Source organism: Lysobacter zhanggongensis, from assembly GCF_046638635.1.
Classification (GTDB): domain Bacteria; phylum Pseudomonadota; class Gammaproteobacteria; order Xanthomonadales; family Xanthomonadaceae; genus Novilysobacter; species Novilysobacter luteus.
On sequence record NZ_JBJXHK010000007.1, the window covers coordinates 1 to 56,583 of the forward strand.

At 69.5% G+C, this 56,583-nt stretch carries 47 protein-coding genes, 3 tRNA genes and 1 pseudogene; 19 read left to right on the forward strand and 32 right to left on the reverse strand.

Annotated features, from left to right (window positions below; all coding sequences use genetic code 11):
• Positions 1-1,040 (forward strand): NAD-dependent epimerase/dehydratase family protein (locus ACKVMH_RS02385; RefSeq protein ID WP_412699094.1); only part of this gene is annotated, 1,040 nt, incomplete at its 5' end.
• 15 nt (positions 1,041-1,055) lie between these two features.
• On the opposite strand, the gene ACKVMH_RS02390 is transcribed toward ACKVMH_RS02385, so the two are convergent.
• On the reverse strand, positions 1,056-2,156 hold the full coding sequence (locus ACKVMH_RS02390) for an acyltransferase family protein (RefSeq protein ID WP_412699095.1): 1,101 nt from the start codon (positions 2,154-2,156) through the stop codon (positions 1,056-1,058).
• On the opposite strand from ACKVMH_RS02390, the pseudogene ACKVMH_RS02395 reads away from it, so the two are divergent.
• A pseudogene (locus ACKVMH_RS02395) lies at positions 2,149-3,135 on the forward strand (glycosyltransferase); the annotation flags it as partial. The gene ACKVMH_RS02390 and the pseudogene ACKVMH_RS02395 overlap by 8 nt on opposite strands.
• Before the next feature lie 46 nt (positions 3,136-3,181).
• Here ACKVMH_RS02395 and ACKVMH_RS02400 read toward each other — a convergent pair.
• Positions 3,182-4,960, reverse strand: a complete 1,779-nt coding sequence (locus ACKVMH_RS02400) for a GMC oxidoreductase (protein WP_412699096.1) — start codon at positions 4,958-4,960, stop codon at positions 3,182-3,184.
• A 174-nt stretch (positions 4,961-5,134) separates the two neighbouring features.
• On the opposite strand from ACKVMH_RS02400, the gene asnB reads away from it, so the two are divergent.
• Both asnB and ACKVMH_RS02410 read left to right on the forward strand, forming a co-directional pair.
• The gene (asnB, locus tag ACKVMH_RS02405) at positions 5,135-7,096 is read left to right on the forward strand and encodes an asparagine synthase (glutamine-hydrolyzing) (protein WP_412699097.1); all 1,962 of its coding nucleotides are present in this window, start codon (positions 5,135-5,137) and stop codon (positions 7,094-7,096) included.
• A gap of 16 nt (positions 7,097-7,112) precedes the next feature.
• The gene (locus ACKVMH_RS02410; protein WP_412699098.1) at positions 7,113-8,042 is read left to right on the forward strand and encodes a class I SAM-dependent methyltransferase; all 930 of its coding nucleotides are present in this window, start codon (positions 7,113-7,115) and stop codon (positions 8,040-8,042) included.
• On the opposite strand, the gene ACKVMH_RS02415 is transcribed toward ACKVMH_RS02410, so the two are convergent.
• Positions 8,020-9,249: a PQQ-dependent sugar dehydrogenase gene (locus tag ACKVMH_RS02415; RefSeq protein WP_412699099.1), complete on the reverse strand. Its 1,230-nt coding sequence runs from the start codon at positions 9,247-9,249 to the stop codon at positions 8,020-8,022. The two genes, ACKVMH_RS02410 and ACKVMH_RS02415, sit on opposite strands and share 23 nt — an antisense overlap.
• Positions 9,250-9,405: 156 nt before the next feature.
• On the opposite strand from ACKVMH_RS02415, the gene ACKVMH_RS02420 reads away from it, so the two are divergent.
• The 4 genes from ACKVMH_RS02420 to ACKVMH_RS02435 are packed head-to-tail and all read left to right on the forward strand — an operon-like array spanning position 9,406 to position 13,220.
• Entirely contained in the window at positions 9,406-9,654 is a 249-nt protein-coding gene (locus tag ACKVMH_RS02420) for an acyl carrier protein (protein WP_215218245.1), read from the forward strand.
• A 7-nt stretch (positions 9,655-9,661) separates the two neighbouring features.
• Positions 9,662-11,167, forward strand: a complete 1,506-nt coding sequence (locus tag ACKVMH_RS02425; RefSeq protein WP_412699100.1) for a class I adenylate-forming enzyme family protein — start codon at positions 9,662-9,664, stop codon at positions 11,165-11,167.
• Positions 11,164-12,171 (forward strand): NAD(+) synthase, encoded by a 1,008-nt coding sequence (nadE, locus tag ACKVMH_RS02430; protein ID WP_412699101.1) that lies wholly within the window; start codon positions 11,164-11,166, stop codon positions 12,169-12,171. The genes ACKVMH_RS02425 and nadE overlap by 4 nt, the downstream gene beginning before the upstream one ends.
• Complete coding sequence (locus ACKVMH_RS02435) at positions 12,168-13,220, forward strand: GNAT family N-acetyltransferase (RefSeq protein WP_412699102.1); 1,053 nt, start codon at positions 12,168-12,170, stop codon at positions 13,218-13,220. Before nadE ends, ACKVMH_RS02435 begins: the two co-directional genes overlap by 4 nt.
• 23 nt (positions 13,221-13,243) lie before the next feature.
• Here the strand turns inward: ACKVMH_RS02435 and ACKVMH_RS02440 are convergent, their stop codons facing one another.
• Complete coding sequence (locus ACKVMH_RS02440) at positions 13,244-14,302, reverse strand: polysaccharide deacetylase family protein (protein ID WP_412699103.1); 1,059 nt, start codon at positions 14,300-14,302, stop codon at positions 13,244-13,246.
• Here ACKVMH_RS02440 and ACKVMH_RS02445 point away from each other — a divergent pair.
• Complete coding sequence (locus ACKVMH_RS02445) at positions 14,271-15,188, forward strand: glycosyltransferase family 2 protein (protein ID WP_412699104.1); 918 nt, start codon at positions 14,271-14,273, stop codon at positions 15,186-15,188. The genes ACKVMH_RS02440 and ACKVMH_RS02445 overlap by 32 nt on opposite strands.
• Before the next feature lie 17 nt (positions 15,189-15,205).
• Here the strand turns inward: ACKVMH_RS02445 and ACKVMH_RS02450 are convergent, their stop codons facing one another.
• The 9 genes from ACKVMH_RS02450 to ACKVMH_RS02490 form a co-directional block, all read right to left on the reverse strand.
• Positions 15,206-16,600, reverse strand: coding sequence for a TIGR03013 family XrtA/PEP-CTERM system glycosyltransferase (locus ACKVMH_RS02450; RefSeq protein ID WP_412699105.1), 1,395 nt, complete (start codon positions 16,598-16,600; stop codon positions 15,206-15,208).
• 271 nt (positions 16,601-16,871) lie between these two features.
• Positions 16,872-16,948, reverse strand: a tRNA-Arg gene (locus ACKVMH_RS02455).
• Positions 16,949-17,066: 118 nt separating this feature from the next.
• Positions 17,067-17,159, reverse strand: a tRNA-Ser gene (locus ACKVMH_RS02460).
• Positions 17,160-17,233: 74 nt separating this feature from the next.
• Positions 17,234-17,437 carry a carbon storage regulator CsrA gene (csrA, locus tag ACKVMH_RS02465; protein ID WP_215218251.1) on the reverse strand — a complete coding sequence of 68 codons (204 nt, stop codon included), beginning with the start codon at positions 17,435-17,437 and terminating at the stop codon, positions 17,234-17,236.
• Positions 17,438-17,570: 133 nt separating this feature from the next.
• On the reverse strand, positions 17,571-20,207 hold the full coding sequence (gene alaS, locus ACKVMH_RS02470; RefSeq protein ID WP_412699106.1) for an alanine--tRNA ligase: 2,637 nt from the start codon (positions 20,205-20,207) through the stop codon (positions 17,571-17,573).
• Positions 20,208-20,405: 198 nt separating this feature from the next.
• Positions 20,406-20,942: a recombination regulator RecX gene (recX, locus tag ACKVMH_RS02475; RefSeq protein WP_412699107.1), complete on the reverse strand. Its 537-nt coding sequence runs from the start codon at positions 20,940-20,942 to the stop codon at positions 20,406-20,408.
• Between the two features lie 16 nt (positions 20,943-20,958).
• Positions 20,959-21,999: a recombinase RecA gene (gene recA / locus ACKVMH_RS02480; protein ID WP_215218254.1), complete on the reverse strand. Its 1,041-nt coding sequence runs from the start codon at positions 21,997-21,999 to the stop codon at positions 20,959-20,961.
• A 172-nt stretch (positions 22,000-22,171) separates the two neighbouring features.
• Positions 22,172-22,819 carry a transcriptional repressor LexA gene (gene lexA / locus ACKVMH_RS02485; protein ID WP_412699108.1) on the reverse strand — a complete coding sequence of 216 codons (648 nt, stop codon included), beginning with the start codon at positions 22,817-22,819 and terminating at the stop codon, positions 22,172-22,174.
• Positions 22,820-22,873: 54 nt separating this feature from the next.
• Entirely contained in the window at positions 22,874-23,374 is a 501-nt protein-coding gene (locus tag ACKVMH_RS02490) for a CinA family protein (protein WP_412699109.1), read from the reverse strand.
• A gap of 154 nt (positions 23,375-23,528) precedes the next feature.
• On the opposite strand from ACKVMH_RS02490, the gene mutS reads away from it, so the two are divergent.
• Together mutS and ACKVMH_RS02500 are read left to right on the forward strand one after the other, a co-directional pair.
• Positions 23,529-26,066, forward strand: a complete 2,538-nt coding sequence (gene mutS / locus ACKVMH_RS02495; protein ID WP_412699126.1) for a DNA mismatch repair protein MutS — start codon at positions 23,529-23,531, stop codon at positions 26,064-26,066.
• 108 nt (positions 26,067-26,174) lie between these two features.
• A complete protein-coding gene (locus tag ACKVMH_RS02500) occupies positions 26,175-28,319 on the forward strand; it encodes a TonB-dependent receptor family protein (protein ID WP_412699110.1) in 2,145 nt (714 codons plus the stop codon).
• A gap of 25 nt (positions 28,320-28,344) precedes the next feature.
• On the opposite strand, the gene ACKVMH_RS02505 is transcribed toward ACKVMH_RS02500, so the two are convergent.
• The 6 genes from ACKVMH_RS02505 to ffh all read right to left on the reverse strand — a co-directional run bounded on the left by ACKVMH_RS02505 (position 28,345) and on the right by ffh (position 32,442).
• Positions 28,345-28,758 carry an RNA-binding S4 domain-containing protein gene (locus tag ACKVMH_RS02505; RefSeq protein ID WP_412699111.1) on the reverse strand — a complete coding sequence of 138 codons (414 nt, stop codon included), beginning with the start codon at positions 28,756-28,758 and terminating at the stop codon, positions 28,345-28,347.
• Positions 28,759-28,892: 134 nt separating this feature from the next.
• Complete coding sequence (gene rplS, locus ACKVMH_RS02510; protein WP_215218260.1) at positions 28,893-29,297, reverse strand: 50S ribosomal protein L19; 405 nt, start codon at positions 29,295-29,297, stop codon at positions 28,893-28,895.
• Positions 29,298-29,408: 111 nt separating this feature from the next.
• Positions 29,409-30,158 (reverse strand): tRNA (guanosine(37)-N1)-methyltransferase TrmD, encoded by a 750-nt coding sequence (gene trmD, locus ACKVMH_RS02515; RefSeq protein ID WP_412699112.1) that lies wholly within the window; start codon positions 30,156-30,158, stop codon positions 29,409-29,411.
• Between the two features lie 10 nt (positions 30,159-30,168).
• On the reverse strand, positions 30,169-30,684 hold the full coding sequence (rimM, locus tag ACKVMH_RS02520) for a ribosome maturation factor RimM (protein WP_215218262.1): 516 nt from the start codon (positions 30,682-30,684) through the stop codon (positions 30,169-30,171).
• 37 nt (positions 30,685-30,721) lie between these two features.
• Positions 30,722-30,979: a 30S ribosomal protein S16 gene (gene rpsP, locus ACKVMH_RS02525; protein ID WP_215218263.1), complete on the reverse strand. Its 258-nt coding sequence runs from the start codon at positions 30,977-30,979 to the stop codon at positions 30,722-30,724.
• A 98-nt stretch (positions 30,980-31,077) separates the two neighbouring features.
• Positions 31,078-32,442, reverse strand: a complete 1,365-nt coding sequence (ffh, locus tag ACKVMH_RS02530; protein WP_215218264.1) for a signal recognition particle protein — start codon at positions 32,440-32,442, stop codon at positions 31,078-31,080.
• A gap of 87 nt (positions 32,443-32,529) precedes the next feature.
• On the opposite strand from ffh, the gene ACKVMH_RS02535 reads away from it, so the two are divergent.
• The gene (locus ACKVMH_RS02535) at positions 32,530-33,318 is read left to right on the forward strand and encodes a cytochrome C assembly family protein (protein WP_412699113.1); all 789 of its coding nucleotides are present in this window, start codon (positions 32,530-32,532) and stop codon (positions 33,316-33,318) included.
• Positions 33,319-33,461: 143 nt separating this feature from the next.
• Here ACKVMH_RS02535 and radA read toward each other — a convergent pair whose 3' ends face one another.
• The 9 genes from radA to murJ all read right to left on the reverse strand — a co-directional run bounded on the left by radA (position 33,462) and on the right by murJ (position 44,464).
• Positions 33,462-34,880 (reverse strand): DNA repair protein RadA, encoded by a 1,419-nt coding sequence (radA, locus tag ACKVMH_RS02540; protein WP_412699114.1) that lies wholly within the window; start codon positions 34,878-34,880, stop codon positions 33,462-33,464.
• Positions 34,881-34,943: 63 nt separating this feature from the next.
• Complete coding sequence (locus tag ACKVMH_RS02545; RefSeq protein WP_412699115.1) at positions 34,944-35,969, reverse strand: SDR family oxidoreductase; 1,026 nt, start codon at positions 35,967-35,969, stop codon at positions 34,944-34,946.
• An 8-nt stretch (positions 35,970-35,977) separates the two neighbouring features.
• Positions 35,978-37,252: a Vi polysaccharide biosynthesis UDP-N-acetylglucosamine C-6 dehydrogenase TviB gene (tviB, locus tag ACKVMH_RS02550; RefSeq protein WP_412699116.1), complete on the reverse strand. Its 1,275-nt coding sequence runs from the start codon at positions 37,250-37,252 to the stop codon at positions 35,978-35,980.
• 113 nt (positions 37,253-37,365) lie between these two features.
• Positions 37,366-37,441, reverse strand: a tRNA-Thr gene (locus tag ACKVMH_RS02555).
• 36 nt (positions 37,442-37,477) lie between these two features.
• A complete protein-coding gene (gene ispH / locus ACKVMH_RS02560; RefSeq protein WP_412699117.1) occupies positions 37,478-38,431 on the reverse strand; it encodes a 4-hydroxy-3-methylbut-2-enyl diphosphate reductase in 954 nt (317 codons plus the stop codon).
• A 9-nt stretch (positions 38,432-38,440) separates the two neighbouring features.
• A complete protein-coding gene (gene lspA, locus ACKVMH_RS02565; RefSeq protein WP_412699118.1) occupies positions 38,441-38,953 on the reverse strand; it encodes a signal peptidase II in 513 nt (170 codons plus the stop codon).
• Positions 38,953-41,781, reverse strand: coding sequence for an isoleucine--tRNA ligase (gene ileS / locus ACKVMH_RS02570; RefSeq protein ID WP_412699127.1), 2,829 nt, complete (start codon positions 41,779-41,781; stop codon positions 38,953-38,955). Before ileS ends, lspA begins: the two co-directional genes overlap by 1 nt.
• Before the next feature lie 62 nt (positions 41,782-41,843).
• A complete protein-coding gene (locus tag ACKVMH_RS02575; RefSeq protein WP_412699119.1) occupies positions 41,844-42,824 on the reverse strand; it encodes a bifunctional riboflavin kinase/FAD synthetase in 981 nt (326 codons plus the stop codon).
• Positions 42,825-42,886: 62 nt separating this feature from the next.
• Positions 42,887-44,464, reverse strand: coding sequence for a murein biosynthesis integral membrane protein MurJ (gene murJ, locus ACKVMH_RS02580; RefSeq protein WP_412699120.1), 1,578 nt, complete (start codon positions 44,462-44,464; stop codon positions 42,887-42,889).
• Between the two features lie 143 nt (positions 44,465-44,607).
• Here murJ and rpsT point away from each other — a divergent pair, with 143 nt between their 5' ends.
• A complete protein-coding gene (rpsT, locus tag ACKVMH_RS02585; RefSeq protein WP_215218272.1) occupies positions 44,608-44,880 on the forward strand; it encodes a 30S ribosomal protein S20 in 273 nt (90 codons plus the stop codon).
• A gap of 137 nt (positions 44,881-45,017) precedes the next feature.
• Here the strand turns inward: rpsT and cgtA are convergent, their stop codons facing one another.
• The 3 genes from cgtA to rplU all read right to left on the reverse strand — a co-directional run bounded on the left by cgtA (position 45,018) and on the right by rplU (position 46,770).
• Positions 45,018-46,082 carry an Obg family GTPase CgtA gene (cgtA, locus tag ACKVMH_RS02590; RefSeq protein ID WP_215218273.1) on the reverse strand — a complete coding sequence of 355 codons (1,065 nt, stop codon included), beginning with the start codon at positions 46,080-46,082 and terminating at the stop codon, positions 45,018-45,020.
• Positions 46,083-46,179: 97 nt separating this feature from the next.
• Entirely contained in the window at positions 46,180-46,437 is a 258-nt protein-coding gene (rpmA, locus tag ACKVMH_RS02595) for a 50S ribosomal protein L27 (RefSeq protein ID WP_215218274.1), read from the reverse strand.
• A 12-nt stretch (positions 46,438-46,449) separates the two neighbouring features.
• Positions 46,450-46,770, reverse strand: a complete 321-nt coding sequence (rplU, locus tag ACKVMH_RS02600; RefSeq protein ID WP_215218275.1) for a 50S ribosomal protein L21 — start codon at positions 46,768-46,770, stop codon at positions 46,450-46,452.
• Between the two features lie 531 nt (positions 46,771-47,301).
• Here rplU and ACKVMH_RS02605 point away from each other — a divergent pair.
• The 4 genes from ACKVMH_RS02605 to ACKVMH_RS02620 all read left to right on the forward strand — a co-directional run bounded on the left by ACKVMH_RS02605 (position 47,302) and on the right by ACKVMH_RS02620 (position 54,103).
• A complete protein-coding gene (locus ACKVMH_RS02605) occupies positions 47,302-49,398 on the forward strand; it encodes a S8 family peptidase (protein WP_412699121.1) in 2,097 nt (698 codons plus the stop codon).
• A 218-nt stretch (positions 49,399-49,616) separates the two neighbouring features.
• A complete protein-coding gene (locus ACKVMH_RS02610; RefSeq protein WP_412699122.1) occupies positions 49,617-50,405 on the forward strand; it encodes an OmpA family protein in 789 nt (262 codons plus the stop codon).
• A 171-nt stretch (positions 50,406-50,576) separates the two neighbouring features.
• Positions 50,577-53,504, forward strand: a complete 2,928-nt coding sequence (gene uvrA, locus ACKVMH_RS02615) for an excinuclease ABC subunit UvrA (protein WP_459167097.1) — start codon at positions 50,577-50,579, stop codon at positions 53,502-53,504.
• On the forward strand, positions 53,501-54,103 hold the full coding sequence (locus tag ACKVMH_RS02620) for an acyl-CoA thioesterase (protein WP_459167098.1): 603 nt from the start codon (positions 53,501-53,503) through the stop codon (positions 54,101-54,103). The genes uvrA and ACKVMH_RS02620 overlap by 4 nt, the downstream gene beginning before the upstream one ends.
• A gap of 15 nt (positions 54,104-54,118) precedes the next feature.
• On the opposite strand, the gene ACKVMH_RS02625 is transcribed toward ACKVMH_RS02620, so the two are convergent.
• Positions 54,119-54,565: a copper chaperone PCu(A)C gene (locus tag ACKVMH_RS02625; RefSeq protein ID WP_412699123.1), complete on the reverse strand. Its 447-nt coding sequence runs from the start codon at positions 54,563-54,565 to the stop codon at positions 54,119-54,121.
• Positions 54,566-55,709: 1,144 nt separating this feature from the next.
• Here ACKVMH_RS02625 and ACKVMH_RS02630 point away from each other — a divergent pair.
• Positions 55,710-56,294, forward strand: a complete 585-nt coding sequence (locus tag ACKVMH_RS02630; RefSeq protein ID WP_412699124.1) for a hypothetical protein — start codon at positions 55,710-55,712, stop codon at positions 56,292-56,294.
• Positions 56,291-56,583 (forward strand): enoyl-CoA hydratase-related protein (locus ACKVMH_RS02635; RefSeq protein WP_412699125.1); only part of this gene is annotated, 293 nt, incomplete at its 3' end. The genes ACKVMH_RS02630 and ACKVMH_RS02635, both read left to right, overlap by 4 nt.

A 56,583-nucleotide genomic window follows, 5' to 3' on the forward strand; every position in this document is an offset into this window, starting at 1 on the left:
GCCTGCGCCGGCTGGAACCCGCCGACGCGCTGGTGACCGGCGCCGGCGGCTTCCTCGGCCGCGCGCTCGTGGCGGCACTGCGTGCGCGCCACCAGCGGGTGCGGGTGCTGGTAAGGCGCAAGGTACCGGCGTTCGTCGAGGACCCCGGGGTGCAGGTCGTCGTCGGCGACCTGGGCGATCCGCGCATCGTCGACCACGCCGTGGCAGGCGTGACGACGGTCTACCACGTCGGTGCGGCGATGCGCGGCAGCCCGCGCGACTTCGAAGCCGGAACCGTCTGGGGGACACGCAACGTGATCGACGCCTGCGGCCGCCACGGCACGCGGCGGCTGGTCCACGTCAGCTCCATGGGCGTGCTGGACCACGCCGGCCGCGGACCCGACGAAAAGGTCGACGAGTCCTACCGCCACGAGCCGTTGCCGGCGCTACGGGGCGCCTACACGCGCACCAAGCTGCAGGCTGAGCAGATGGTGGTCGAGGCGATGCACGACGGGCTGCCGGCAGTGGTGCTCCGTCCCGGCCAGATCTTCGGCCCGGGTGCCGAGCGGGTAACACCCAACGGCGTGGTCGCGCTGGCCGGGCGCTGGATAGCGGTTGGCGACGGCGCCTGCACCCTGCCGCTGGTCTACGTCGATGACGTGGTCGACGCGCTGTTGCTGGCCGGCGAGGCCCCGGACGCGACCGGGGCCGTCATCAACGTGGTGGACCCGGCAACGGTGACGCAGTCCGACTACATCGCGCGTTGCAGGGAGCGGTTCGGCAAGGAGCTGCCGACGGTCCGGGTGCCGGGCTTCTTCTTCATGGGCCTGGCCGCCGGGGTCGAACTGCTGGGTCGCGTGCTGCGCCGCGAGGTACCGCTGACCCGCTACCGGGTGCGGTCGTTGCGGCCGCTGGCCAACGTTGACGGCTCGGCGGCGCGGCAGCGGCTGGGCTGGCAACCGCGGGTCGGCGTGCGCTCCGGGCTGGACCGCACGTTCGGCCCAGGCACAGTGGCCGATCCCGAAAACAGCGCCATCGCCGCGACGCCCCGAGCGGACTGACACGGGCCGGCGCGGTCACGCGGTCGCAAGCCGCTCGCGTTGCCTGCGCCAGGTCCGACGGATCGCCTCCATCGCGGGACGCTCGACCCAGCGGTTGACCGCGGTCGCCAGCGAAAGCGCGACCACCACGGCCAGCCCCACGGCTGCCAGTGACGGTACGCCACGCTGCTCGAGCCGGTGGATCAACGCGAAGCCGATCGCCTGGTGCAGCAGGTACAGGGGGTAGGAGATCGCGCCGAGCCAGGCGAACGGGCCGATGCACAGGAACCGCAGCCGACCGGCGACGAACAGCGCGAACACCGTCGTGCACACCAGCGCCACCAGCAGGAGAACCGGCCCGTTCGCGATCCCGATCGCGACCAGGCACAAGCCGATCATCGCGATGTCCAGATCGCGTCCGGAACGCTGCTGGTGCAGGCGGTAGAACACGATCCCCAAGGCGAAGAACGGGATGTGGCGCAGGATCAGCAGCTCCCGCACGGTGTAGGAGAAATGCTGGCCGTCGGCGCTCACCAGGCCATGCGCCATCGCGAGCACCAGCCACGCAGCGATGATCCAGTGAATGTGCCGCAGTTGCCCGAGCATGAACCACAGCAGCATCTGCGCGTAGAAGAACAACTCGACCTGCAGTGTCCAGTAGGACCCGTCCAGGTGCTCCCCACCGAGGAACTGCTGGACCATCGTCAGGTTCAGCGCCAGCTCCGCCGGCGCGAGCTGCTGGGCCGGCAGCCCGATCGCCGCGACCACCGCCGCCGTGACGGCGATGCAGAACCAGTACGCCGGATATAGCCGCGAGAACCGCGATACGACGAAATCCATCCCGTCGCGGGTGTGTTCCAGCGTCATGAAGATCACGTAGCCGCTGATCAGGAAGAACAGGTGCACGCCATAGTTGCCGGGCGTGAACCCGAACCCGAGCGGCTGCAGGTGGCCGACCTGCTGCGCGTAGGACGTGGTGTAGTGGAAGGCGACAACCGCCAGCGCCGCCAGTCCGCGCAGCGCGTCAAGCTCACCCAGCCGCGCGGTCTTCGGCCGTGCGCCACCCGTCGGCGTCGCCCGCACCGCACCCATCCGCCGCCACGCCACCTCCGGACCGGTCCTTCTTTCCGTGCGCATCCTGATCGTCACATCACAGTTCCCGATTGCCGGCGAACCCAACCGCGGCCGCCCGATCCTGCAGACGGTCCGTGAACTCTCGCGCATGGCGACGGTGCAGGTGGCCTGTCCGACTGCCGTGTATCCGGCATGGGCGCGTCCGCGCAGCTACCTCTTCCGCGCGCCACGGGCACGCGGCGACGTCGACGGTTGCGACGTGCGCTACCTCCCCTACAACGCCCTGCCGCTTGTCTCGCGGCCATTGAACGGATGGCAGAGTGGTCGCGTGCTGGACGATGTCGTTGCCGGCTTTGCGCCTGACCTCGTGCTTGCGTACTGGTTGTACCCGGATGCGTACGGCGCGCTGCTTTCCGCGCGCCGCGCGGGCCTTCCGCTGGTCGCCGGGGCACGCGGTTCCGACATTCGCGTGCGTGACCCGGTCAGCCGTCGACTGACCCGCACCGTGGTCGGCGGGGCCGACCGGTTGCTGGTGGTCAGTCGCGACCTGGGGCGCCTTGCCGTGAGCGATTACGGCGCCGACCCGGCCCGGGTCGACGCGATTGCCAACGGGTGCGACGCGTCGCTGTTCAGGCCGGCGCCGCGCGCCGCGACCCGCGCCGCGCTGGGCGTGGCCGACGACACCGAGCTGGTGGTCTACGTCGGGCGGCTGGTGGCTGAAAAGGGATTGCGCGAGCTGGTCCAATCCACCCGTGCACTTGCCCCTAAACGCCCGCGACTGCAGGTTGTGCTGGTGGGCGAAGGCCCGCTGCGCGGCGAGCTGGACGCGGCCTGTTCGGCCGAGCCCGCGCTGCCGGTGCAGTGCGTTGGTGCCCAGCCGCCCACCGCGGTCGCGGCCTGGATGGCCGCCGCCGACGTACTCACGCTGCCGAGCTACTCGGAAGGCCACCCCAACGTGCTGGTCGAGGCCCTCGCATGCGGCACGCCGGTGGTGGCGACCGACGTCGGTGGCATCCCCGAGGTGGTCGACGACGACTGCGGCGTGCTGGTGCCGGTGCGTGACTGTGCGGCCCTGTCGGCCGGGCTGGTCACTGCGCTGGAGCGCTGCTGGGACCACCCGGCGCTGGCACGGCGGTTCTCGCGGGGATGGGATCAGGTGGCACGGGAGACGCTGCAGGCCTGTGAGCGGGCGTTGGCATCGTCGCCGCGGCGTGCCCCGCACCGGCGCGAGCCAGCGCGTCCGGACGGCGCTGCAGGTGTTCGGCCAGCCGCAGGCTCATCGCCACGATCGTAAAGGTCGGGAACGCCCAGCCGCCCGCTGGGAATACCGAGCTGCCGGCAACGTAGAGGTTGTCGACGCCGTGCACCTTGCCATCGGTGTCGACCACGCCGGTCGACGGGTCGTCCGACATCCGGGTGGTGCCCATGTGGTGCGAGGTGCCGTGCAACCGGGGCGTCGCATTGCTATCGGGCTCCAGCCAGTCCACCCGCTGGAACCGGCCCCCGCATGCCCGCGCAAGCGCGTTGCCGGCCAGCGTGGCGGTGGTGCGCCAGGTGTGCCAGTCGAGCGGGGTCACCTGCCAGTCGACCCGGACGCAGCGCTGCCCCAGTGCATCGACCCGGTCATCCAGGGTGATGCGGCTGTCGCGGTTGGGCGCCTGCTCGAAGAACCCCACGATGTCGACGTGCCCGGTCGGGACGACGCGCTTTCCCGCGAGTCGGCGCCCTACCGCGCGCGCGACGTCGCCGAGTCCCGCCGCCACCCCGAGCGCAAGCCCGCCAATGCCGGGAGATGCCGGCATGTCGCCGGATTCCGTCGCAAGCGCCTTCATCTGGCCCTCCAGCGCCTCGTCGCACGAGGGCTCATGCAGCGCGGCACGCAGACGGCGCAGGGCATGCAAGCCGGGCGGCACCTCTGCCTCGACCGCAAGCGGCCGGACCCGTGCGGCCAGCATCCGGTGCCGGCGCGCCGCGACCGGCGATACACCCAACTCCGGGAAGGCGGGTGTCGCGCCCTGGCCGCCGCTTCGGTCGTAGGGCCGGCACAACGGGTCCGGGACACCGCCGTCGATGCGGCCCAGCGATCCGCTGGGATGGTCCATGAAGTACCGGCCGACCAGGTCGCGGTCGTTGCCGAGGCCTCGTGGCGCCACCGCGTCGGACAGCAACAGCAGGCGCGCGTTCTCGATACCGCCGCAGGCCAGCACCCAGGTCCGCGCGTGGACCCGGCCGCGGCGTCCATCCAGCGTGCCGATCCTGGCGGCACGGACCGTGCGCGCGGTGTCGTCCGTCTCCAGTTCGAGCGCGTTGGCGTGCAGCAGCACGGTGATGTTGGGTGCCTGGCCGAGCGCCTCGCGGCCGACCTCGCCGAAGAACACCGGGCTGAGGATGAAGGTCCGGTTGACCAGCAGATCCGGATCGAACCCCGGTGGCGTACGCGCCGGCGGCGTCGCGAACGTACCCGGTGCCAATCGGTGCTGCCCGATGCCGCAATGGTCCAGGGCACGCTCGTAGTACGGCGCCAGTGCATCGAACGACAACGGCCAGCCGCTGTGCGGTACCCAGTCGCGCTGCGTCAGGTCGGCAGGATCGAGGGGGATGCAGCCACCGCCCCATGCATTGCCGGCGCCGCCGAACGTCCGTACCCGGCAGGCCGCCGGGTCCAGCGCCAACCCCGTCGACACGCCGCGGCACAGGGCCTGGCTGTCGGGTTCGCCCTCCAGGCCGCCGCTCTCGAGCAGGCAGACGGTCATCGCGCTACCCGCGAACGAACGCGCAAACGTGATCCCGGCGGGGCCCGCACCCACGATGCACAGGTCCACGTCCATCTCGGCCGGGGTCGTGGGCCGGGCAAAATCGATGATCACTCGCTGTCCTTGTGCAAAGTGCCGGGAGGGTGGTCTGTCGGCAGGAAGTCCTCTGCCACCAACGCGGCGCCCGTCCGGGAGCGGCCGCGACCCCGTCCGTGGCCGCGTCCAGCGCCTTCGCGCGTCAACCGATGGGGAAGCCGCGGATCGCGGCGCATCGACGGGGCCCATCACGTGTGCGGAATAGCAGGCTTCACCGGCGCCGACGTGGTGCCGGCGCTGGCGCGGCCCGTGCTCGGTCGCATGATCGACACCCTTGCCCACCGCGGCCCGGACGCCTTCGGGTTCCATTGCGACCCTGGCGTGGGTCTTGCGCATGCGCGGCTCTCGATCATCGACCTGGAGACCGGCGACCAGCCGATGTCCAACCCCGCCGGCACGGTGTGGACCGTGTTCAACGGCGAGATCTTCAACCACGTCGAGCTGCGTGCCTCGCTGGAGGCCGCCGGGCACACGTTCCGGACCCGCTCCGACACCGAGGTGATCGTCCACCTGTACGAGCGCTACGGCGACCGGTTCGTCGAGCACCTCAACGGCCAGTTCGCGATCGCGCTGTGGGACCGGACGCGGCGCCGCCTCGTGCTGGCACGCGACCGCACCGGCATCCGGCCGCTGTTCCATGCCCGCGCCAAGGGGCGTCTGTGGTTCGCGTCCGAGACCAAGGCGCTGCTGGCGGTACTGCCCGAGTGCGCGGCGATCGACCCACTGGCGCTGGCGCAGGCGCTGACCTACTGGTCGACGCCGGAGCCGGGCACGATCCACCGCGGGATCCAGAGCCTGCCGCCCGGGTGCCTGCTCGCGATCGAACACGACGGCAGCGAAACCCTGACCCGCTACTGGGACTGGACGTTCCCCGACGCCGCCGACACCACCCCTGCGCGCTACCACGGTGATATCGAATCGGCGACCGCCGAGCTGTGCGCGTTGCTGGTGGACGCGGTGCGCCTGCAACTGCGCGCGGACGTGCCGGTCGGCGCCTACCTCAGTGGCGGGCTGGACTCGTCGGGGATCATCGCGCTGGTGCGCGGCTTCACCGACACCCCGGTCCGCACGTTCTCGGTTGCGTTCGACGACCCGGAGTTTGACGAGAGCGCGCACCAGCAGGCCATGGTCGCCCACCTCGGTACCGACCACACCACCCTGCGCTGCAGCCGCCGGCAGATCGGCGAGGCATTCCCGCAACTGGTGCGCCATGCCGAGGTGCCCGTGCTGCGGACCGCGCCCGTGCCGATGATGCTGCTGGCCGGGTGCGTGCGCGAACACGGGTTCAAGGTCGTACTCACCGGAGAAGGCGCCGACGAGGTGTTTGGCGGCTACGACCTGTTCAAGGAGGCCAAGGTGCGGCGTTTCTGGGCACGCCAGCCCGGGTCGCGGCTTCGGCCCCTGCTGTTGCAGCGGCTGTACGGCTATCTGCCCAACTCCCCGGTGCGCAATCCCGCCTTCGCGCAGTCGTTCTTCGGCCAGGGCATGGAACACCTGGAGCGCCCGGTGTTCGCGCACGCGCCACGTTGGGCCACGTCGGGCCGCGCACTGGCGATGCTCGCGCCGGAGTTGCGCGCCGCCATCGCCGGGTGGGATCCGCTGGCGGACTTCGAGCGCACGCTGCCTGCGGGCACGATGGCGTGGAGCCCGTTGGCGCGCGACCAGTATGTCGAGGCCAAGTCGCTGCTGTCGGGTTACCTGCTCTCGTCGCAGGGCGACCGCGCCGCGATGGCCAACTCGATCGAGGCGCGTTTCCCCTACCTGGACCACCGGCTGGTGGAGTTCGCCAACCGGCTCCCACCCAGCTGGAAGATCCGCGGACTCAACGAGAAGTACCTGCTCCGCCGCGCGCTCGCCGGCCTGCTGCCCGACGGCATCCTCCAACGCACCAAGCAGCCCTACCGTGCGCCGGATTGCCAGAGCTTCTTCCACGACGGCGAACCGCTCGACTACGTCGCCGACCTCATGGGTGGCGACCGCGTGCGTGCCGCGGGCTACTTCGACGCGGCCGCGGTGGGACGCCTGTTCGACAAATGCCGCGCCGGGCGCGCCACCGGCTTTGCCGACAACCAGGCGTTCGTCGGCGTGCTGTCGACGATGCTGCTGCACGACCAGGCCCGCGCGGCCGCCGGTCGCCAGCGGTACGCCGCCTGACCGCGGCGCCGCTTCGATGCACTGGCGCACCAAGGGACTCGTACAGAAGGTGCTGGGCCTGCACCCGGCCGGCGCCGGACTGCACTACCGGCTGCAGTGCCGGTTCGGCGGGCTGACCGACTTCAGCCGCGAGCTCGCGACCAAGATCGAGGACTGGACCATCATGGTCGGACACCTGCGCGCGGCGGGCATGCCGCTGGCCGGTACACGCATGGTCGAAATCGGCACCGGCTGGTATCCCACCTTTCCGCTCGCGTGCCACCTCGCCGGTGCCGCGCGGGTCACCACCTTCGACCTGACCCGCCACCTGCGGCCTGAACTGCTCCGGCGCTGCGTCCACGAGCTGGGCGGCTTCATCGACACGATCGCGACCGCCGCCGGCGTCGATGGCGAGGAGGTGCGCGCCCGGCACGTCGACCTGCGCGCGGCGATCGATGCCGGCGCCGGACTCGAGGAAGCGACCGGCGGGGTCGTCCGTTACTGCGCACCCGCCGACGCCACCCGTTCGGGGCTCGCCGACGGCGAGGTCGACGTGGTGTTCTCCAACAGCGTGCTCGAGCACGTGCCACCCGACGTCATCCGCGCGATGTACCGCGAGTCGCGCCGGATCCTGGGCGCTCGCGGCCTGATGTTCCATTCGGTCAACTGTGGCGACCACTACGCCTACGTGGACCGCCGCATCAGCCAGCTGAACTACCTGCAGTACTCCGACCGCGCCTGGCGGTTCTGGAACAACGCCTTCCTGTACCAGAACCGGATGCGCGCGCACGAGTTCGTCGACCTGGCGCTCGAGTGCGGGTTCCGGATCACGCTGGACACGTCCACGACGCGCCCGCAGCGCCTGCGCGAACTGGCGGAAGTGCGCGTGCACCCGCGATTTGCCCACGTGCCGGCGGAGCAGCTGTGCATCACCAGCATCGACCTCATTGCCGAGCCGGCGGCTTAGCGACGGCGGCGGCCGCCGATGGGGCCACCCCGTCCACCGGTTCCAGCCGCAGCAACTGGCCATCGACTGCATCGTCGACCAGCAGGTAAAGCGCGCCGTCAGGCCCCTCTCGGACATCGCGGATGCGCTGTCCGCGGTCCACCAGCAGGCGCTCCTCGCCGACCACCGCGTCGCCGTCCAGCTCCAGTCGGATCAGTGCGCTGCGGGCCAGCGAGCCCATGAACAGGTCGCCCTCCCACCCGGGGAACCGGCCACCGGTGTAGAACGCCATTCCGCTCAGCCCGGGCGACTCCGCCCAGACGTGGTGCGGCGGCTCCATGCCCGGCGCGGCCTCACCGACCGAGCCGGGCACCGGCTTGCCGTCGTAGTCGCGGCCGTGGGTGACCAGCGGCCACCCGTAGTTGCGCGAGGCCTGCGGGATGTTGAGTTCGTCGCCACCCATCGGGCCGTGCTCGCTGGTCCACAGTTGCCGGCTCTGCGGATGCAGTGCGGCACCCTGCATGTTGCGGTGGCCGAACGACCAGATTTCCGCGCGGGCATCGTCGTTGCCCACGAACGGGTTGTCCGGCGGGATGCCGCCGTCGGGCAGGATGCGCACCAGCTTGCCCTGCAGCTTGTCGAGCGCCTGCGCGGCGGAGGCCGCGACGCGGTGTTCGCCCTGCGTGACAAACAGGTGGCCGTCATCGTCGAACACCAGCCGCGACCCCAGGTGGGTACCGGCCGAAAGCTTCGGCTCCTGCCGGTAGACCACTTCCACATCCCGCAGCGCGCCTTCCTCCAGCCGCCCGCGTGCCACCGCGGTGCCCGCGAGGTTGCCGCGCAGGTTCGGCTCGGCAAACGACAGGTACACCAGGCGGTCGTTGCGGAAGTCCGGCGACAGCGCCACGTCGAGCAGTCCGCCCTGGCCTTCGACGAAGACCCGCGGCACCCCCTCCAGAGGCCCCGAGATCTGGCCGCCCTTGTCGATGAGCCGCAGGCGGCCGGGTCGCTCGGTCACCAGCATCCCGCCATCGGGCAGGAACGCCAGCCCCCACGGATGCACCAGCCCGGTCACCAGCGTGGTGACGGCAAAGTCCGCCTGCTCGGACCGGTAGGGCTCCGGTACGGGATCGGCGACGAACCGTGGAGGAACCGCCGCCGCGGGTGCGTCGTGGCCGCAACCGGCCAGTGCGATCAGCAGCAGGGGAAGCATCGACAGTCGTTGCATGGCGTTGTTCGCAAGGACGTGGACCATGCGATGTAAACGGCGAGGCGCGCGGCAAGCGGCCGCTGGCCGGTGGCATCGGGCGCGGACGTTAACCCCGACAGCAATCACCGGTGCGGCCATCTGCACGCCCGGCAACGGGCCAGGGGAAGACGCGAAATGGAACAGCAACGCAGGATCAAGCAGTTCGTACTCCAGAACTTCCTGTTCTCCGAAGACGAGGATGCGCTGGGCGACGCGGACTCGCTGATCCGCGGCGGCATCGTCGATTCGACCGGTATCCATGAGCTGATCCTTTTCCTGGAGGAGAGCTACCAGATCGCGGTGTCGCCTGACGAAATGGTCCCGGCCAACTTCGACACGATCGACTCGGTCAACCGCTTCGTCACACGCAAGCTCGCCGGCTGACCGCGACGTGGACTGGCTCGGCGCGCATGTGGCGGAACACGCGGCGGCTACGCCCGACCGCGAGGCGATCGTCGATGGCGAGCGGCGAACCCGTTATGCCGGGCTCTGGGCACAGGCGCAGGCGTTCGCCGCCCTGCTGCGTGTCCGCGGGCTGGTCGCGGGCGACCGCGTGGCGATCGTGCTGCCCAACCGGACCGAAGCGGTGGTGGCGTGGTACGGCACCTGGCTGGCGGGCGGCGTGGTGGTGGCGCTCAACGTGCAGGCGCGTGCGCGCGACCTGGGTCCGTGGATCGCCCACTGCGGCGCGCGGATCGTGGTGCACGAACGCGACGACGCCGACACGGCGCAGGCAGTGTGCGAGTTGGAGGACCGGCCGTTCGCGATTGTGCTGGATCCGGACGGTCCGATCGACACGGACGCGCCCGACTCCTCCGATATGCCGGTCGCAGCTCCTGCGCCCGACGCCCTGGCGCTGATCCTGTACACCTCCGGCACCACGGGCGCGCCCAAGGGCGTGATGCTCAGCCACGGCAACCTGCTGGCGAATGCAACGTCCGTCATCGCCTACCTGCAACTCGGCCCCGGCGACAGCGTGCTCAGCGTGCTGCCGTTCTATTACGCTTACGGCGCGTCGGTACTGCATACCCACCTGGCCAGTGGGGCGCGGGTCGTGCTGGCGCCCAACCTGGTCTTCCCGCCGATGATCACCGCCGCGATCGCCCGCGAGCGCGTCACCGGGTTTTCGGGGGTTCCGTCCACCTTCGCCCTGCTGCTGGACAAGGGTGCGCTGGACGACCACGACCTGTCGTCGCTGCGTTACCTGACCCAGGCCGGCGGTGCGATGCCGGTCGCGCTCACCAACCGCCTGCGCGCTGCGCTGCCCGGGGTCGATCTGTTCGTGATGTACGGCCAGACCGAGGCGACCTCGCGGCTCACCTGGTTACCGCCCGCCCAGCTGGACCGCAAGGCCGGTTCGGTCGGCGTGCCGATCGACGGCGTCCGCGTGCGCATCGTCCGCGAGGACGGCAGCGGGGCCGGCGTCGGACAGGATGGCGAGGTGCAGGTGAGCGGCCCCAACGTCATGCAGGGCTACTGGAACAACCCGGATGCGACCGCTGCGGTGTTGCGCGACGGCTGGCTCCGCACCGGCGACATCGGCCACCTCGATGCCGACGGCTTCCTGTTCCTGGCCGGGCGCCGCAGCGACATGATCAAGACAGGCGCGCACCGCGTGCACCCTGGCGACATCGAACAGGCGATCGCCGAAATCGACGGCGTGATCGAGGCGGCGGTCGTTGGCGTGGACGACGCGTTGCTCGGCCAGGTCATCAAGGCGTACGTGGTCACCGCAACGCTGCCCGAGCGCGGCGTGGAGCGGGTAAAGGCGCATTGCCGCGCGCGCCTGGCGCCGTACAAGGTGCCGCGCCATGTCGAGTTCGTCACCGCACTCCCCCGAACCGCGTCGGGCAAGGTCCGCCGCACCTCACTCACCGAGCAACAGGCAACCCCATGAGCCGACTGGAATGGACTGTGCTGGACATCGACCTGGAGGCGGAGGCCGACCGCATCGCCGCGCGGCTGCGCGACATCACCGCGCGCGAGCTGCACCGCCGCGGCCTGGTGGTCGCAATCTCGGGCGGCATCGATAGTTCCGTGAGCGCCGCGCTGGCGGTACGCGCACTCGGCCCCGACCGGGTGTTCACGCTGATCCTGCCCGAGCGCGACTCCGACGACGACAGCGCCGAGCGGGCACGGCTGCTGGCGACCCACCTGGGCGTGCGCACCGAAACGGTCGACATCGCGCCCACGCTGGCCGCGATCGGCTGCTACCGGGCTCGCGACGAAGCCGTGCGCCGGGTCCTGCCCGAGTATGCCGACGGCTGGAAGATGAAGATCGTCATCGATGGCGGCACCGAAGGGCGGATCAACCGCTTCCGGCTCATCGCCGAGTCCCCCGACGGCCACCGCCACGAGCGCGACCTGGGCCTGCAGGAGTACCTCACCATCGTCGCGGCCACCAACTTCAAGCAGCGCATCCGCAAGACGCTCGAATATTTCCATGCCGACCGGCTCAACTACGCAGTGGTCGGCACGCCCAACCGGGTCGAGTACGACCAGGGTTTCTTCGTCAAGAACGGCGACGGCTCGGCCGACGTCAAGCCGATCGCTCACCTGTACAAGACCCAGGTCTACGCGATGGCGCGGCACCTGGGGCTGCCCGAGCGGGTCTGCGCGGCGCAGCCGACCACCGACACCTACAGCCTCAGCCAGGGCCAGGACGAGTTCTACTACGGCCTGCCCTACCGGCCGATGGACCTTGCGCTGTGGGCGCTGGACAACGGCCGCCCCGCCGCCGACCTGGCCGAGGCGCTCGGCGTTACCGCACCACAGGCCGCCGCCATCTACGAGGACCTGCGCAACAAGCGCCGCACCACCCGCTACCTGCATCGCGCGCCGGTACTGGTCGGCGAAGCGACAACGGCAATGGCGGTGGCGGACATCCCGGTGCCGGCATGAACGTGGCCGTGCAGGCGCCGCTGTACACGGCGCAGGCAGGCGACGTGCTGCGCCACCGCGACACGGTACTGGCGATCTGGCGTGACAACCTGGGCGACGCCGCGGCCATGCGCGCCAAGTACGACTGGTTCTACCTTCGACCCGGCAACGGGGCGCCGCTGCTGTGGCTGCTCCGGCATGAGCCGACCGGTGACCTGGTCGGGGCCTGTTCGGCCGGCCGTCGGCGGATGTCGTGGCGTGGCCGTGGAATACGCGCCGGCGTGCTGGTGGACCTGGCGGTCGCGCCCGAACACCGCTCGCTCGGGCCGGCCCTGATCCTGCAGGAAGGGCTCGCCGAGGCCGGCAGGCGCGAACTGGACCTGTTGTACGGTTTCCCGAACCCGCGCGCGGCGCCGGTGTTCAAGCGGATCGGCTACCGCCACCTGGCCACGATCGTGCGCCACGCGCGGGCGCTGCGGCACGCGGGCTATTTCCGCCGTCAGATGCCGGCGTGGCTGGCCTATCCCGCCGGCGCGGTGGTCGACCTGCTGACCCATGCGGTGGACCTGTTGCGTGGCCTGCGGGGCCCCAGGTTGCAGGCGCACTGGGTTGACCAGGCCGATCCACGCATGGACGCACTCTGGCGCGATGCGCCGCATGGTCACGGACTGCTCGCGGTGCGCGACGCCGACCATGTGCGCTGGCGGTTCGACCAGTGTCCGCTCCAGCGCACCCGCCACCTTTTGCTCGACGCGCCTGATGGAACGCTGTCGGGCTGGTTCGCGACCCAGGTCGCGGACGGCATGCTGCATGTGCGCGACTTCTGGACCCGCGACGCTGCCGAAGGCGTCGGGCGCCATTACATCGATGCGTTGATCCGCGCCGCACGTGCCGCCGGGCATGCGGCGGTGTCGGTGGAACTGGCCGCGCCCGAGTCGCACCTGGCGGGCTGGCGCTCGCGTGGATTCGTGGAGCGCAGCCGCCGGCCGGTGTTCGGGCGCTGGAGCTGGCCCGACCCGGGTGGCAGCGACCCGGCGCTGTTCCTGACGTCCGCCGACGAAGACGAATGAGCCGGACCGCGCTCGCGCGACCGTCAGGCCAGGCGCTGGTGGGGACGGCGAAACAGGTACAGCGCGAGCCGCTCGGGGCGGAACCGGCCACGGGCGTCGACTACCGTCCCTCCCTCGAACCCGGTGCGACCCAGCAGCCAGCCGACGGTCGGGCAGGCGGGGTTGAGCACCGGCACGCTGGTGAACGCGAGCGCGTAGCCGGCCTCGCGCACGCGCGCGACCACCGCCTCGTCGTGTGCACCGTGGGGGAACGACATTGCTGGCGCCGGCGGTCGCGCGGCCGCGAGATGACCGGCCAGCGCGTCACTCGCGCCGGACAGCTCGGCCTCCAGGTCCGGCGCGCGGGTCAGCGCGATGTGGGTCTTTCCATGCAACCCCAGCGCGACGCCACCCTGCTGCAGGCGCTCCAACTCTTCCACGTCGACCATGTGGCGGCGACCGTCGTCGAGCCGCCCGGCAAGGGGTGCCAGCAGGCAAGCACGCGCGGCCGGTTCCAGATCTTCCATTCGCGCGATCACCGCACGCAGTGCCGGCAGGCTTTCCTCCCGCGCGGGCGTGTTACCCTCGCCGCCGCCGTGCGCGTCGAGCATCCGGACGAGTTCCGCGACAGTGACGGTGCCGCGTCGCCACGCCGAGACGAGTTGCTCCTGGAAGAACGGCTGGTGGCGACCGACCGCGTCGGCCACCACGAACATCGCTGCCGGCACGCCAGCCTCCCGCAGGGCCGGCAGCGCGAACTCGGCGTTGTCCGCCCAGCCATCGTCGAACGTCACCAGCAGCGCACGGGGGGGCAGCGCGGCGACGCCACGACTGGCGTCCACCACCTGCGCCAGCGACACCACGTTGTAGTGGCGCCGGAAGAACGCGAGCGATTGCGCGAGCAGCGTCGTCGGCAGGGTGTAGTCGGGATCGCACGACGCCCACCTGGGGTCGGCCGGATCGAGCACCCGGTGGAAACCCACCACGGTCAGGGTGCGCGCATTACGCCACCGGTGGTACAGCCCCAGCGCGCCGCTGGCGTGGAGCAATGTCCTGGCGAGGTCGGCGAGCATGAGTGAGTCACCCCTGGTTTCGGTGGTCATACCGACGTTCAACCGCCGTGAGCTGGTATGCCGGGCGATCGACTCGGTGCTGGCGCAGACACGCGCCGTCGACGAGATCCTGGTGGTGGACGACGGCTCCACCGACGATACCGGTGCCGCGCTGCAGGCGCGCTTCGGCGACCGGGTGCGCCGTGTGTGGCAGCCCAACGCCGGCGTGTCGGCGGCGCGCAACCACGGCATGAGGCTCGCCACGGGCCGGTACATCGCCCTGCTCGACAGCGACGATGAGTGGCTCCCGGAGAAAACCGCGCTGCAGCTCGCCTGGCTCGAGACCCACCCCGAGGCCGGCATGGTCCTGTGCGACGTTGCACGGGTCGACCGGGAAGGGCGCGCGATCGACGTGTTCCGCCGGCGCGACGTGATCCCCGAGGACGGCTGGGTGCTGCGCTGGATCCTGCACAACCCGGCGTTGGTGCCGGCGTCTGTGGTGATGCGGCGCGCGGTGTTCGAGGACGTCGGCGGCTTCGACGAATCGCTGCGCACCGCCGAGGACATCGAATACCACCTGCGCATTGCCAGCCGCTGGCGCATCGGCGTGGTCGACCAAGTTCTGGTGCGCGCGATGCGCGGCCACGACGACGGCCTCTCGGCGCTGGCGCACACCTACGACGATTACCTCGGGGTGATGACCGCCGCACTCGAGCGCGCACGCGGACAGGTCGACGAGACCGGCCGGCTGCGTGCGCTGGCCGCGGTCAACCTGCGGATCGCACGCGGCATGCTGCTGCAGTCGCGCTGGGCCGACGCGTGGGCACTGACGTCGCAGGCCTGGCGCTCCAGCCGCGACCCGGTGCTGCGCCGCGAGGCACTCGGACTGCTGCCGTTCGCGCTCCGGCGTGCCGCGCACGGCCTGCGATCCCGGTAGGGCCGGGTTCGCGGGGCTCACCGTGCGCCCCGCCGGAACAGCACCACCTCGACGGTCTGCAGCAGGATCAGCAGGTCGAACACCGCGCCGTGGTTCTTCACGTAGAACAGGTCGAACTTCAGTTTCTCCTCCGCATCACGCACGGATGCACCGTAGGGGTAGCGCAGCTGTGCCCAGCCGGTCAGTCCCGGCTTCACGCAATGGCGGACCGCGTAGTAGCGGATCTCCTCGCTGAGCTGCTCGACAAACTGCGGGCGCTCCGGCCGGGGCCCGACGAAACTCATCTCCCCGCTCAGCACATTGAACAACTGCGGCAGTTCGTCCAGCCGCACCGTCCGGATGAAGCGCCCGACCCGTGTCGCCCGGTCGTCATTGCTGCTGGCCCATTGGGCAACGCCGTTGGCCTCCGCATCGACCCGCATGCTGCGGAACTTCACCAGCTCGAAATTCCGGCCGCCCTCGCCCACCCGCACCTGCCGGTAGAGCACCGGCCCCGGGGATTCCAGCCGGATGCACAACGCCACCAGTAGCATCGCCGGCCACGCCAGCAACAGCAGCGTGCCGGCGGCGGCGAGGTCGAAGAAGCGCTTGCCCATGCGTCGTGCCATCGACGTCTCGAACCCGCGCGAGAACACAAGCCAGGACGGATCGGCGATGTTGAGGGTGACCACGCCCGCCTCGCGCTCGAAGAAGGTCGACAGGTCGGTCATCGCGATGCCGCGCTGCGCGCAGGCCAGCATCTGGTCCATCGGCAAGCCGCCGCGGCGCTCGTCGGGCGCGACCACGATCTCGAACACGTTGAGGCGCAGGGCCAGGTCGACCAGGCTGTCACCCATCGGCACCAGCATGTCCGCGGGCACCTCGACCGCTTGCCCGGGTATCGGGACGAAACCGATCACCACCATCGAGCGGCGGTCTGACCGGCGCCTCAGCCGCCGGTTGACCAGGTTGGCGTTGTTGCCGGCCCCGAGCACCAGGATGCGCCGCTTCATCGCTTCGGCGTTGTGCACCTGCCGCCAGACCGCGCGGGTCGCAACCACGCCGCAGAACGCCAGCACCAGCGACAGCAGCAGCACACCGCGCCCGATGTACGTCACCGGAACCAGGTAGTACAGCACCAGCAACCCGATGCCGCCGAGCGAGAACGACAGCAACAGCCTGAGCAGGAAATCCTGCCGGCTGTGCCGCACGTGCACCTGGTACAACCCGAACGCGGTCATCGCCACCGTGACCATGGCCGCGACCAGCACGCGTCGCGCCGGCGCGCCCCTGCTGAAGGTCGCGAGGCCTTCGGGGTCATCGAAGAACCGCAGCCACGCCGCCACGGTGACCGCGGCAACGATAACCACCAGTTCGAGCAGCCACAGCATCACCACCAGCCGGTTCTTCCGGCTGACCGACAGGATGCTCACGGACGCACCCGCGGAGTGGCCTGGTTGTGCTCGAACGTGCCGGTCCACGTGTGCATGAGGGTTCCCCTGGTGGTCGCGCCGCCGGATGCGGCAAGGCGCGCACGCAGGCGGCCTGCTCCAGACAACGGGGGATCGCGGGCGATCAGGTCGGCGGGAAGCGCCGAATCAGCCGATGTAACGACAATGAAACGCCGGCGGCGACGCACCTGCGTCGTCGCCCACAAAGCAAAAGGGCCAACGGGCAGTGACCCGTTGACCCTTCGCATTTGTATGGCGCGCCCGGAAGGATTCGAACCTCCGACCCCCAAGTTCGTAGCCTGGTGCTCTATCCAGCTGAGCTACGGGCGCGTAGTCGGAAAATTATGACGGGGGTGCTGCGATCCGTCAACGATTTTCCGGTGTGTGTTCCGGCTCCGCGAAGGAAGTTCCTGAAACACGAAGCCGCCTGTTCGGCGGCCGATGGAACTGGCGGAGAGTGAGGGATTCGAACCCTCGATAGAGCTATAAACCCTATACTCCCTTAGCAGGGGAGCCCCTTCAGCCACTCGGGCAACTCTCCGCGATAAAGCATGTCCGCGATGCGGCGTGCGGGCGGAGAGCATAACGGCTCACCCCGGACACGGCAAACGTTTTTCAGTCGGCCGAGTCTTTTTCTTCGCCATCGACGGGGGCGTCGCCCCGCTGGATGCGCTGGTAGATCTCTTCGCGATGCACCGCCACGTCTTTGGGGGCGGTGATGCCGATACGTACCTGGTTGCCCTTGACGCCGAGGACGGTGACGGTCACCGAGTCGCCGATCATCAGGGTCTCACCGACGCGGCGCGTCAGGATAAGCATTGCCAATTCTCCTTGTGCCGACGCTCCATGCGTCGACGGTTGCCCCGATGATACGGGGACTGTTCCAACTGCTGGATAAACATCGATTATCCGGGTGCGCGGGTACCCCCACAAGCGCGGGCGATCGCTGCCCTCACCCCACCTGGCTTGCCACCCAACTTGGCACAGCCGAGAGCGCGGCGACCAGTGCCGGGCCGTCTTCTCCACCGCCCTGGGCCATGTCGGGCCGGCCACCACCCTTGCCGTTGACCTGGCGGGCAACGTGGCCCAGCAGCTCGCCCGCCTTTACCCGGCCCAACGCGGAACCACTCACGCCGGCGACCAGTGCGGCCTTGCCATCGTTCGCGCCGGCCAGCAGCACGACGGCGTCGCCGAGCTGCTGCTTGAGCCGGTCGAGGGCGTCGCGCAAGGCCTTGGCATCGAGCCCCTCGACGCGGGCAGCCAGCACCTTGAAACCGCCGACGTCGACCGCCGAGGCCGACAGGTCGGAAGTCGCTCCCGAGGCCGCCTTGGCCTTGAGCGCTTCGAGTTCGCGCTCGAGCTTCTTCTGGCGATCAAGTAGGACGCGCAGCTTGTCGCCCAGGTCCGACGGGTTGCCGCCCAGCAGGCGCGCGGCCTCGGCCAGACGCTCCTCCTCGCGCGCAACGTGGTCGAGTGCACCCTGCCCGCTCAGCGCCTCGATCCGGCGCACGCCGGCGGAGACGCCGCCTTCGGACACGATCTTGAACAGGCCGATGTCACCGGTACGACCGACGTGCGTGCCGCCACACAGCTCGGTCGAGGCGCCGCCCATCCGCAGCACGCGGACCTCGTCGCCATACTTCTCGCCGAACAGCGCCATCGCACCGAAGTCGAGCGCGTCCTGCATGCCCATGTGGTGGATCTCGGCCTCGTGGTTGGCCCGGATCTCGGCATTGACGCGGCGCTCGATCTCGGCAAGTTCGTCGGCGCTGACGGGCTGGAAGTGGGCGAAGTCGAAGCGCAGGCGCTCGGGCGCCACCAGCGACCCCTTCTGGACCACGTGCTCGCCCAGCACCGAACGCAACGCGGCATGCAGCAGGTGGGTCGCCGAGTGGTTCAGCACGATCGCGCCACGGCGCGCGCCATCGACCGACCCCAGCACGTGGTCGCCTCGCTTGAGGGTGCCCGTCGCAAGGCGCCCGACATGGCCGTGGAACTGCCCGGCAAGCTTGAGCGTATCGGCGACGGCGAACCGCATGCCTTCGCCGTCCAGCTCCCCGGCGTCGCCGACCTGGCCGCCGCTCTCGGCGTAGAACGGGGTGCGGTCGAGGATGACCAGCGCCTCGTCGCCCGCTTCGATCGCTTCGACCGGGCGTCCTTCCTTGAGCAGTGCAACCACTTCCAGGCCACCCGCTGTGAGCGTGTCGTAGCCCATGAACCCGGTCGGCTGGAGCTGCGCGACCAGTTCGGCCGGCAGCGTGGTGCCGCCGCCGAACTTGCCAGCGGCGCGAGCGGTCTCACGCTGCTGCGCCATCGCTTTTTCGAAGCCGTCCATGTCGATCGACAGGCCGCGCTCGCGCGCGATGTCCGCCGTCAGGTCCACCGGGAAGCCGTAGGTGTCATACAGCCGGAACGCGTCGGCGCCGGGGATCACGCCGTCCTGCGAGCGCGCCACGACCTCGTCGAAGATCCGCATGCCCGAGTCGAGCGTCTCGGCGAAACGCTCCTCCTCGGCCAGCAGCGCGCGGTCGATCAGGGCGCGGTTGGCCGCCAGCTCGGGATACGCATCACCCATCGCCTCGATCAGCGGACCGAGCATGCGATGGAAGAAGGGCCCCTTCTGGCCGAGCATCCAGCCATGGCGCAGGGCCCGGCGGATGATCCGGCGCAGCACGTAGCCCCGGCCCTCGTTGGACGGCAGCACGCCGTCGACGATGAGGAAGCTGCAGGCGCGGATGTGGTCGGCGATCACCCGCAGCGATTTGTTGTCCAGGTCGTCGGTGCCTGTCAGGCCGGCGGCGGCCCTGATCAGGTGCTGGAAGATGTCGATCTCGTAGTTGCCGTGCTTGCCCTGCAGGATCGCAGCCAGGCGCTCCAGGCCCATGCCGGTGTCGACGCACGGCGCCGGCAGCGGCGCGAGGCTGCCGTCGGGCTGGCGGTCGAACTGCATGAACACCAGGTTCCAGATCTCGATGAAGCGGTCGCCGTCCTCGTCGGGCGAGCCGGGCGGGCCGCCGAAGTGGTGCTCGCCGTGGTCGTAGAAGATCTCGGTGCACGGGCCACACGGACCGGTGTCGGCCATCTGCCAGAAGTTGTCCGAGGCGAACGGCGCACCCTTGTTGTCGCCGATACGGATGATGCGCGCCTCCGGCACCCCGATCTGGTCGCGCCAGATGGCATAGGCCTCGTCGTCGGTCTGGTAGACGGTGACGGTCAGGCGGTCGGCCGGCAACTTCCAGACTTCGGTCAGCAGTTGCCACGCCCAGCGGATTGCATCTTCCTTGAAGTAGTCGCCGAACGACCAATTGCCCAGCATCTCGAAGAAGGTGTGGTGGCGCGCGGTGTAGCCGACCTGGTCGAGGTCGTTGTGCTTGCCGCCGGCGCGCAGGCAGCGCTGGACATCAGCCGCGCGCACGTAACCGGGCTTCTCGCTGCCCAGGAAGACGTTCTTGAACTGGACCATGCCCGAGTTGGTGAACAACAACGTCGGATCGTTGGCTGGCACCAGCGGCGCGGACGGCACGATGGTATGGCCGCGCTCGCGGAAGAAATCGAGGAAGTCGCGACGGATGTCGTTGGTGGTCTTCATGCCTGGCACGCGGAATCGGAAGGGCTGGGCAGGTTGTCGCGACGTCGGCAACCCGCAGCCGGGCCGACGGGCTGCGCGGGCAACCGTGGGAGCCGTTTAGCGTAACAGGGGGAAGGCTGCGATGCCGAGCCGGCGGGGCCCGGCGTGGGGCATGCCGCGAAGCGGACGGACCGGTGGCTGGAGGGGCCCGGCCCGGGGTCAGTCGTCGGGATCGAAACGGGTGGCGGATCGGACGATGTCGCCGGGAAATCCGCGGCGCATCAGCAGGTCCGCGGCCTTGCGACGGAGGGCCAGGTCATCCGGGGCCCCGTCGCCGTACCGGCGGCGCACCAGGTCGCGGGCGTTGTCGAGCCAGTCGCCTTCAAAGCTGTCCACCGCCGCGGCGATCGCGTCGCTGTCGAGGCCATGGGTGCCGAGTTCGGCGCGGATGTGGATCGGGCCGTATCCGCTGTTGGCCCGGTTGCGGACCAGGCCCTCGGCAAAACGGGTGTCGTCCTGCCAGCCCGCGTCGGCCAGCTTCTCGACCGCCGCCTTGACCTCGTCGGCGTCCAGGCCCCGGGTCACCAGCTTGCGGGTCAGCTCCTTGCGCGAATGTTCGCGCCGCACCAGCAGGCCGAGCGCCCGCTGGGTGGTGCTGGCCGGTTGCCGCTTGCGGCGACGACCCGGCGTCGCCACCGGGTCGTTGCCGAACAGGCCGCCGTCGCGGCCCTCATCGTCGGGACGGTCGTCGGCCATCGGGTGTCAGCGGAACTCAGGCATCGGCTTCATCGCGGTCGTCGTCCTCACCCGGGCGGGCCTCGGCGGGCACGAACTTCTCGCGCAGTTCCGCCTCGAGCCGCTGGGCGACCGCGGGGTTCTCCTTGAGGTACTGCCGGGCGTTCTCCTTGCCCTGGCCGATCCGCTCCTCGCCCATGCTGTACCAGGCGCCCGCCTTCTGCACCAGCTTGGCCTCCACGCCCATGTCGATCAGCTCGCCCTCGCGGGAGATGCCCTGGCCGTACAGGATCTCGGTGATGACCTGCTTGAACGGCGGCGCCATCTTGTTCTTGACGACCTTGATCTTGGTCTGGTTGCCGATGATCTCGTCGCCCTTCTTGATCGCACCGATGCGGCGGATGTCCAGGCGCACGGAGGCGTAGAACTTCAGTGCATTGCCACCGGTGGTGGTCTCCGGGCTCTGGCCCGGCATCATCTGGCCGATCTTGTGGCGCAGCTGGTTGATGAACACCACCAGCGTGTTGGAACGCTTGATATTGCCGGTGAGCTTGCGCAACGCCTGGCTCATCAGTCGCGCCTGCAGGCCCGGCAGCTGGTCGCCCATCTCGCCCTCGATCTCGGCGCGGGGCGTCAGCGCCGCCACCGAGTCGATCACCACGATGTCGACCGCGGCCGAACGCACCAGCATGTCGGCGATCTCCAGCGCCTGTTCGCCTGTGTCGGGCTGGCTCAGCAGCAGGTCGTCGACGTTGACACCCAGCTTGGCGGCGTAGATCGGGTCGAGCGCGTGCTCGGCGTCGATGAAGGCCGCGGTGCCGCCGGCCTTCTGGCACTGCGCGATCGCCTGCAGGGTCAGGGTGGTCTTGCCGGAGGACTCCGGCCCGTAGATCTCCACCACGCGGCCCTTCGGCAGGCCGCCGATGCCCAGCGCGATGTCGAGCATCAGCGAGCCGGTACCGATGACCTCGGCCGCCTCCACCACGCGGTCGCCCATGCGCATGACCGAGCCCTTGCCGAACTGCTTCTCGATCTGGCCCAGTGCGGCAGCCAGTGCGCGCTTCTTGTTCTCGTCCATCGTGGGATTCCTTGGTGGCGTCAGGTGATGTGTGCAGGTTAGGCGGCGCCGGTCGCATGGACTGCGACTGCACCGGCGCTATTGAATCTAGTGCGTGGGCATGAGGCGGACGATCGGCACCTGTCGGCCTCGCGGGTCGGGAGACACCCCGACAGGACCCCGGACAGCACCGTCACCGCCCCCGGCGGACCAGGCCGCAGTAGAGCCCTTCGATCGCGAAGTCCTGGTCGGGCAGCACCTCGATCGGCTCGTAGTCGGGGTTGCGCGGCATCAGGCGGATCCGGTCCTTGCCGATCTTCAGCAGCTTGACGGTGATCTCGTCGTCGATCCGCGCCACCACGATCTGGCCCGAGCGGGCCTCGGGCGTGCGGTGCACACCGATCAGGTCGCCGTCGAAGATGCCTTCGTCGCGCATCGAGTCGCCCTTGACCTTGAGCAGGTAGTCCGGCGAAGGGAAGAAAAGGTTGCGGTCGAGCAGCACGTAGTCGTCGACCCCGGCATCGGCTCCGATCGGCGACCCCGCCGCGACCCTGCCGAGCACCGGCAGGCGCAATGCGTCGTCTGCCATGGGCACCGTCGAGTCCTGCTCGCCCCCGTCGGCAACCGGCGGCTGCAGCAACCGGATCCCGCGCGCCTTGCCTGGCACGCGCCGGATCGCACCGGCCTGCTCGAGCGCCTCGAGGTGGTACTGGGCGGCGCGAACGCTGGAGAATCCCATCCCGCGCGCGATCTCGGTCTGGGACGGCGGCATCCCGTCGACCGCAATGCGCTCGGCGATGAGGGCCAGGATGGCGTGCTGGGTTTCGGTCAGGGCGTTCATTAGTAGCAATACTACTAACGACGTTTCCCCCGACGCAACCCCCAACGGGTCGGGTCAGCCGGCGAGCTCGAGCAGCCCGTGCAAAGCGGCGGCCACGGTCTGGCGGCGCACCGCCTTACGGTCGCCATCGAAATGGAACACCACGGCGGTCGGGTAGCCGCCGCGGCGCTTCCACGCGATCCAGACCGTGCCGACCGGCTTGTCCTCAGTGCCGCCCTCCGGCCCGGCGATACCGGTCACGGCCACGGCCAGGCTGGCGCCGGAATGCACCAGCGCGCCGGACACCATTTCGATGACGGTCTCGCGGCTGACCGCGCCGTAGGTCTCCAGCGTCAACGGCTGCACGCCAAGCAGTGCCTGCTTGGCCTCGTAGCTGTAGGCGGCCATGCCGGACTCGAACCACTCCGAGGCACCGGCAACATCGGTCAGCGTCTTGGCGATCCAGCCACCGGTGCAGCTTTCAGCCGTGACCAGGCGGTGGTGGTGGCGGCGTGCGGCGGCGCCGACCTGTTCCGCGAGTGCGTGCAGGTCGGCGTCGGAGGCGTCTTTGCTCATGCGCGCACTATACCGCCGCGCCGGTCGCGCGCACCCGGCTGGCATACTGGCCGCCCTGCCGGTTCCGGCCGGCAGCCTCCCGACCAGACCGCAGAACCCAGTGCCCAATACCGACGCCGCGACCGCCTCGCGCCCCGCCGAACACACGCCGCTGATGAAGCAGTTCTTCGCCGCCAAGGCGGAGCAGCCCGACGTGTTGCTGTTCTTCCGGATGGGCGATTTCTACGAGCTGTTCTTCGATGACGCCCGCAAGGCGGCCCGGCTGCTGGACATCACCCTGACCCAGCGGGGCAGTTCGGCCGGGCAGCCGATCCCGATGGCGGGCGTGCCGCACCACTCGGCCGAGGGCTACCTGGCCCGGCTGGTGGCGATGGGCGAGTCGGTGGCCATATGCGAGCAGATCGGCGACCCAGCGGCGAGCAAGGGCTTGGTCGAACGCAAGGTGGTGAGGATCGTCACGCCGGGCACCGTGACAGACGAGGCGCTGCTGAGCGAGCGGCGCGACACCCTGCTGCTGGCGGTCGCGCGGTCGAAGCACGGCTACGGCATCGCCTGGGCGGACCTGGCCGGCGGACGTTTCCTGGTCAACGAGGTTGCCAGCGAGGACGCGCTCGAGGCCGAGCTGGCGCGGTTGGAACCGGCCGAGACCCTGTGCGCCGACGAGGACGGCTGGCCGGCCTTCGTCGCCGGCCGTAGCGGCGTGCGTCGGCGCGCACCCTGGCTGTTCGACGCCGACAGTGGCCGCCGCCAGTTGCTGCGGTTCTTCGGCCTGCACGACCTGGGTGGCTTCGGCATCGACGACCGGCCGCTGGCCATCGCCGCCGCGGCGGCCCTGCTCGGCTACGTCGAGGAAACCCAGAAGCAGCGCCTTCCGCACCTGACCTCGATCGCGCTCGAATCGGGCGACGGGGCGATCGCGATGAACGCGGCCACACGTCGCCATCTCGAACTCGACACCCGCGTCGACGGCGACAACCGCCACACCCTCCTCGGCGTACTCGACTCGACCGTGACACCGATGGGCGGGCGCCTGCTGCGGCGCTGGCTGCACCGGCCGCTGCGCGACCGGGACGTGCTGCGCCGCCGCCACCAGGCGGTGCAGACGCTGATCGACTCGCGCGCCGGCGACGGCTTGCGCGAACTCTTCCGCGCCTTGGGCGATCTGGAGCGGATCCTGTCGCGCATCGCCCTGCGCAGCGCGCGGCCCCGTGACCTGTCGACACTGCGCGACGGCCTCGGCCTGCTCCCCGGTGTCCGTGCCCTGCTGGGGTCGCTGGACTCCCCGCGGCTGGCCACGCTTGCCGGGGAACTCGGCGAGCACGATGAGCACGCCCACCTGTTGAAGTGCGCGATCGTCGACCAGCCGCCGGTGCTCGCGCGCGACGGCGGCGTGTTCGCCGAGGGCCACGACCCCGAACTCGATGAGTTGCGCGGGCTGTCGACCCACGCCGACCAGTTCCTGGTCGATCTGGAAGCCCGCGAGCGCGAAGCCAGTGGCATCCCGACCCTCAAGGTCGGCTACAACCGGGTCCACGGCTATTACCTGGAAGTCGGCAAGGCGCACGCAGCCAAGGCACCGACGCACTACACACGCCGCCAGACGCTGACCAACGCCGAGCGCTACATCACCGAGGAACTCAAGGCGTTCGAGGACAAGGTGCTGTCGGCGCGCGAACGGGCGCTTGCGCGCGAGCGGCTGCTGTACGAGCAACTGCTCGATGCGCTGGCTGGACGGCTGGAGCCGCTCAAGCATTGCGCCGCCGCGCTCGCCGAGCTGGACGTGCTGGCCTGCCTGGCCGAGCGCGCGGAGCAGCTCGACTGGAGCCGCCCCGAGCTGGCCGAAGACCCGGGCATCCATATCGAGCGCGGGCGCCACCCGGTGGTCGAGGCGGTGCGCGACGAGCCGTTCGAGCCCAACGACCTGGTCGTGCACGAAGACCGCCGGATGCTGGTAATCACCGGCCCGAACATGGGTGGCAAGAGCACCTACATGCGCCAGAACGCGCTGATCGTGCTGCTTGCCCACATCGGCAGCTTCGTGCCGGCAAGCCGCGCGGTGATCGGCCCGGTCGACCGCATCCTGACCCGCATCGGCGCCGGCGACGACCTTGCCCGCGGGCAGTCGACCTTCATGGTCGAGATGAGCGAAACCAGCTACATCCTCCACCACGCGACCGACCAGTCACTGGTGCTGATGGACGAGATCGGCCGCGGCACCTCGACCTACGACGGCCTCGCGCTGGCCGAAGCGTGTGCTCGACACCTGGCCCAGGCAAACCGTGCCTACACCCTGTTTGCGACGCACTATTTCGAACTGACGACGCTTGCCGAGCCGGGGTCGGGCATCGCCAACGTCCACCTCGACGCGGTCGAGCACGGCGACGCGCTCGTCTTCATGCACGCGGTCAAGGACGGGCCGGCCGACCGCAGCTTCGGACTGCAGGTGGCCGCGCTGGCCGGACTGCCGCGCGCGGTGGTAAGCCAGGCGCGCGGCCGGCTGGCCGAGCTGGAGCAGCAGAGCCGCGACGCGCCCAGGCCATCGATGGCGGCCGCCGCGCTCGACCAGCCGCAGCAGATCGGGTTGTTCTCACAACCCTCCGCGGCGCTGGACGCACTGGCGGCGCTTGACCCCGACGAACTCACGCCGCGGCAGGCGCTGGAGGCGCTGTACCGGCTCAAATCGCTGGGGTGATGCGCGGGGACGCTGAGCCGGATCGTGTCGTACCGCGGTTCGCGCACTTTCACCCGCCGGGTGACGTGCGTTGCCTATGGTGCCCCCACACAGCACACAAGGAAGACCATGCGCGCCTACCTGTTCGCCCTCGTCCCCGCCGTCGCTTTCCTGCCGGGTCCCGCCACGGCGCAGTCGCGCGATGACGCGACCGAGCTGGACTCGGTGGTTGTCACGGCCACGCGCTCGCCCGACGATGCTCTGCTGGTGCCGGCCGCGATCGACGTGGTCGATGCGGACGAGATCGACCGCGCACAGCCCAGGATCGACCTGTCGGAATCGCTGCAGCGGGTTCCAGGTGTGGTCGCGCGCGACCGGCAGAACCAGGCGCAGGACCTGCAGGTCTCGATCCGCGGCTACGGCGCACGCGCGGCCTTCGGCGTGCGCGGGGTGCGGCTGTACACCGACGGCATCCCGGCGACGATGCCGGACGGGCAGGGCCAGGTCTCGCACTTCCCGCTGGAGTCCGCCGGCCGGATCGAGGTCCTGCGCGGTCCGTTCTCGGCGCTGTACGGCAATGCATCCGGCGGGGTCATCGAACTGTTCACCGCCGACGCACCACCGGTACCGACGCTGGGTGCCGGTTTCGTCGCCGGTGCCAACGGGCTGCGCAAATCGTCGCTTTCGTTCCACACCCCGTGGGGCGCGGAAGATGGGCGGTCCGGCACGCAGGGCGATCTGCTGCTCGACCTGATCGACATCGACAGCGACGGCTACCGCGACCACAGCGCCTCGCACCGCACCAGTGGGCAGGCGCTGCTGCGCGGCACATTCGGGGACGGCGGGCGCTACACCCTGTTGTTCAACGGTCTCGACCTCACCGCCGACGATCCGCAAGGGCTGACCGCCGCGCAGGTGCGGGACGACCGCCGCGCGGCGAGCGACGGCGCGCTCACGTTCGATACCCGCAAGACGGTCCGGCAGGACCAGTTCGGCGCCCGCGTGGAACACACGCTGTCGGCCGGCCACGAGATCGCGGTCACCGCCTGGGCCGGCAACCGCGCCACCACCCAGATGCTGTCCGTGCCGGTGGCGGTGCAGCGCGACAACCCCCTGCACAACGGCGGCGCGATCGACCTGGACCGCGACTACCACGGCATCGACGGCCGCTGGCGTTGGTCCACCGAGCTGGCCGGTCGGCCGTTCGCGCTGACCGCCGGGCTCGACTACGAAGTGTCGGACGAGCACCGGCTGGGTTTCGAAAACTTCACCGGCAGCGACGTCGGCGTTGTCGGCGCGCTGCGCCGCGACGAGCGCAACCGGGTGACCGCCAACGACGTGTACCTGCAGGCCGAATGGGCTCCGGCCGAGCGCTGGCGCCTGCACATGGGCGTGCGCCACAGCGAGGTCGAGTTCGAGTCGGACGACCGCTTCGTCACCGCCATCAACCCCGACGACAGCGGGGTGCTGGAGTACGCGCGCACCTCGCCGGTGGCCGGCGTACTCTTCCGGGCGACACCGTGGCTCAGCCTGTACGCCAACGCGGGCGCCGGGTTCGAGACGCCGACTTTCTCGGAGCTGGCGTACCGCAGTGACGGCCAGGGCGGACTCAACGACACCCTGGCGCCGGCGCGCAGCCGCAACCAGGAAATCGGCGTGCGGGCGCGCCATGGGGGCTGGGCATACTCGGCCGCGCTGTTCCACAGCCGGACCACCGACGAGCTGGTGGTCGCCGCCAACGAGGGTGGGCGCAGCGTCTACGACAATGCGGGGACGACACGCCGGCGCGGCGCGGAGTTCGCGGTCGAGGGCGCGCTGGCGCCGCGCTGGCACCTCGCCGCCGCCTACACCTTCCTGGATGCGCGCTACCGCGACGACTTCGTCGTGTGCGGCAGCCCACCGTGCAACCAGGACGACGTGGTGATCGAAGCCGGCCGGCATATCCCCGGACTGGCACGCAACACGGCCTGGGCGGAACTGCGCTGGCGCCCGGTGGAGCACACCGACGTGATGTTGCAGGGCCGCTTCGTCGACCGGGTGTTCGCCGACGACGCCAACAGCGAAGCGGCGCCGGCCTACACCAGCTTCGACCTGGCGGCCGAGCGGCGGTTCCGCGCGGCGGGGCTGGAATGGCGCGGGTTCGCCCGGGTCAACAACCTGTTCGACCGCGACGTGGTCGGCTCGGTCATCGTCAACGCCGGCGGCGGGCGGTACTTTGAGCCGGCGCCAGGGCGGCACTGGATGGTCGGGCTGGACGCGACAAAGGCGTTCTAGCGTTGGGTCGTCGGCGAAGCAGCGCTTACAGGGCGTCGATATCGCCCAGGGCGCGGATGAGCCGCCGCGCGCGTTTGTCCGGCCGCGTCTCCGGCGGGCGGTACCCCGCACGCTCGGCTGCCCGCAAGACACGCAGGCGTTCGCGCTCGCTGCGCGATTCGGCCGACTCCTCGTAGAGCGACTGGGCCACCTTCGCCGGCCCGCGGGTATCGCTCAACCCGAGCACCGTGACGTGGAACAGCTCATCGCCGCGGCCGATCCGCAGGGCATCCCCGACGCGCACGGCACGCGACGCCTTCGGGCGCTGCCCACCGACCTCGACCTTGCCGTGCTCGATCGCGTCGCGCGCCAGGCTGCGCGTCTTGAAGAACCGCGCCGCCCAAAGCCACAGGTCCAGGCGCACCGTGCCGGGGGCTTCGATGGAAGGGGTCGATGTCATTGAACGATTGTAGAAAAGCCGGGTGGGAGCGGAATGAACCGGGACAATGCACTGGCCGCTGGCCCCACGCCCCCACACCCCAAACGCAAACGGCCGCCCGGAGGCGGCCGTTGCTGCGCATCGCGCGGCGCGGATTACTCCGCGGCTGCGGCGGCCTCGGCCTTCGCCTTGGCGTAGGCGGCCAGGTCTTCCTTGATGCGCGCCTTCTTGCCTTCCAGGCCACGCAGGTAGTACAGCTTGCCGGCGCGGACCTTGCCACGGCGCTTCACTTCGACCGAATCGATGGTGGAGCTGTGGGTCTGGAACACGCGCTCGACGCCGAAACCGTGCGAGATCTTGCGGACGGTGAAGGCGGAGTTGAGGCCGGCGTTCTTGGTCGCGATGACCACGCCCTCGTAGGCCTGGACGCGCTCGCGGTTGCCTTCCTTGACCTTGACGTTGACGACGACGGTGTCGCCGGGGCTGAACGCGGGCAGCTGGCGCTGCACCTGTCCGGTCTCGAATTCCTGCAGCAGCGTGTTGAGCGAGGGCTTGTTCATGGTGACGGCCTGTTGGATTAGTTGTTGCGCGAGTGCACGTGGACCCGCGTCATGGCGTGGATGCAGCTAAGCCGCGCATTATAGCGGCAAATTTCCTTGTGTGGCTAGGGGTTAGCTGCCCTCGCCCGCTTGCCGGGTCCGCCATGCGTCCAGCAGCTTGCGGTCGGCCTTCGACAGCGCCGCCTCGTCCAGCAGGTCCGGCCGCCGCTGCAGCGTCCGCACCAGCGACTGCTGCCGGCGCCAGCGGGCGATCTCGGCATGGTTGCCCGACATCAGCACCGCCGGCACCGCGCCCAGTGCGTGCTCGACCGGGCGGGTGTAGTGCGGGCAGTCCAGCAGGCCGTCCTCGAAACTGTCCTGCACCGCCGACTCGGCATCGTTGAGCGCGCCATCCTGCAGCCGCGCCACGGCGTCAACCACCACCGCCGCGGCCAGCTCGCCGCCCGACAGCACGTAGTCGCCGATCGACAGCTCCTCGTCCACCTCGGCCTCGATGAAACGCTCATCGATTCCTTCGTAGCGCCCGCACAGCAGCACGAGCCGTTCCTGGCCGGCCAGTTCGCGGGCCTTGGCTTGGGTCAGCGGCGCGCCCTGCGGGCTCAAGTAGATGACCCGCGCCGGCGCCGGGTCGTCGGCACGGGCCGCGGCCAGGCTGGCACGCAACGGATCGATCAACATCACCATGCCAGGGCCACCGCCGAACGGACGGTCGTCCACCCGGCGGTAGTTGCCCTCGGCGTGGTCACGCGGGTTCCAGGCATGCAGCGACAGGAGCCCCCGCTCGACCGCGCGCCCGGTCACCCCGAACGCCGCACACTGGGCGATGAAGTCGGGGAACAGGCTGATGACGTCGATGCGCATGCGGCGCGAACTAGAAGTCCGGGTCCCAGTCGACGGTGATCGTGCGCGTTGCCAGGTCGATGTCGGTCACGTACTGCGGCCTGACGAACGGGATCATGCGCTCGCGCTCGGAGTCCCGCGCGACCAGCACGTCATTGGCACCGGTGGAGAACAGGTGGGAGACGTTCCCCAGGTCGACCCCTTCGAGGTTGACCACGCGCAGCCCTTCCAGGTCGACCCAGTAGAACTCGCCCGGCTTGGGCGGGGGCAGCGCGTCACGCGGGACGTGGATCTCCAGTCCCCGCAGGGCCTCGGCCGCAGTGCGGTCATCGACATCGGGGAAGCGCGCCACCAGGTGCTTGCCCTGCTCGTGCCCGCGCACGCCCTCGACCAGCCGCTCGCGGCCCTGTGCGTCGCGCAGGGTCCAAGGCTGGTAACGGAAGATCTCCAGGCGGGGCTCGGTCCAGGACTCGAGCTTGACCTCGCCACGCAAGCCAAGGGCGCCGGCCACCCTGCCGAGGAGGATGCGACGCCCTTGATCGTTCATTGCCGGAAGCGGGCCGCCGCGTGGGCGGCCCGGCAGATCAGGCCGCGGTAGCGGTCTTGGCCGCTTCCTTGTACAGCACGGCGACCTTGTCGGTCAGCTGCGCGCCGTTGCCCAGCCAGTGCTTCACGCGCTCGAGGTCGAGCTCGACGCGCTTCTCGCCACCAGTGGCAATCGGGTTGTAGAAACCAACGCGCTCGATGTTGCGGCCGTCGCGGGCGCTGCGGCTGTCGGTGACGATGATGTGGTAGAAGGGACGCTTCTTGGCGCCGCCGCGGGTCAGTCGGATCTTGACCATGGGGTTGCTTTCCTGTGTTGCCCAGCCGCCGGGATGACGGGGTAAGCCGGCAAGTATAAAGGGTGTTCCGCCCTCGATGGAAGCGCCGCCGTACGGCCCTAGAACGGCATGCCGCCGCGACCGCCCATCATCCCGCGCATGCCGCGCATCATGCCCTTCATGCCGCCGCGGCCCAGCTTGCCCATCATTTTCTCCATCTGCTGGTACTGCTTCATCAGCTTGTTTACGTCGGCCGGTGTAACGCCGGCGCCGGCGGCGATCCGCTTGCGGCGGGATCCGTTCAGCAACGCCGGGTTACGGCGCTCCTTCTTGGTCATCGAGTTGATGATGGCCACCAGGCGCGGGACTTCCTTGCCGGTCACCTGCGCCTTCACCGACTCGGGGATCTGGCCCATGCCCGGCAGCTTGTCCATCAGGCCGCTGATGCCGCCCATGTTCTGCATCTGCTCGAGCTGGTCCTTCATGTCGTTGAGGTCGAACTTCTTGCCCTTGGCGACCTTCTCGGCCAGCCGGGTCGCCTTGTCCTTGTCGACCTGCTGCTCGACCTGCTCGACCAGGCTCAGCACGTCGCCCATGTCGAGGATGCGGCTGGCGACGCGGTCGGGGTGGAACACGTCCAGGCCGTCGGGCTTCTCGCTGACGCCGATGAACTTGATCGGCTTGCCGGTGACGTAGCGCACCGACAGCGCCGCGCCGCCGCGGGCGTCACCGTCGGTCTTGGTCAGCACCACGCCGGTCAGTGGCAGCGCCTCGCCAAACGCCTTGGCGGTGTTGGCCGCGTCCTGGCCGGTCATGGAATCGACCACGAACAGGGTCTCGGCCGGGTTGACCGCGGCGTGCAGCGCCTTGATCTCCGCCATCATCGCCTCGTCGATCGCGAGGCGGCCCGCGGTATCGACGATCAGCACGTCGACGAAGGACTTGCGCGCATCGTCGATCGCGGCGCGGACGATGGCCTCGGGCTTCTGGTCGGCCGTGGACGGGAAGAACAGCACGTCCACCTGCTGGGCCAGCGTCTCCAGCTGGGCGATCGCCGCCGGCCGGTAGACGTCGGCCGACACCACCATGACCTTCTTCTTGCGCTTGTCCTTGAGGTGCTTGGCCAGCTTGCCGACCGTGGTGGTCTTGCCCGCGCCCTGCAGGCCGGCCATCAGGATGACCGCCGGAGCCGGCACGTTGAGATTCAGGTCGTTGGCCTGCGACCCCATGACCGTGGTCATCTCGTCGCGCACGACCTTGATCAGTGCCTGACCCGGGGTCAGCGACTTCAGAACCTCCTGGCCGACCGCACGGACCTTGATCCGCTCGATCAGCGCCTGCACCACCGGCAGCGCGACGTCGGCTTCCAGCAGCGCGATGCGGACCTCGCGCAGCGACTCGCGGATGTTCTCCTCGGTCAGCCGGCCGCGGCCGCGCAGCCGCTCGATGGTGCCGGACAGGCGCTGGGTCAGGGATTCGAACATGGACAGGGACGCCGCGGAACGTTGGGGACCGCGAATTATACGGGCCGTACCGGCGTCATCGGCGACCGGCCCGGCTACACTTGGGCGATGACAATCGTTCTCATCGCCGCCGTGCTTTACCTCACCGCCAGCATGCTGCTGGTGGTCAACGTCCGGCGCGAGGATGGCCATGGTCGCGCGTGGCTGTTGCCGGCACTGGTGGCGATGGTGCTCCACGGCGCCGCCCACGTGCTGGCCTGGCGCGCCATCGGCGGCGCCGACCTGCATTTCTTTGCTGCGCTGTCACTGGTCGGCCTGGGCATGGCGATTCTGACCACGCTGGTCGGCGCCGGCGGGCGGATGGCCGCGCTGGGGGTGGTGGTGTTCCCGCTGGCGGCCGCGGCGCTGGTGGCCTGCGAGCTCTACGGCCACGTGCCGCCCGAGCCGCTGGACTGGCGCCTGCAACTGCACGCCTGGCTGGCGCTGCTGGCCTACGCGACGCTCGCGGTGGCCGCGCTGCTTGCGTTGATGCTGTGGCTGCAGGAGCGCGCGCTGCGCCGCCGCGAGTTCCATGGCTGGCTGCGCGCCCTGCCCCCGCTGGTGGCATTGGAGACGCTGCTGTTCCGGACGATCGCCGCCGGCTTCATCCTGCTCAGTGCCACCTTGCTGACCGGCGCGTTGTTCGTCGCCGACATGTTCGCCCAGCACCTCGTCCACAAGACCGTGCTCAGCGTGCTGTCGTGGCTGGTGTTCGGATGCCTGCTGGTCGGGCGCTGGCGCTACGGCTGGCGCGGTCGCGTCGCGGCGCGCTGGACCCTGGCGGCAATGGCGCTGCTGGTGCTGGCGTTCTTCGGCAGCAAGTTCGTGCTGGAGCTGGTGCTGGGCTACGGGGTGTAGCCGCGCGACCGCGTGGCTTGAACGTAGGAGCGACGTAAGTCGCGACCTGTCCATCGAAGGGCCAGGCCAGTGGCATCGCGACTTACTTCGCTCCTACGGCGGGGCGGCCCGTGGCGGGGTGCACGGGTGACTCGGTCCAGCCGCTACTCCGCCGCCTCCAGCGCATCGGACAGCCGCTCCACGGCAACGACCTCCATCTCGCCAATGCGGCGGGACTTCGGCGCGTTGGCCTTGGGGATGATCGCCCGCTTGAAACCATGGGTCGCCGCTTCCTTCAGGCGGTCCTCGCCGTTGGGCACCGGGCGTATTTCGCCGGACAGGCCGACTTCGCCGAACGCGATCGTGCGCTCGGCCAGCGGCCTGTCACGCAAGCTCGACAACACCGCCAGCAGCACCGGCAGGTCGGCTGCGGTCTCCTGCACGCGGATGCCGCCGACCACGTTGACGAATACGTCCTGGTCGCCCACCCCCACCCCGCCGTGCCGATGCAGTACCGCCAGCAGCATCGCCAGCCGGTTGCCCTCCATGCCGACCGCGACCCGGCGTGGGTTGCTCAGTGGCGAGGCGTCCACCAGCGCCTGCACCTCGACCAGCAACGGCCGGGTGCCTTCGCGCGTGACCATCACGCAGCTGCCCGGTTGCGGGCTCGCGCTGCCCGACAGGAAGATCGCCGACGGGTTGGGCACCTCGCGCAGGCCCTTGTCGCCCATCGCGAACACGCCCAGCTCGTTGACCGCGCCGAAGCGGTTCTTGAATGCGCGAAGCACCCGAAAGCGGCTGCCCGACTCGCCTTCGAAGTACAGCACCGCGTCGACCATGTGCTCGAGCACGCGCGGGCCGGCGATGCCGCCCTCCTTGGTGACGTGGCCGACCAGGAACACCGCGGTGCCGGTCTCCTTTGCGTAGCGCACCAGCCGCGCTGCGCTCTCGCGGACCTGGCTGACCGAACCGGGAGCCGCCGTCAGCGATTCGGTCCACAGCGTCTGCACCGAGTCGGCCACGATCAGGCCCGGCCGAGTCGCCACCGCCTGCTCCAGGATGCGCTCCACGCCGGTCTCGGCCAGCGCGCTGATGCCGTCCAACGGCAGGTCGAGCCGCTGCGCGCGCCCGGCCACCTGTGACAGCGACTCCTCGCCAGTCACATAGAGCGCCGGCAGCGTGCCCGCCATCCGGGCGACCGCCTGCAACAGGAGCGTCGACTTGCCGATGCCCGGATCGCCGCCCACCAGCACGACCGCGCCGCTGACGAGCCCGCCCCCGAGCACCCGGTCGAGCTCGCCGATTCCAGTCGACACCCGCGCATGCTCGGTGTGGGCGACATCCTTCAACGCGGTGACCTTTGGCGGGTCGACCTTGCCGGCCCAGCCGCTGCGTCGCGACGCGCCCGCACCGCCGGCCTTCTGCGCCGCGGCGGACTCGATCACGAACTCACTGAGCGTGTTCCACTCGCCACACTCGGCGCACTGGCCCTGCCACTTGTTGTGGTCGGCGCCGCAGTCGTTGCAGACGTAGGCGACCTTGGCCTTGGCGGCGGATCGGGGTGGCTTGGCGGCGATGGACATGGGGGCGTGCGCGAGGGGACCAGGTGCCAATGTACCGGCAGGCCGTCGCGCGCAGCGAGACGGTCAGGATAGGTTGCGCACGTACCAGGGCATTGCGGCCGCCAGCCCGGCGGCCAGGTCGTGGGTCGGACGGTAGCCGAGCAGTTCGCGCGCGGCGCTCACGTCGGCCAGTGAGTGCCGCACGTCGCCCGGCCGGAACTCGCGGTACACAGGCTCGCGCCCGTAGGCCACTCCGCACCCCGCGAGCGCGCCACGGATCGCCTCGAACAGCTGCTCAAGCGTGTTCCGGTCGCCTACGGCCATGTTGTAGACGCGGGGCCGCGCTGCCTCCGGTGCCGTCGCAGCAAGCAGGTTCGCCTGGATCGCGTTCTCGACGAAGGTGAAATCGCGGCTGGTCTGGCCATCGCCGTTGATGCAGACCTCCTCGCCGCGAATCATCGCCGCCGTCCACTTGGGGATGACCGCCGCGTAGGCGCCACCGGGGTTCTGCCGCTTGCCGAACACGTTGAAGTAGCGCAATCCGATGGTCGGGAAGCCGTAACACCGCGCGAACACGTCCGCGTACAACTCGTTGACGTACTTGGTCACCGCGTACGGGGACAGCGGCTTGCCGATCCGGTCCTCGACCTTCGGAAGCGCCGGGTGATCGCCGTAGGTCGAACTGCTGGCGGCGTAGATGAAGCTGCGCACCTGCGCGTCGCGCGCGGCCACCAGCATGTTGAGGAAGCCATCGATGTTCGCCCGATTGGTGGCGATGGGATTCTCGAGCGACCGGGGCACCGAGCCCAATGCCGCCTGGTGCAACACGTGCTCGACCGTCGAACAGGCACGCCGGCAGGTATCGAGGTCGCAGATGTCGCCTTCGATGAACTCGAACCGGGCCCACTGCTCCGGCGTGACCGTCCCCTGCACTTCGTCCAGGTTGTGTCGGAACCCCGTGGCGAAGTTGTCCAGCCCGATGGCCCGCTGGTCCAGCCGCAGCAGTGCCTCGAGCAGGTTGGAGCCGATGAACCCGGCGCACCCCGTCACCAGCCAGGTCCTGGGTTCCGCGCGTAGTACCGTCTTCGCCTGCTCGTATCGACCCGTCATGCCGTCCTCTACAGCCGCCCGTCCACCGCGTCACGCGGCAGCAGGTACTTGACGTCGTACAGGATGGAAACCGGCTTGCCATAGGCACGGATGCCTTCGGCCCCAAGCTGGCGGAACTTGTCGTGCCCCACCGCGACGATCACGGCGTCGTACATGCCCTGCCCAGGCGCGACCAGCGCCAGTCCGTACTCGTGTTGTGCCTGGACCTCGTCGACCCACGGGTCGCACACATCGACCCTTACGCTGTATCCGTCCAGCGCGGCGACGATATCGACGACCCGGGTGTTACGCAGGTCCGGGCAGTTCTCCTTGAACGCCAGGCCGAGCACCAGCACCCGGGCGTCCACCGGATTGATGCCCTTGCGCACCATCAGCCGGATCACCTCGCCGGCCACGTAGGCCCCCATGCCGTCGTTGGTGCGGCGCCCGGCCAGGATCACGTCCGGGTGGTGGCCGATCTCCTGTGCCTTGTGGGTCAGGTAATACGGGTCGACACCGATGCAATGGCCGCCGACCAGGCCTGGCCGGAACGGCAGGAAGTTCCACTTGGTCCCGGCCGCCTCAAGCACTTCGAGCGTGTCGATCCCCAGCTTGTTGAACAGCATCGCCAGATCGTTCACCAGCGCGATGTTGAGGTCGCGTTGGGTGTTCTCGATCACCTTGGCGGCCTCGGCGACCTTGATGCTGCCGGCCCTGTGGGTGCCCGCGGTGATGATGCTGCCGTACAAGCGGTCGACGAACTCGGCCACCTCCGGCGTGGACCCGGACGTCACCTTGAGGATGCTGGTGACGCGGTGTTCCCTGTCACCCGGATTGATGCGCTCCGGGCTGTAGCCCGCGAAGAAGTCTTCGTTGAACTTCAGGCCCGAGGCGCGTTCCAAGATTGGCACGCAGACCTCCTCGGTGCACCCCGGGTAGACCGTCGATTCGTAGATCACCACGTCCCCGGCGGACAGGACCTGCCCCAGCGCCTCGCTCGCCCGGACGAGCGGCGTCAGGTCCGGCCGCTTGGCGGTATCGATCGGCGTGGGCACCGTGACGATGTAGACGTTGCAGTCCGAAAGGTCCCGCAACTCGCTGGTGAAGCCCAGTCGACCGGCTTCGGCCAGCTCGGCGGGCGTGACCTCCAGCGTGCCGTCATGCCCCGCACGCAGCTCCTGGATGCGGGCCTCGTTGATATCGAAGCCCACGGTGTCGAACTGCTTGCCGAACTCCACGGCCAGCGGCAGCCCCACGTACCCCAGGCCGACGATGGCGATACGTGCGTTCTCGATGGACGGCATGCGGTCCCCTGTGCAGGCTGCTGATCCCAGCACTGTAAACGCAGCCGGCGGGATTCAGGTGCCATGTGCCGGACGCACCAAAAAAAAGACCCGCCGGAGCGGGTCTTGAAGCTTGGTGCCGGAGATAGGAATCGAACCTACGACCCCATCATTACGAATGACGTGCTCTACCAACTGAGCTACTCCGGCCAAGAGGCGGGATTCTAGGTGGCACGTGGGGGCGGGTCAATCGGCAACGAGCTGGATCCGCAGTTCCTTGGGCAGCGCGAACACCATGTTCTCGGGCTTTCCGTCGAGGTTGGAGACCGAGCCGGCGCCGAGTTCACGCAGCCGGGCGAGCACGTCCTGGACCAGCACTTCGGGAGCCGAGGCGCCGGCGGTGATACCAATGCGGGTGCGTCCGGCCACCCAGGCGGGATCGATCTCGTCGGCGCCGTCGATCAGGTGGGCCTCCACGCCCTGGCGCTCGGCCAGTTCGCGCAGGCGGTTGGAGTTGGAGCTGTTGACCGAGCCGACCACGAGCACGAGGTCGCAGCGGGCGCTGAGCTCGCGCACGGCGTCCTGGCGGTTCTGGGTGGCGTAACAGATGTCGTCGTTCTTCGGCCCCTGGATCCCGGGGTAGCGCGCCTTGAGGGCATCGATGATGCCGCGGGTATCGTCAACCGACAGCGTGGTCTGGGTGGTGAATGACACGTTGTCCGGCTGCTCGACCTGCAGCGTGGCGACGTCGTCCAGGTCCTCGACCAGGTAGATCTGGCCGGTGCCCGCTTCCCGCTGCCACTGGCCCATCGTGCCCTCCACCTCCGGGTGGCCCTCGTGGCCGATCAGGACCATGTCGCGGCCGGCGCGGCACTGGCGCGCGACCTCCAGGTGGACCTTGGTCACCAGCGGACAGGTGGCGTCGAACACCTTCAGGCCGCGGCGGTCGGCTTCCGCGCGCACCGCGCGGGACACGCCGTGGGCGCTGAAGATGACGGTGTTGCCGTCGGGCACCTCGTCGAGCTCCTCGACGAAGATCGCGCCGCGCTGCTTGAGGTCGTCGACCACGAACTTGTTGTGGACCACCTCGTGGCGCACGTAGATCGGTGCGCCGAGGGTTTCCAGCGCACGGTTGACGATCTCGATCGCACGGTCGACGCCGGCGCAGAAGCCGCGGGGATTGGCGAGGATCAGGTCCATCCGGCGATTTTACTCCCGAGCCGCATCGGGCTTGCGCTGGCCGCTGAACAGGCCGAACGCGGCGATGCCGATGGCGCCGCCGACGATGGCGGCGTCGGCCACGTTGAACGCCGGCCAGAAGTAGTCGCCGGCGTACCACTGGATGAAGTCCACTACGTGGCCGTGGATGAGCCGGTCGACGACGTTGCCGATGGCGCCGCCGATCACCAGCGCGTACGGCAGCGCGGTCTTCCAGTCGCCGCGCGGCGTGCGCGACAGCCAGTAGCCCAGCAAACCGCAGATGGCGGCCGCCAGCACCACGAAGAAGTACTTCTGCCAGCCGCCGGCGTCGCTGAGGAAGCTGAAGGCCGCGCCGGTGTTGTAGGTGCGGTACCAGTTCCAGAAGCCCTCGATGACCGGGATCGGGGTGTACTCGGGCAGGCTGGTGAGCACCCAGTACTTGGTCAGCTGGTCGAGCAGGATGACGACGGCCGAGACGGCCAGCCAGGCCAGTGCGTTGGGCTTGGGGGCGGTGGCCTTCATCAGAACCACCTCCTGGTTTCACCGTCACCGTCGACATTGTCGACGCAGCGCCCGCAGATCGTCGGGTGCGCGGCAACGCCGCCGACGTCGGCCCGGTGCTGCCAGCATCTTCCGCACTTGGGCTTGGCCGTGCGACTGGCCTCCACCCGGACCTCCTGCGCGCCCTCGTCGGCGACCACGCTGACGTCGCCACTGATGAAGAGGAACCGAAGTTCGTCCGCGATTGGCGCGAGCCAGTTCTGGTCGGAAACGCCGCAGCGCAGCGCGATCTCCGCCTCGAGTGCGGCGCCGATGGTTCCGGCGGCACGCATCGGCTCGAGCACCTTGCTGACCTGTTCGCGCAGCGCGAGCAGGCGCCGGAAATCCTCCGCGGTGAGGTCGGCGGCATCCGGCAGCGGCGCCAGGCCGTCATACCACGTGGTGAACAACACGTTGCCCTCCCGCGTGCCCTGCCCGTCTTCCGCCGGCAGGTGGCCCCACATCTCCTCGGCAGTGAAGCTCAGGATCGGCGCGATCCACCGCACAAACGCCTCGGCGATGCGGTACATCGCGCTCTGCGCGGAGCGCCGGCCGGGCGAGTCGCCCTGCATCGTGTACAGGCGGTCCTTGGTGACATCCAGGTAGAGCGAGCCCAGGTCGACGCTGCAGAAGTTGGCGAGGATCTGCACCACCTCGCTGAAGTCGTAGCGCTCGTACGCGGCGGTGATCCGCTCCTGCAAGCCGTGGGCGCGGTGCACGATCCAGCGGTCCAGCGCGACCATCGCCTCGTCGCCCGTGCCGTCGAGGGGCAGCAGGTGCACGGCCGGGTCGAAGCCATGCAGGTTGCCCAGCAGGAAGCGCGCGGTGTTGCGGATGCGACGGTAGTTGTCGGCGCTGCGCTTGAGGATCTCGTCGGAGACGGTCATCTCGTTGCGGTAGTCGGCCGAGGCGATCCACAGTCGCAGCACGTCGGCGCCCATCGCATCGACCACCTTCTGCGGGGCGATGACGTTGCCGAGCGACTTGGACATCTTGCGGCCGTCGGCATCGACGGTGAACCCGTGGGTCAGCACCTGACGGTAAGGGGCCACGCCATCCATCGCGACACCGGTCAGCAGCGACGACTGGAACCAGCCGCGGTGCTGGTCGGAGCCTTCCAGGTACAGGTCGGCGGGCTTGCGCAGGCCATCTTCCGGGCGCTGCGCCAGCACGCACTCGTGGGTAACGCCGGAGTCGAACCACACATCGAGGATGTCGGTGACCTTTTCGTAGTCGGCCGCCTCGCCGCCCAGCAGCGTGGCCGGGTCCAGCGCGTACCAGGCGTCGATGCCGCCGGCCTCGACCAGGCTTGCGACCTCGCCCATCAGCTCCACCGAGCGTGGGTGTGGTTCATGGGTCACCTTGTGGACGAACAGGGCGATCGGCACGCCCCAGGTGCGCTGACGGCTGATGCACCAGTCCGGCCGCCCCTCGACCATGCCGGCGATGCGCGCCTCGCCCCAGTCGGGGAACCACTGCACGTCACCGATGGCCTTGAGCGCATCGTTGCGCAGGTCGGCCTTCTCCATCGAGATGAACCACTGCGGCGTGGCGCGGAACGCCACCGGGGTCTTGTGCCGCCAGCAATGCGGGTAGCTGTGGTTGAGCTGGGCCAGCGCCAGCAGCGTGCCGTCGGTGCGCAGCGCCTCGACGATCACGTCATTGGCCTTCCAGATGTGCAGGCCGGCCACCTCGGCGCCATCGAGCGCCGGCGTGCCGGCGAGATACACGCCGCGGGCATCCACCGGGTTGAGCTGGGCGGCGGTGTAGCGGTCGACGAGGCCGTACTTGCGGGCAACCGCGAAGTCCTCCTGGCCGTGGCCCGGCGCGGTGTGCACGGCGCCGGTACCGTCCTCGTCGGACACATGCTCGCCGAGCAGCAGCGGGATGTCGCGGTCCTGGTAGAACGGGTGGCGGGCGACGAGGTTCTCGAGTTCGACACCCTTCGCCCGGCCGTGGACGACCACGTCCTCGATGCCGTAGCGCGCCAGCGACTTCGCGGCCAGCGCCTCGGCCAGCACCAGCCAGCGGCGCCCGCCGGCGGCCGTCGCCGGGCCTTCGACCAGCACGTAATCGAGCCCGGCGCCGACGCTGATCGCGACGCTGGCGGGCAGCGTCCACGGGGTGGTTGTCCAGATCGGCACCGCGATCTCCACGCCCTCTCCCGCAACCGTCTCGAACGCGCTGGCAAAGTCGCGCGTGGACTTCACCGGGTAGGCCACGTCCACCGCCGGCGACACCTTGTCGGCGTACTCGATCTCGGCTTCGGCCAGCGCCGAGCCGCAGTCGAAGCACCAGTGCACCGGCTTGGCGCCGCGCACCAGGTGTCCGCGGCCAACGATCCTGGCCAGCGCGCGCAGCATGTCCGCCTCGAAACGGAAGTCCATCGAGCGGTACGGGTTGTCCCAGTCGCCCAGCACGCCAAGGCGCTTGAAATCGCGGCGCTGCAGGTCGATCTGCTCGGCGGCGTACTCGCGGCACTTCTGGCGGAACTGGGCGGCGTCGAGCTTGGTGCCGACCTTGCCGTACTTCTTCTCGATCGCGATCTCGATCGGCAGGCCGTGGCAATCCCAGCCCGGCACGTACGGCGCGTCATAGCCGGCCAGCAGCCGCGACTTGACCACGATGTCCTTGAGCACCTTGTTGACCGCGTGGCCGATGTGGATCGCGCCGTTGGCATACGGCGGGCCATCGTGCAGGACGAAGCTGCGCTCGCGATCCTTCACCTTGCCGCGGATCTGCGCGTACAGGCCTTCCTCCTCCCAGCGCGCCAGCGTCACCGGCTCGCGCTTGGGCAGGTCGCCGCGCATGGGGAAGTCGGTCGCCGGCAGGTGCAGGGTCGACTTGTAGGGGTTGTCGCTGTTCTTCTCGCTCACGCGGGGGCTCTTGTGGGGTCTTGCGGAGTGGGGGATTGCGAAAGGATGTCGCGGGCACGGGCGGCGTCGCGGTCCATCTGCTCGACCAGGGCCGGCAGGTCATCGAACTTTTCCTCGTCGCGCAGATGGGCGACGAATTCCACTTCGATCCGGCGACCGTACAGGTCGGAATCGAAATCGAACAGGTGGGTCTCCAGCAGCGGCTCCACCCCGTCGACCGTCGGCCGGGTGCCGAGGCTGGAGACGGCGTCGCACGGGGTGTCGCCCAATCCATGCACGCGGGTGGCATGGATGCCCGACAGTGGGGGCGCCTTGCCGTTGAAACGCAGGTTGGCGGTCGGGTAACCCAGCGAGCGGCCCAGCTGCGCGCCACGGGCGACGCGGCCACCGATCGCAAACGGCCGCCCGAGCATGCGCGCGGCACCGGCGAAGTCGCCGGCCTGCAGGGCGGCACGGATGCGGGTGCTGGATACACGCTCACCATCAAGCACCACCGGTTCGATCTCGTGGGCGGTAAAGCCCTCGCCGCTATCGGCCAGGCCACTGCCGATCGAGCGCAGCAGCGCCAGATCCCCTGCCCGCCCCTTGCCGAACCGGAAACCGGGACCGACCCAGACCTCGCGCACGGCGAGGTGGTCGACCAGCACGGTGCGGACGAAATCCGCAGCCGTCATCGACGCCATCCGCGCATCGAACCGCAGCAGGCCGACCTGGTCGGCGCCCAGCGCCAGCAGCCCCTCGACCTTCGCGCGCGCCGACAGGAGCCGCGGCGGCGGGTGACCACCGGCGAAGAATTCACGGGGGAGTGGTTCGAACGTCAGCGCGACCGCGGGGACGTCCAGCGCGCGTGCGCGCGCCACGGCGTGGCGCACCAGTGCCCGATGCCCCAGGTGGAGGCCGTCGAAGGCGCCGATGCAGACCACACTGCCGTGCGGGCACCGGGGCCCGCCGTCGACGTCTCGGAACAGCCTGCTCATCGCCGGAAGTATAGCCGGCACGCGGGTTTGGCCGGGTCGGCCGGGCCCCGGCGCGAACTCGCTCAATGCCGGAGATCGCGTGGCCGCAGCCCCAGCACGACCAGCACGAACCCGTAGGCCGCCGCGCCGGCGGCCACCACCACCAACAGCCACGCCCAGCGCATCAGCCCGGCCATGGCCGTCCAGTCACCGACCCACTGGCGCAGCACGACCACCACTGCCGCCATCGCCACCAGCCCCGCCGCGATCCGCAGCAGCCAGCGCAACCAGCCGCGCTCTGCCCGGTAGATGCCGTCGCGCCGCAGGTACCGCCACAGCAGCGCGGCGTTGAGGATGCCGGCCAACGCGGTCGCTCCGGCGATACCAGCGTGCGCGTACGGCACATCGTTGAAGTACAGCGGCGTCACCAGCGCGACGGTCAGCACGACGTTGGCGACCACCGTGATCACCGCGGCGCGCATTGGGGTCCGCGTGTCCTGGCGGGCGTAGAACGCCGGCAGCAGCACCTTGCTGAGCATGAACGCCGGAATCCCCACACTCATCGCCACCAGCGCGTAACCCACCATCCGCGTGTCCTGGTCGGTGAACTGGCCGTAGCGAAACAGCGAGGCGGTCAGCGGCTCGGCCAGCAGGCACAGGCCCAGCGCGGCCGGCAGCCCGATCAGCAGCACCATCCGCAACCCCCAGTCGAGCGAGCGGGAATAACCGCCGGTGTCCGCATCGGCATGCAGGCGCGAAAGCTGGGGCAGGATCACGGTGCCGATCGCGACGCCAAACAACCCCAGCGGCAGCTCCACCAGCCGGTCCGAGTAGTACAGCCAGGACTGCGCTGCCGGCACCAGCAGCGAGGCGAACACGGTGCCGACCAGCAGGTTCACCTGCGAGACCGACGAGGAGAAGATGGTCGGCAGCATCAGTGTCATCACCCGCCGCACGCCCGGATGGCGCAGGTTGAAGCGGAATTTCGGGCGCAGCCCGAGCCGCCCCATCGCCGGCCACAGCACCAGCATCTGCAGCACGCCGGCGGCGAGTACGCCCCAGGCCAGCGCCTTCTCGGGCACATCGAGCGCACCGGCAAGCAGCAGTATCGCGGCGATCAGCGTGAGGTTGTGCAGCACCGGTGTCAGCGCGGGCAGGCCGAACTGCCGGAAGCTGTTGAGCACCGCGCCGGCCAGCGCGGTCATCGACACGAAAGTCAGGTACGGGAAGGTGATCCGCAGCATCTCCGCGGCCAGCGGCACCGTCTCCGTCCCGGCCGGCGCGAAGGCCAGGAACAGCCGGGCCACCCATGGCGCGAGCAGGATGCCCAGCCCGCTGACGACCACCACGATCGCCAGCAGCGCGCCCGCCACGTGGTCGAGGAAGTCCTGCAGCGCCTTGTCGTCCCCCTTCTGCTTGAGTTCCGACAGCAGCGGCACGAACGCCGAGGAGAACGAGCCCTCGGCGAAGATGCGCCGCAGGTAGTTGGGGATGCGATAGGCGACGACGAAAGCGCTGACTGCCGGCCCGGCGCCGAACAGCGAGGCCTGCAGCCAGTCGCGCAGGTAGCCGGCGATGCGCGACAGGAAGGTCATCGCGCTGAACACCACGGTCGAGCGCAGCATGCCCGCCTGGCGGGCCTTGGAGGGGGCTTGGGTCACGCTGAATTCCCGCGGGACCGGTTGTTGACGCAAGCCATTGAATCCCCCATAATTTCCTGTCTATTCGTCGCCGGGCGGGCACCGAGCCAAGTCCGCCAGCATAAATCTTTCCAGCTCCAACCTACATATTTCAGGAATACGCCGTGGCAAACATCAAGTCCGCCAAGAAGCGCGCCAAGCAGGCTGTCGTGCGCAATGCCCGTAACGCCAGCCAGCGTTCGATGCTGCGCACCGCCGTGAAGAAGGTGCTCAAGGCCCTGGGCGAGAACGACGCCGCCGGCGCCGAGAACGCCTTCAAGGTCGCCCAGCCGATCCTCGACCGCTTCAGCTCGCGCGGCCTGATCCACAAGAACAAGGCCGCCCGCCACAAGAGCCGCCTGACCGCCCGCATCAAGGCCGTCAAGGCCGCCGCCTGATCCAGGGCGCGATGGTGCAATGAAAGAGCCCGGCTTCGGCCGGGCTTTTTCGTGGGCGCTCACCGGTGCCCGGGACGTCCTGCACGACCGGGCGCCCGGCGGGCGCCCTTCGTACCGCACCTATTTGGGACCGTACCCTACTCCGCGTCGCCTCGGGCGTGGGCCTCCATCGCGGCGTCGTCGCGCTGGCGGTCGAAGAACGCCATCACGTCGAGCATGATCGGCCAGGTGCCCTCGCGGCCGATCGCCGACACCAGGTACCAGCGGTCCTTCCAGCCCAACTCGTCGACGATCGCCTGGGCAAACGCCTGGCGCTCGTCCTCGGGCAACAGGTCGGCCTTGTTGAGCACCAGCCAGCGCGGTTTGGCCAGCAGCTCGGGATCATGCTTCTCCAGTTCGCGCTCGATCGCGCGGACCTGCTCGGCCGGCGTCACGCCTTCCACGCCCCCGGCCATCGGATTGATGTCGACCAGGTGCAGCAGCAGGCGGGTGCGCTGAAGGTGGCGCAGGAACTGCGCGCCCAGGCCGGCGCCGTCGGCAGCGCCTTCGATCAGGCCGGGGATGTCGGCAATCACGAAGCTGCGATACTGCTCGACGCTGACCACGCCCAGGTTGGGATAGAGCGTGGTGAACGGGTAGTCGGCGACCTTCGGCGTCGCCGCCGAGACCGCGCGAATCAGGGTGCTCTTGCCGGCATTGGGAAAGCCCAGCAGGCCGACGTCGGCCAGCAGCTTCAGCTCCAGCCGCAGCTCGCGCTCCTCGCCCGGCAGGCCCGGCAGGGCCTTGCGCGGAGTGCGGTTGGTCGAGCTCTTGAAGTGCATGTTGCCGAGGCCGCCCTTGCCACCCTTGGCCACCAGCAGGCGGTCGCCATGCGCGGTCATGTCGCCGATCACCTCGTCGGTACCAACGTTGGTGACCACGGTGCCGACCGGGACGGTGATGACCAGGTCCTCGCCGGCCTTGCCGTACATCTGCCGGCCCATGCCGTTCTGCCCGCGCTGAGCGCGGAACTGGCGCTGGTGGCGGAAGTCGACCAGGGTGTTGAGGTTCTCGTCGGCCACCAGCCACACGCTGCCGCCATCACCGCCATCGCCGCCGTCGGGCCCGCCGAGCGGGATGAACTTCTCGCGCCGGAAACCGACGCAGCCGTTGCCGCCGTTGCCTGCGCCGACCTGGATTTCGGCTTCGTCTACGAGTTTCATGGGGTGATGGTATCGATCGGGCGTGCAGGGGATGCAGCGGGAGCGGAAACGAAAAGCCCCGCCGAAGCGGGGCCCTCGTGACCGTGAGGCGTCGCGGTTACCCGGCGACGACGTTGACGGTGCGGCGGCGCTTCGGACCCTTGGTCGTGAACTCGACCTTGCCATCGACCAGCGCGAACAGCGTGTGGTCGCGGCCCAGGCCGACGCCCGAACCCGGGTGGAACTGGGTGCCGCGCTGTCGGACGATGATGTTGCCGGCCTCGATGGCCTGGCCGCCGTACATCTTGACGCCGAGGTACTTCGGGTTGGAGTCGCGGCCGTTGCGCGAGGAACCTACGCCCTTTTTGTGTGCCATGACTGCTTCTCCTTACTTCTTGTCGCCACCGGCGATGCCGGTGATCTCGATTTCGGTGTAGTGCTGACGGTGACCCATCTGCTTGCGGTGGTGCTTGCGGCGGCGGAACTTGACGATGCGGATCTTGTCCGCACGGCCGTGGCCGACCACCTTGGCGGTGACGCTGGCGCCCTTGAGCGCATCGCCGAGCTTCACGCCCTCGCCGTCGCCCAGCATCAGGATATTGTCGAGCTTGATCTCGCTGCCGGCTTCGGCTTCGAGCAGTTCGACGCGCAGGGTCTCGCCCTGCATCACGCGGTATTGCTTACCGCCGGTGACAACAACTGCGTACATGACCAGATTCCTCTGTAGTTATTTTGGTCGCTGACTGCCGTCGAGGGCAGACAGAAGCGGAATTGTAGACCTTTCAGTGACATGGGGCAACGCACCGCACCGGGCCCGCGCCGGAGGCAGCAGGTCCACCCTCCCTGGCTTGGCCCCTGCTGCCCCGCCAATCAGATGAACGGCGCCGTAACGGTTGCACCCATCGGCGGGTACGTTTAGGTTCTGTTCAAGGGCAACAGGGGGGTTGCTCGCCACCACGCGTGGCCGGTCCCCCGTTGCGCCACTGTCGGCCACGGAACCGGTCCGGCAGGAGACTCATGGAACGAGCAGGCATCCAGGTCCCGACGATTCCGCCACCGACGCCGTGGCTCCGGGCGACGCCCCACTCCCGCACAAGCATCCATTCGCCGCGCGCCCGCCTTGCCGCGCGCGGCGTCCCCGTGTCGCACCGTCCGGACAGCGTCCGGCGGCCGACCCATGCCCGGCCTCGGGGGGAACGCCGGGATTTCAGGAAGTCCGTGTGCAAGAAAGGATAAGTCCATGACCCGCAAAACAGGTTCCATGAAATGGAGTGCGCTGGCGATCGCCACCGCCATAGTCATCGCCCCGGTCGCCTATTCGGGCGGCAAGCTCGATTCCTTCGTCCTTCGCGGCGGTGTATCGCCGGCGGCGCAGAACGCCGCCAGCCAGGCGCCGAACGACCGCTTCATCATCAGCTACCGCAAGGGTGCGCGATCGCTGTCGGCCGCCTCCGCCAACAACATCCTGGCCAACGCGGCGCGCGAGACCGGCGTGGGCATCGAGCCGCTGCGCACGCTGGCGACCGGCGCCTCGCTGATCCGCACCGACCGCAAGCTCGACCGCGCCGCCACCAAGCGGCTGATGGTCGCGTTGCAGAACGATCCCAACGTGCTCGCGGTCGAGGTCGACCGGCTGTACCAGCCGTTGCTGGTGCCCAACGACCCCGGATACGCGAGCCAGTGGCATTACCAGGACGGCCCGGGCGGCATCAACGCCGAGCCGGCGTGGGACCTGAGCACCGGCGAGGGGATCGTGGTGGCCATCCTGGACACCGGCATCACCCCGCATAGCGACCTCGACGCCAACGTCCTGCCGGGCTACGACTTCATCATCGACACCGAGGTCAGCGTCGATGGCGATGGCCGCGACGCGGACCCGAACGATCCGGGCGACTGGCATGGCGGCGAATGCAACATCTTCGGCATTCCCGAGGACAGCAGCTGGCACGGCACTCACGTGGCCGGCACCGTCGCGGCGGTGACCGACAACGGCGGTGGCGTGGCCGGCGTGGCCCACGGCGCGAAGGTCCAGGCCGGGCGCGTGCTCGGCAAGTGCGGCGGCTACACGTCCGACATCATCGACGCGGTCACCTGGGCATCGGGTGGCGACGTGCCGGGCGTGCCGGCCAACGCGACGCCGGCCGAGGTGATCAACCTCAGCCTGGGCGGAAGCGGCGCTTGCTCGGTGGCCGAGCAGGCCGCGTTCGATGCGGCGGTGGGTCGCGGCACAACGGTGGTGATCGCCGCGGGCAACTCCTCGTCCAACGTCGACGACTTCTCCCCGGCCAACTGCGACAACGTGATCGCGGTGTCGGCCGTCGGCCCCACCGGCAGCCTGGCCGGCTTCTCCAACTTCGGCGACAGGATCGACGTGGCCGCGCCGGGTGGCTCGGGCGTGGCGCCGGCGGAGGACAACATCCTCTCCACCCTCAACCTCGGCCTGCAGGGACAGGAGGGCGAGGGCTATGCGTGGTACGCGGGCACGTCCATGTCCGCGCCGCACGTGGCCGGCGTGGTCGCGCTGATGCAGGCGGCCGCGGTGGACGCGGGTGGGGTCAAGACCCCGGCCGAGATCGAGGAGATCCTGGTCAACACCGCTTATGCCTCGGGCGGGTTCCCGGAGGGCTGCAGCTACGCCAAGCCCTGCGGTTCGGGCGTGATCGACGCACGCCATGCCGTTGCAGTGGCCGCCGGGCTGGAACCGCTGCCCGACGCACCGCCGCCGCCGCCGCCGCCGCCGCCGGCCATCGAGCTGGAGAACGGCGTCACCGTGACCGGCATCGAGGTGGGCGCCGACGAAAGCATCCGCTATGAGCTGACCGTCCCCAACGGTTCGCAGAACCTGCTGTTCGCGATGTTCGGCGGCACCGGGGATGCGGACATGTACGTCCGCTACGGACAGGACCCGACCGACAGCCAGTTCGACTGTCGCCCGTTCCGCTTCGGCAACGACGAGACCTGCTTCTTCCCAACCCCGCAGGGCGGCACCTGGTACGTCACGATCAAGGGCTTCAGCGCCGCAGCCGACGTGTCGCTGTTCCCGAGCTTCGTCGACAATCAGTGGCCGTACGCGGTCGCCGCGGAACTCACGCCGCAGGGCCGCCGCAACCGCGTCGACCTGACGTGGGAGTCGGGCAAGCGGTTCATCGACATCTACCGCAACGGCTCGATCCTCAAGACCGTGCGCAACCGCGGGTCGGCCACCGACACCTTCCGGGTGATCGGCACCGGGACGATGACCTACACGTTGTGCAACAACGGGACGGACGAATGCGCCGACCCGGTCTCGGTGGATTACGACAGCTCCGCGGCCACGCGTCCGGGACGCGAGCGCTGAGCCAGGGTCGTTGATTCCCGATGCGGGGGCCCCGTCCGCGGGGCCCCTTTACGAATCCTTGCGGCGGGTATCGCCCGCCGCCTCTTGCAGAGGTGCGCATGCCAGACACTTCCACGGATCCACTTCGGCGTTCGGTTTCCGATCCGCCCTGTACGCTGCCACGCCGAGCCACCCGGCGGGCTGCAGCCTGGGGCATGGCGGCGGTTACGGGATTGCTCATGACCATCGCCGGCTGCAGCGGCGAAACGCCATCCACCGCCACCGGGCCGGCCACGCCCGGATCCACCACCGACCAGGCCATCCCCGACGCCCGTTCGGATGCCCGCCTGTCACTGGCCAACAATGGCGGCCGCGTCCGCTACGACGGCGCCGTCGACAGCGAGGCCTCGCAGCAACGGGTCGTCGATGCGCTGGTGGCCGCCTTCGGCGATGCCGCCACCGGCCAGGTCGATGTCGATCCCACCGTCCGTCCGCCGGACTGGCTGGACGGGCTGCCCGCCTTCGCCGAAGCCTTCACGATGCCAGGCGCGGCGGTGACCTTCGATGGCGACACCATCGAGCTGTCCGGCCAGGTCCCGCGCGAGGAACGCGCGCGCCTGCTCGCGCTGGCGGAAGACCTGTTCCCCGACCACGTCTACACCGGGCTGTTGCAAGGCACGGCTGACGGCGGCAACACCCCTGCCGCATTGGCGCAGCTGCCCGCGGGCGCGGACGGCCCAGCGCTGGTGGACGCGCTCAATACCGTGACGATCGCCTTCGAGGCCGGCAGTGCGCGCATTGCCCCCGGCAGTCTCGACACCATTGGCCGGATCGCCGATGCGATCAAGGCCTCGGCCGGCGATACCCGGCTGCTGCTCACCGGCGGCGGTGACGGCGACGAGAACCTCGCCCGCCAGCGGGCCGAAGCACTCAAGGTGCAACTGATCCTCAACGGCATCAGCCCGGCGCTCATCGACACCGCCGGCGGCACCGGAACCGGTCCGACCCGGTTCAGCCTGGCGCCGTAAAATTGCCCTCCTCCCCGTACCCCGCGGCCCGCCTCGTGCGGGCCGCTTTTCGTGATTCCTGGGCTGGGCGCCGGGTTCCGTTTTCCGGATTTGCCCCCATTTATCCCTGCCGATAGGCTCATCTGTTGTCCGTCGCCAGACGACGGCCACCCTCCCCCTGCAGGCTCCTCGATGGCGATGGAATTCATCCGCATCCGCGGTGCGCGGACGCACAACCTCAAGAACATCGATCTCGACCTGCCGCGCGACAAGCTGATCGTGATCACGGGCCTGTCCGGCTCCGGCAAGTCCTCGCTGGCGTTCGACACCATCTACGCCGAAGGCCAGCGCCGCTACGTCGAGTCGCTGTCGGCGTACGCGCGCCAGTTCCTGTCGGTGATGGAGAAGCCCGATGTCGACCACATCGAAGGCCTGAGCCCGGCGATCTCGATCGAGCAGAAGTCCACCTCGCACAACCCGCGCTCCACCGTCGGCACGATCACCGAGATCTACGACTACCTGCGCCTGCTGTATGCGCGCGTCGGCACGCCGCGCTGTCCGGACCACGGCTATCCGCTTGAGGCACAGACCGTCAGCCAGATGGTCGACCAGGTCATCGCGCTGGGCGCCGGCCCGGAGACCTCCGAGCAGCGCTGGATGCTGCTGGCGCCGGTGATCCGCGACCGCAAGGGCGAGCACGCGCAGGTGTTCGAGCAGCTGCGCGCACAGGGCTTCGTGCGCGTGCGGGTCGATGGCGAGCTGCACGAGATCGACGCCGTGCCGCCGCTGGCACTGCGCCAGAAGCACACCATCGAGGCGGTGATCGACCGATTCCGCCCGCGCGAGGACATGAAGCAGCGACTCGCCGAGTCGTTCGAGACCGCGCTCAAGCTCGGCGACGGCATGGCCCAGGTGGTGTCGCTCGACGACGCCTCCCAGGCCCCGCTGCTGTTCTCGTCCAAGTACAGCTGCCCGGTCTGCGAATACGCCCTGCCGGAGCTGGAGCCGCGGCTGTTCTCGTTCAACGCACCGGCCGGTGCCTGCCCCACCTGCGACGGCTTGGGCGTGGCGCAGTTCTTCGACCCCGCGCGCGTGGTGGTCCATCCCGAGCTGGGCCTGTCGGCCGGCGCGGTGCGGGGCTGGGACCGGCGCAACGCCTATTACTTCCAGCTGATCCAGTCGCTGGCCAAGCACTACCGCTTCGACGTCGACACGCCGTGGCAGCAGTTGCCCGACGACGTGCGCCAGGCCGTGCTGTTCGGCAGCGGCGACCAGGTGATCGCGTTCTCCTACCTCAGCGACGGTGGCACGCGCCACCAGCGCAAGCACCGGTTCGAGGGCATCGTGCCGAACCTGGAGCGCCGTTACCGCGAGACCGAGTCCTCGGCGGTGCGCGAGGAGCTGTCCAAGTACATCAGCGAGCGCCCCTGCACCGAGTGCGGCGGCGCCCGACTCAACCGCGCGGCCCGCAACGTGTTCGTCGCCGACCGGCCGATGACCGACATCGTCGTGCTGCCGATCGACGAGGCACTGACCTTCTTCAAGGGCCTGGAACTGCCGGGCTGGCGTGGCGAGGTGGCGGTCAAGATCGTCAAGGAGATCGGCGACCGCCTGCGGTTCCTGGTCGACGTCGGCCTGGATTACCTGACGCTGGAGCGCAAGGCCGACTCGCTGTCGGGCGGCGAGGCCCAGCGCATCCGGCTTGCGAGCCAGATCGGCGCCGGACTGGTGGGCGTGATGTACGTGCTCGACGAGCCGTCGATCGGGCTGCACCAGCGCGACAACGAGCGCCTGCTCGGCACCCTTACCCGGCTGCGTGACCTGGGCAACACGGTCATCGTGGTCGAGCACGACGAGGACGCGATCCGGCTGGCCGACCACATCGTCGACATCGGTCCCGGCGCGGGCGTGCATGGCGGCGAGGTCATCGCGCAGGGCAACTACCAGGACGTGCTCGCCGCGCCGCGCTCTCTCACCGGCCAGTACCTCAGCGGAGCGCGCCGCATCGAGGTCCCGGCCAGGCGCCACCCGCCCAAGCCAGACATGACCCTGCACCTGCGCGGCGCCAGCGGCCACAACCTGAAGTCGGTCGACCTCGACATCCCCGCCGGCCTGTTCACCTGCATCACGGGCGTGTCCGGTTCGGGCAAGTCGACCCTGATCAACGACACGCTCTACCCGATCACCGCCAACGAGCTCAACGGCGCCTCGCGCCCGATTGCACCGTTCCGGTCGGTGGAGAACGTCGACCTGTTCGACAAGGTCGTCGACATCGACCAGTCGCCGATCGGCCGCACGCCGCGTTCCAACCCGGCCACCTACACCGGCCTGTTCACCCCGCTGCGCGAGCTGTTCGCGCAGGTGCCGGAATCGCGTGCGCGTGGCTACGCGGCCGGGCGATTCAGTTTCAACGTGCGTGGTGGCCGCTGCGAGGCCTGCCAGGGCGACGGCCTGATCAAGGTCGAGATGCACTTCCTGCCGGACGTATACGTGCCGTGCGATGTCTGCGGCGGCAAACGCTACAACCGCGAGACGCTGGAGATCCTCTACAAGGGCTACAACATCAACGACGTGCTCGAGATGACCGTCGAGGATGCGCTGGAGCTGTTCGAGAACATTCCGTCGATCTCGCGCAAGCTGGAGACCCTGGTCGACGTCGGCCTGAGCTACATCAAGCTGGGCCAGTCGGCGACCACGCTGTCGGGCGGCGAGGCCCAGCGCGTCAAGCTGTCGAAGGAGCTGTCGCGGCGTGACACCGGCCGCACCCTGTATATCCTCGACGAGCCGACCACCGGCCTGCACTTCCACGACATCGAGCACCTGCTCAGCGTCCTGCACCGCCTGCGCGACGACGGCAACACCGTGGTGGTGATCGAGCACAACCTGGACGTGATCAAGACCGCCGACTGGATCGTCGACCTGGGACCCGAGGGTGGCCATCGTGGGGGTACCATCCTCGCCACCGGCACGCCCGAGCACGTGGCGTCGCTTGAGCACTCCTACACCGGCCGTTTCCTCGCGCCGCTGCTGGAGCGCAACCGCCCGGCCGAACCGGCCGTTGCCGACACGGCACCGGCAAAGCCCGCTCGCAAGACCACCAGGAAGAAGTCCGCCCGATGAGCGACGACACCCCCGACAAGCCCGCCGCGAAGAAGGCCGCCAGGAAGACCACGCGCCGCAAGACGACGGCCCGCAAGAAGCCGGTCACCCCGAAAGCCGAGGCGACGTCGCCGTTGGTCGAGGCAGCCGGAACGGTCGAGGCCGATGCGACCGCGACCAGCTCCCAGCCTGTGTCCCCGAAGGCGCCCCCCGCCGCCACGCCGGCCGGCCTCATCACGGTCCCGATACCGGTCCGCTGGCGCGACCTTGACGCGTTCAACCACGTCAACAACTCCAAGTACCTCAGCTACCTGGAGGAAGCCCGGCTGCAGTGGATGCTGACCGTGCCGGGCATGGGCATGGACGACCACGTCGCACCGGTGGTGGCGGCCGCGCAACTCAACTACCGCCGCCCGATCGCGTGGCCGGCGCAGGTGGAGATCGAGCTCTCGGTGGAACGGCTGGGCAACACCAGCCTGACGATCGGCCACCGGATCGTCGACGCGAACGATCGCGGCGTGCTGTTCTGCGACGGCCACGTGGTGATGGTGTGGATCGACCGCGACAGCGGTTCGGCCGCCGCCCTGCCTGACGCCGTACGCGAGGCCTGCGGCGGGTGATGGACGGCCCGGGCCTCAGCCGCCCGGGCCGCGCACCTCGAAGTCGCCGGCAAGCACGCCGCCGCCTTCCAGCTCGAACTCGACCCGTATCCGGTCACCCGGGGCCAACGTGGCCTTCGGCTGCATCAGCATCAGGTGCAATCCACCCGGCTGCAGCACCGCCTCGTCTTTCGCATTAACCCGCAGCGTGGGTACCGGGCGCATCCGGCTGACACCCTCGATGATGCGCGTCTCATGCACCGTCACCTCGCCGAACGCATCGCTGCGCGCCCCGACAATGGTCACCGGGGTATCGCAGGTGTTGGTGAAGCGGCCGAACCCGGCCAGCATCGGCATCGCCACCGGCGGCATGCGCACCCAACCCTCACTCACCACCGGCGCGCACTCGCGTGCGCAGGCCGGCAAGGCAACGGAGGCCAACAGCAGGCTGGCGAATGCCAGCGGAGCACCGATCCTGTTCATCGGCCTATGATACCGGCAGGCCGAAAACCGGAGTCCACGATGCATCGTTCGCTGTCGTTGCTTGCCGTCGCCTGCGCGCTGGCCGCCTGCTCATCCGACGCGCCCGCCCCCGCCGGCAGCCCGGAGGTTCCCGCGGCAACGCCGGTCGAACCGCCGCGCGGCAGCGAAGACGAGTCCGCCGGCACCACCCGGCTGACGATCTACAGCGGCGACTACGAGGCACTGGCCGGCGTCGACCGGGCGCAACCCGGGATGCCCGGCTACGCGCTGGTCGAGCGGCCACTGCACTACTCGCTGAAGGAAGGCCTCAACACGGTGTCCGCCACCGGCGTGCCGCCGGCGATCGACGCCGAAGCGGCCGTGCTGCGCGCGCAGTCGGCCGCCGTCGGTATCGAATCACAACGCTACATCGCACCGCTGTCCGGCAGCGCCGACGTCACCTCGCAGGTGCTCGGCCAGCGCATCACGGTCGAGCACACCGCCGGCGGCGCCAAGCAGACCGACACCGGCGTGCTGGTCGCCGCGGGCGATGGCCTGACCCTTGCGCTGGGCGACGGACGCATCAAGGTCATCCGCGAGTACAACAGCTTCAGCGTGGTCGACGGCACCCGGTTGCTGCCGCAGCGCGCCGAACTGCAGTGGACCGTTCGGGCCAGCGGCGGCGGCGACGCCGACTTCGTGCTGAGCTACCCGATGGGCGGCCTGGCCTGGCGGGCCGAGTACCTCGCCACGATCGCCGCAGGCGACAACTGCCAGCTGTCGCTCGACGGCGCCGCGATGGTGGCCAACCGTGCCGGCGTGACCTTCTCCGACGCCAGCCTGACGCTGGTGGCAGGCGAGCCCAACCGGGTCCAGCCCGAGCGCCGCTACATGGCCCGCGGCTATGCCGAGGACGCCGTGGCGGCCGCACCGGCGCCGCAGATAGCGGTCCGGCGCGCGTCGGGCGAGTACCACGCCTACGACGTGCCGGGCACCACTGCGGTGCGGGCCGGCTCGACCGAGCGCGTGCCGCTGTTCGCCCGCGTCGACGCGGTCGCGTGCAAGCGCGCCTACGTGGTCGATGNCGGTCCGGCGCGCGTCGGGCGAGTACCACGCCTACGACGTGCCGGGCACCACTGCGGTGCGGGCCGGCTCGACCGAGCGCGTGCCGCTGTTCGCCCGCGTCGACGCGGTCGCGTGCAAGCGCGCCTACGTGGTCGATGCCGGCGGACCGGACTGGGAACCGCCGCGTCCGCTCATCGACCCGGGCTTCCGCGGTGAAACCGGCGACCTGCCGGTCAAGTCGGCGGTGTCGATCCAGAACACGAAGGAAGCCAACCTGGGCCAGCCTCTGCCTGCCGGGCGGGCACGCATCTTCCAGGGGAGCGATTTCCTGGGCGAGTCCACGCTGGGCCACACGCCCGCGGGCGCGGAGCTGCGGTTCGAGGTCGGCACCGCGTTCGACCTCACGGCCCGGCGCGAGAACACCGGCTTCAACGTCGACCGTGGTGGCCGCACGATCACCGAGTCGTTCGCGCTTACCCTGGCCAACGCCAAGGACACCGACGCCACCATCAGCGTGATCGAACCGCTGCCGCGCTGGAGCGACTGGGAAGTGGTGTCCAGCAGCGTGCCGGCCGAGCGCCGCGACGCGCGCCATGCCGAGTTCACCGTGGCGGTCCCGGCCGGTGGCGAGACCCGCCTGACCTATACGGTGCGCTACCGCTGGCCGGACGGGGTGACCCCTTGAGTCGCGTCGAGGTCGTCACCCACGGCGCGATCGTCGAGCTGAGGTTGGCACGCGCGCCGGTCAATGCGCTCGACCCGGCGCTGTGCCGCGACCTGCGCGCCGCGATCGACGCGGCGGTCATTGGTGAGGCCCGCGGCATCGTGCTGTCCGGCGGGCCCAAGGTGTTCTCGGCGGGCCTGGACGTGCCGTACCTGGTCGGACTGGGCGAAGACCGCGCCGCGCTGACCGCCGCGTGGCAGGCGTTCTTCGCCGCCGCGCGCGCGATCGCGACCTGCCCGGTGCCGGTGGC

Bases quoted from the DNA above. Each gene is read 5' to 3' on its own strand.
- ffh (WP_215218264.1), bottom strand. From the start codon at position 32,442: ATGTTCGAATCCCTGACCCAGCGCCTGTCCGGCACCATCGAGCGGCTG.
- cgtA (WP_215218273.1), bottom strand. From the start codon at position 46,082: ATGAAACTCGTAGACGAAGCCGAAATCCAGGTCGGCGCAGGCAACGGC.
- mutS (WP_412699126.1), top strand. From the start codon at position 23,529: ATGAAGCAGTTCTTCGCCGCCAAGGCGGAGCAGCCCGACGTGTTGCTG.
- uvrA (WP_459167097.1), top strand. From the start codon at position 50,577: ATGGCGATGGAATTCATCCGCATCCGCGGTGCGCGGACGCACAACCTC.
- csrA (WP_215218251.1), bottom strand. From the start codon at position 17,437: ATGCTTATCCTGACGCGCCGCGTCGGTGAGACCCTGATGATCGGCGAC.
- tviB (WP_412699116.1), bottom strand. From the start codon at position 37,252: ATGCCGTCCATCGAGAACGCACGTATCGCCATCGTCGGCCTGGGGTAC.
- rpmA (WP_215218274.1), bottom strand. From the start codon at position 46,437: ATGGCACACAAAAAGGGCGTAGGTTCCTCGCGCAACGGCCGCGACTCC.
- ACKVMH_RS02420 (WP_215218245.1), top strand. From the start codon at position 9,406: ATGGAACAGCAACGCAGGATCAAGCAGTTCGTACTCCAGAACTTCCTG.
- ACKVMH_RS02610 (WP_412699122.1), top strand. From the start codon at position 49,617: ATGACCATCGCCGGCTGCAGCGGCGAAACGCCATCCACCGCCACCGGG.
- lexA (WP_412699108.1), bottom strand. From the start codon at position 22,819: ATGAACGCCCTGACCGAAACCCAGCACGCCATCCTGGCCCTCATCGCC.
- rimM (WP_215218262.1), bottom strand. From the start codon at position 30,684: ATGAACGATCAAGGGCGTCGCATCCTCCTCGGCAGGGTGGCCGGCGCC.
- nadE (WP_412699101.1), top strand. From the start codon at position 11,164: ATGAGCCGACTGGAATGGACTGTGCTGGACATCGACCTGGAGGCGGAG.
- ACKVMH_RS02505 (WP_412699111.1), bottom strand. From the start codon at position 28,758: ATGACATCGACCCCTTCCATCGAAGCCCCCGGCACGGTGCGCCTGGAC.
- ACKVMH_RS02625 (WP_412699123.1), bottom strand. From the start codon at position 54,565: ATGAACAGGATCGGTGCTCCGCTGGCATTCGCCAGCCTGCTGTTGGCC.
- ACKVMH_RS02535 (WP_412699113.1), top strand. From the start codon at position 32,530: ATGACAATCGTTCTCATCGCCGCCGTGCTTTACCTCACCGCCAGCATG.
- trmD (WP_412699112.1), bottom strand. From the start codon at position 30,158: ATGCGCATCGACGTCATCAGCCTGTTCCCCGACTTCATCGCCCAGTGT.
- rplS (WP_215218260.1), bottom strand. From the start codon at position 29,297: ATGAACAAGCCCTCGCTCAACACGCTGCTGCAGGAATTCGAGACCGGA.
- ACKVMH_RS02575 (WP_412699119.1), bottom strand. From the start codon at position 42,824: ATGAGCAGGCTGTTCCGAGACGTCGACGGCGGGCCCCGGTGCCCGCAC.
- ACKVMH_RS02415 (WP_412699099.1), bottom strand. From the start codon at position 9,249: ATGCAACGACTGTCGATGCTTCCCCTGCTGCTGATCGCACTGGCCGGT.
- rplU (WP_215218275.1), bottom strand. From the start codon at position 46,770: ATGTACGCAGTTGTTGTCACCGGCGGTAAGCAATACCGCGTGATGCAG.
- radA (WP_412699114.1), bottom strand. From the start codon at position 34,880: ATGTCCATCGCCGCCAAGCCACCCCGATCCGCCGCCAAGGCCAAGGTC.
- ACKVMH_RS02620 (WP_459167098.1), top strand. From the start codon at position 53,501: ATGAGCGACGACACCCCCGACAAGCCCGCCGCGAAGAAGGCCGCCAGG.
- ACKVMH_RS02605 (WP_412699121.1), top strand. From the start codon at position 47,302: ATGACCCGCAAAACAGGTTCCATGAAATGGAGTGCGCTGGCGATCGCC.
- ileS (WP_412699127.1), bottom strand. From the start codon at position 41,781: ATGCGCGGCGACCTGCCCAAGCGCGAGCCGGTGACGCTGGCGCGCTGG.
- ACKVMH_RS02435 (WP_412699102.1), top strand. From the start codon at position 12,168: ATGAACGTGGCCGTGCAGGCGCCGCTGTACACGGCGCAGGCAGGCGAC.
- rpsP (WP_215218263.1), bottom strand. From the start codon at position 30,979: ATGGTCAAGATCCGACTGACCCGCGGCGGCGCCAAGAAGCGTCCCTTC.
- recA (WP_215218254.1), bottom strand. From the start codon at position 21,999: ATGGACGAGAACAAGAAGCGCGCACTGGCTGCCGCACTGGGCCAGATC.
- recX (WP_412699107.1), bottom strand. From the start codon at position 20,942: ATGGCCGACGACCGTCCCGACGATGAGGGCCGCGACGGCGGCCTGTTC.
- ACKVMH_RS02545 (WP_412699115.1), bottom strand. From the start codon at position 35,969: ATGACGGGTCGATACGAGCAGGCGAAGACGGTACTACGCGCGGAACCC.
- ACKVMH_RS02490 (WP_412699109.1), bottom strand. From the start codon at position 23,374: ATGAGCAAAGACGCCTCCGACGCCGACCTGCACGCACTCGCGGAACAG.
- ACKVMH_RS02410 (WP_412699098.1), top strand. From the start codon at position 7,113: ATGCACTGGCGCACCAAGGGACTCGTACAGAAGGTGCTGGGCCTGCAC.
- alaS (WP_412699106.1), bottom strand. From the start codon at position 20,207: ATGAAGACCACCAACGACATCCGTCGCGACTTCCTCGATTTCTTCCGC.
- ACKVMH_RS02445 (WP_412699104.1), top strand. From the start codon at position 14,271: ATGAGTGAGTCACCCCTGGTTTCGGTGGTCATACCGACGTTCAACCGC.
- lspA (WP_412699118.1), bottom strand. From the start codon at position 38,953: ATGAAGGCCACCGCCCCCAAGCCCAACGCACTGGCCTGGCTGGCCGTC.
- ACKVMH_RS02500 (WP_412699110.1), top strand. From the start codon at position 26,175: ATGCGCGCCTACCTGTTCGCCCTCGTCCCCGCCGTCGCTTTCCTGCCG.
- ACKVMH_RS02390 (WP_412699095.1), bottom strand. From the start codon at position 2,156: ATGCGCACGGAAAGAAGGACCGGTCCGGAGGTGGCGTGGCGGCGGATG.
- ACKVMH_RS02440 (WP_412699103.1), bottom strand. From the start codon at position 14,302: ATGACCACCGAAACCAGGGGTGACTCACTCATGCTCGCCGACCTCGCC.
- ispH (WP_412699117.1), bottom strand. From the start codon at position 38,431: ATGGACCTGATCCTCGCCAATCCCCGCGGCTTCTGCGCCGGCGTCGAC.